Source organism: Methylobacterium sp. GXF4 (assembly GCF_000272495.1).
Lineage (GTDB): Bacteria > Pseudomonadota > Alphaproteobacteria > Rhizobiales > Beijerinckiaceae > Methylobacterium > Methylobacterium brachiatum.
Map to the genome: position 1 here is coordinate 1 of NZ_AKFK01000012.1, position 45,486 is coordinate 45,486.

Genomic DNA, 45,486 nt, shown 5'->3' on the forward strand with positions numbered 1-45,486 from the left:
GGAGTGTGGGCGTCCGGACGCGTCTTGCGGCCGTGCCAAACCTCACCACCTGAAGGGTATTCCCCAGAGACCAGGCCACCGATGCGCGAGGAAGTCAGGCAGGTGATGGACCTCACGATCGAGGGCATCATCAAGGATGAAGTCTATGCCCGCGAGTTGGCCGAAGCTGCGCACTGGGTCGAGCACGACGGTCAACCTGCGATCGCCGCAGACATGCGCCACGTCAGCCGTCAGTACCGGATCCGAGGCATGAAGAAGCGGGCCAGTCTCGTCCTGCTGCAGCGAGCTTATCCTGACGCCTGACCAATCCTGCACGAAGACGTTGAGCACAAAGCTTAGCGCTCAGGATGGCACTCCGCGGCGAGATTGAGCGTCACGGTGCATCGCACCGTGCCCGCCTCATCGCGCACGTAAGCTGTGAACGCACGCCGTCCGTCCGCGGGCGGAGGCTCGCGCCCGATGTCCGGCAGCGCCGCAATCGCCGCATCCCGCGCGGCGTGCAGATCTGCGTAGCAGGCCCCCTCCTCATCCCGCAGGCCAACCTGGCCGTCCTCGTAGTCGATGAAATAGCGGGGCATCACAACGCGCAGGCTCGAGGAGGCAAGCGGACACGACCCTAAAAAGCCTTCAGCGGCAGAAAGTTGCGTAGGTTAATCTGCGCAGCTGTCCCGATTGCCCAAGCCGATGAAACCCGCCGCTCTTTCGGGCATGTGAGCACTAGTGACCAGACAGGGAGGCGAGCGTTGCGGTAAAGATTGTGCCCAAGACGATCAGGACCGACCCGCCGCTACTCTCATGCTTCCCGACATCGATAATCTGCTCAGCGGCAACCTCCTTCTCAGCGCCCTGCGCCTGCCCGATCAAGCCCTCCTCAAAGCTCACCTGGAGCTGAAGGAGTATGCGCGCGGGGAGGCGCTGTTCGAGGCCGGCGAGGACGTCAGCTACATCGCCTTCCCGCTGGGCCAATGCGTGGCCGCCCTCGTGATCGGTTTGACAGATGGACGTGCCGTCGAAACCGCCACGGTCGGCCGCGAGGGCGCGATCGGTGGGGTCGTCAGCCAGGGCTCGCTACCGGCGTTCAGCCGCGCGGTGGTGCAGGTTCCCGGCGCCGTGCTGCGCATCGAGGCCCCGGTGCTGCAGCAGATCAAGCAGACCTCGCCGGGGTTGCGCAACCTGATCACCCGCTACTCGGATTGCCTGCTCGCCCAGGTGCTGCAGTCGGTGGCCTGCAACGCCAGCCACACGATCGAGGCGCGCTGCGCCCGCTGGCTTCTCAGTCTGCAGGACCGGCTCGGCACCAACGTCCTGCCGATCACCCACGAGGTGTTGGCCGAGCTGTTGGGCGTGCAGCGCTCCTACCTGTCCCGCGCGCTCCGCACCCTGCAGCAGCAGGGCCTGATCCAGGTCCGCCGCGGACGCATCATCATCGTGAGCCGTCCGGCGATGGAAGAGGCCACCTGCGAGTGCCACGGCGCGGTCAAGCGACACTTCGAGGCCGTGTTGGGCGCCGTCTACAACGCCGGCGGCACCTTGGTGTCGCTGCGGCCCGCGCCGGCCGAGAAAGCCCCAATGTGTCAGGCCGTCTGAAGCGGCGGTGCATCGATGGAACAGAACTCACCCGCCGGACGTGACCTCGTCATGATGCAGGTTGACCACCTGAACGACGAAGGCGCGCGGTTACGGGCGCTCAGCAGCTACGAGATCCTCGGCACGCCTCCGGAGCAGGGGTTCGACGACGTCGCGGCGTTGGCCGCCGAGATCTGCGGCACGCCGATTGCGGTCGTGAACTTCATCGGTGACGGCCGGCAGTTCTTCAAGGCCGAGGTCGGCCTCGGCGTGCGGGAAACCCCGCTGGAAACGTCGTTCTGCCGCCAGGCGATCCTGCAGAGTGACTTCCTTTACGTCCCGGACGCGACCAAGGACCCGCGGTTCGAGGGTAACCCCCTGGTGACCGGTGCACCGGGCCTGCGCTTCTATGCCGGCGCCCTGCTCAAGACTGAGGACGGGCAGCCGATCGGCACGGTCTGCGTGCTCGACACCCAGCCCCGTGAGCTCACAGAACCCCAGCTGGCCAGCCTGCGGCGGCTCGCGCGTCAGACCATGGCGCAGCTGGAGCTGCGGCGCGCTGCCCGCGTGCAGCAAGCCGAACGGGCGCTGCAGAGTCAGATCCTGGAGAGCGCGACGGACTACGCCATCATCGCGATGGACCGCACCGGCCGGATCACCCGCTGGAACACTGGCGCCGCGCAGATCCTCGGCTGGCGTGAAGACGAGATGCTCGGGGAGCTGACCCACCGGTTCTTCACCCCTGAAGACCGGGCGAGCAAGCAGCCCGAGATCGAGATGGGCATCGCTCTGGAACGGGGCAGTGCCCCGGATGAGCGTTGGCATGTCCGCAAGAACGGCACGCGGTTCTGGGCCAGCGGCGAGATGATGCCGCTGAAGGCCGAGGACGGTGAGATCCAGGGGTTCCTGAAGATCTTACGCGACCGCACGCAGCAGCAGGAGGATGCCGCCTCCCTCCACGACAGCGAGCTGCGCTTCCGCTCGCTCGTTGAAGTCAGCCCGCAGGTGGTCTGGTTCGGCGACGCCGCCGGCAACATCACCTACTGCAACGCCTACTGGTACGACTACACGGGTCTGCCTCCGGGTGAGACCGGCGAGGCGAGCTGGATGGGCGTGATCCATCCCGATTACCGCGAGCCAACCCGGACCGCCTGGCTGGCGGCAGCCCGCACCGGAGACGCCTACGAAGTCGAGTTCCCGCTGCGTCGGGCCGATGGGCAGTACCGCTGGTTCCTGTCGCGGGCCCGGCCGGTACGCGACACGGATGGGACCTTACGCAGCTGGATTGGCACCTCGCTCGACATCCACGAGCGCAAGCAGGCTGAAACCCGCTTCGCCGCCCTGACCGATCTCTCGCCGGCGATCATCTGGTTCGGCAACCCGGACGGCAGCCTCAGCTACCTGAACGACCGCTGGTACGAATACACCGGCCAGACGCCCGAGCAGGCCTTGCCGCTGGGCTGGGGTGAGGTGATCCATCCGGACGATCTGCCCGGCCTGCTGGAGGTTTGGGAGGACGCACGCACCCGTGAGGTCCTCTACGACACCGAAGCCCGCCTGCGGCGCGTTGATGGCGTCTACCGCTGGTTCCTGATCCGCGCCGAGCCCCTGCGCGACGAGGCGGGCAAGGTCATTGGCTGGCTTGGCAGCAACAGTGACATCCACGACCGCAGGCATGCCGAACACGCCCTGCAGAAGGCGCAGGACCAGCTGCGCCTCGCGGTGGAGGCCACCAGCATCGGCATCTTCGACTATGACCTGGTCACCGGCGATCTCGGCTGGGATGCACGCGTGTGTGCCCTGTTCGGGCTGCCGCCAGACGCGCCAGTGTCCTACGACGTGTTCCTGGCCGGCCTGCACCCGGACGATCGGAGCTGGGTGGATGAGGCGGTCAAGGCCGTCCTCGATCCCGCCGGTGACGGCGTTTACGACATCGTCTACCGCACCATCGGCCTGCAGGACGGGGTTGAGCGCTGGGTTGCGGCCAAGGGGCAGACGTTCTTCGCGCAGGGCAAGGCTGTACGCTTCATCGGCACGGTGCGTGACGTCACAGCGAGCCGGCAGGCCGAGCAGGACCTGCGCGAGACCGAAGAGCGCTACCGGATGGCCTCACGCGCCACCAACGACGCGATCTGGGACTGGAACCTGGCCAGCGATCACATCCGCTGGAACGAGGCGGTCCAGACCCTGTTCGGCTACGCCGCCGACGAGGTCGGGCCGAGCGGTGCATGGTGGAAGTCGCACATCCACCCGGACGACCGCGAGCGGGTCAAGACCAGCATCTACGCGGTGATCGACGACAGCACCGAGCACTGGAGCGACGAGTACCGCTTCCTGCGTGCCGACGGCTCCTACGCCTACATTCTTGATCGCGGCTACGTCATACGGGATGCCCAGGGTCACGCCGTCCGGATGATCGGCGCCATGCTCGACATCACCGCGCGCAAGCGGGCCGAGGAACACCAGCGCCTGCTCACGGGCGAACTGCAGCACCGGGTCAAGAATACCCTCGCCATGGTCCAGGCGATCGCCAACCAGACCCTGCGCAACGCGACCTCGCCGCAGGAAGCACGCGAAGCCTTCCAGGCCCGACTGATCGCGCTGGGCAAAGCCCATGACATCCTGACCCAGGCCAGCTGGACCGCCGCACCGATCGCGGAGGTGATCGAGGGCGCTCTCAGCGTGCACCGCCAGGATGCCGCCCGGATCCGGATCAGCGGCCCCAACGTGCTGCTGGCGGCCAAACCCGCCCTCTCGCTGGCGCTGGCGCTGCACGAGCTCGCAACCAACGCCGCCAAATACGGCGCGCTCTCGAACGAGAGTGGCATCGTCGAGCTGCGCTGGCACGTCATCCATGACGACACGGCCCCGCGCTTCTGCCTGACCTGGTCCGAGCAGGGCGGTCCGCCGATCCTCAGTCAGCCCGCCCGACGTGGGTTCGGCTCGCGCCTGATCGAGCGCAGCTTTGCAGCGGAGGTCGGTGGCGAGGTCAAGCTCACCTATGCGCCCACCGGTGTGGTCTGCCGGCTGGAGGCGACGCTCGCTGCGATGCAGGAGCAGCGCGGCGAGCTGGCAGCGTAGCCGCGGTACCCGGTGCCGGGGTGTGTCCGGCCGCGCTGAAACCTTCCCTGTGGCTTCCGGCTTAGTGTTGCATGAGTTCGCCTGCTGTGTCGCCGCCCGTTGTCGCCCTGGTCGCTGAGGATGAGTTTCTCCTCCGGATGGAGGCCGCGGATACGCTCGCTGACGCCGGGTACACGGTGATGGAGGTGACCACAGCCGACGCCGCGCTGCGCTACCTGGAGGACAAGGATGGCATCGACCTGCTGTTCACCGATGTGAACATGCCCGGTGACCTCAATGGCTTTGACCTCGCCCGCGAGGTGGCCGAGCGCTGGCCAGAGATCACGATCATCGTCTGCTCGGGCGCCATGAAGCCTGAACCTGGTGACCTGCCGGCGAAGGCCCGCTTCATCGATAAACCCTACTCGGCCACGCTGGTGCAGCGGATCCTGCGCGAGATGCAGGCAGCCTGAGCCGGCGCTCAGCGGTTCCCGGATATTTTCGACATTCACCAGAATTATGTTTGGACCTGACCGGGAAACGCGACGTTCTTCCCAGACCGGCTGCCGGTGAGATCACTCCCGCGGCCTCGAATGATCAACAATCGGGAGATGGGAAGATATGGCTACCAAGCAGAAAACCTTGCAGGATGCGTTCTACGAGACCCTCAAGGACGTGTACTACGCTGAAAAGCAGTCCGTGCGGGCGCTGAAGAAGTCGGCCAAGGCCGCCGAGCACGACGAGCTCAAACAGGCCTTCGAGACCCACGCCGAGGAGAGCGCCGTCCAGGTCGAGCGCCTGCAGCAGGTGTTTGAGATCATCGGCAAGCCGACCCGGGCCAAGACCTGCGAAGCCATGCAGGGCTTGACCGCCGAGATGGAGGAGGACCTGGAGGACTTCGGCGACAGCCCGGCCGCCGATGCCGTACTGGCCGCTTGTGCCCAGGCCGTAGAGCACTACGAAATCGCCCGCTACGGCACCCTGAAGACCTGGGCGACCCAGCTCGGCTACAAGGACGCCGCCAAGCTGCTCGACGAGACCCTGCAGGAGGAGAAGAAGACCGACCAGCTCCTCTCGCAGATCGCCGAGCGCATCAACGTCGAGGGCTCTGAAGAGGAGACGGACGACGTCGAGGCTGCCCCGAAGCGGGGCTCAAAGGCCAAAGCGGCGTAAGGAGCCCAGCATGGTCGATACCGCACAGATCCAGGAACACATGCCGGTGGTCGGTTCCGACGGCGGGCACGTCGGAACCGTCGATCATCTGGACGGCCAGCGCATCAAGCTGACCCGGACGGATCCGGAGGCACAGGGCGTCCATCACTTCATCCATGTCGACTCGATCGAAGCGATCGAGAACGGCGCGGTGCGTCTGAACCGCACGACGGCGCAGGCCAAGGATGAGTGGGGCACATCGGAGTAGGCGCGCGATCAACGCCGACCGGGAGGGGGCTGCCGAAAGGCGGTCCCCTTTTCTTTTAACCTGTGTCCAGAAAACGACCGTTTTCTGGACATTCCACGAGCGCCTGCTGTCGTGCTGTCGTGCCGCCGGCGCCCGGTGGAACTGGTCACCGCATGCGCCGGCTCACGGCCCACTCACACGCCGGGCTGAACCCGCGCGGCACGTCCTTGGCATAGGGGCCAGACGCGCCGCCAAGTCAGCCGGGCTCATGACGCACGTCAACCTCGAACAGCCCGCCGAGCTCACCCTCTGGCCCGGCCATGTTCCGGCTCGTGTCGCCGAGATGCGCAGCTTCACGACCCTGCACGCCGCCCTGGACGCCGCAGCCGAGGCTATCGATGGTCAGGATGCCATCCCGTGGATCATCACGGACAGCGGCGACATCCTCGCATCCCCCAAGCTCGCCCACCCGAGTGCAACTGCTGCTCGCACCTTCAGTGCGTGTCGTGTGATGCCCTTCCTGCTGCTGTGCCGCTTACCGTGCCGCTACCGTCTTCTACCGCCTCTTGCCGGACCCAACCGTAGGCTGCCGTGCCTCCACCGACGTTCTACAGCACCGTTCACGCCGAGACCGGATCCGGCGACGCCGCCACCCGTCTGTTGCGCCATCTGCGCAGTGAGGGAAGGCTATGGCCACGAAGAGCTACAAGGGCCCACAGGCTGCCAGTCGTTGCCAGCGAGTTTGCCAGCGGTTTGCCATGAGCTTGGGGGATCACACCACACGCACTGAAGTGTCTGCCACCCCGTAGACCCGCTGAGGAACCCGGCAGAATGACCGCGTCGGGATCCTCGACCGTCCGCTGCGAAGCGCAGCAGACCGCAGCATCGTGAACGATGGCGACGTGTTTCAGGATACTCCGAAACGCTCGCATAGGATCGAAAATGTTCCCTGCACACCTGTGCACCAACGGTGCGGGAGCATTCTGGGCTCACCGGCTTCGACCCGGATGCCAAAACCGCCCGCCTCAACCCCTTCGCATAAGGGCGGCTTACGGAACGCTCCCCTTGCTCCTAGGGGACAGGTCGCAAACTCAGAGTTGAGATGCAGTAGGGCTTCGGCTGCCCGACTTGGCGTTTTATGAAGCGGGGTCAACGGAAGGCCCGAGCCTTATGAAGCGGGGTCTTACAGGTGCTTCAACCCGTAACTGTTGAGGATCGGCAGTAACTCGTCTCGTGCGCGGATACGGTGCAGGCGCGCGGCCTCCAGTGCCTCGGCCGGTTTGCCCGCCCGAACAGCCTTGATGATCTTGCGGTGCTCTATAATCGAGGCGTCGAGACCGCGGCGCAGGTTAAGCGTCAGCATCCGCGCGCGATGCGACTGATCGTTGACCGCCTGGATGATCCGGCTCATCCGGCCGTTGCGCGCGTGCTCGATCAGCGCCGCATGAAACGCACCGTCCGCCTCGCCCCACACTGGTAGGTCACCGCTCTTGTGCGCGTTCGCCATCGCGTCCGTGTGGGCGCCGAGGACCCGCGCGGCGGCGAGCCGTTCGGCGTCCGGTAGCGCAGCGACGAGTTCCGCCGCACGGCCTTCGATGCCGATGATCACGTCGTAGATCTCGCGCACGTCGTCCGGTGCGAGCGCGAGGATCAGAATGCCTTTGCGCGGCAGCACCCGCACGAGCCCATCCTCTTGCAGGCGGATTGCGGCCTCGTGAACCGGGGTGCGACTCATGCCGAGTCTCAACGCGATCTCCTGCTCAGACGCTTGATAGCCCGGCGCGAAGCTGGCGTCCCGGATCGCCGCGCGCATGGCGGCATAGGCGTCATCGACCAATGAGGTCTTCTTCTCGCCCTCCTCCACGTCCGGCCGTCCCTTGGGTCGCGCCCGCGCCATTTTTCGTCTCCTACGCCAAAACACGCCTATCACCTTCCATGCCTTCTGAGGAACAGGGATTGACACTGCTTTCGCAGGCCCTTAAAAATATTCCAGCTTGCATGGAAGATAGCGCTCAAGAATCAATGGAGCGCACCGGCAGGCGGTAGGAGGAAACGATGGACGCCTCGCTTGAAAAAGCGACCATGCGCCGAGTTTCGTGGCGATTGGTCCCCTTCATCTGTCTGCTCTATTTCATCGCCTTCATCGACCGCGTAAATATTGGCTTCGCTGCGTTGACGATGAACAAGGACCTCGGCTTCACCTCAGCCGTATTCGGCTTCGGTGCAGGAGTGTTTTTCTTCGGATACTTCCTGTTCGAGGTGCCCTCGAACATCGTCCTCGATAAGGTCGGGGCACGATTGTGGATCGCCCGCGTGATGATCACCTGGGGGATCATCTCGTTCGCATTCGCCTTCGTGCAGGGCGAGTACAGCTTCTACGCCCTGCGCTTCCTGCTCGGTGCGGCGGAGGCCGGGTTCTTCCCCGGCATCATCCTCTACCTCACGTATTGGTTCCCGGCCCGCTACCGTGCCGGTGTCGTCTCGCTGTTCATGGCGGCGGCACCGATCTCCGTGGTGATCGGCTCGCCGCTGTCGAGCCTGCTCCTGGAGATGGAGGGCATTCTCGGCCTACACGGCTGGCAGTGGATGTTCATTATCGAGGCCATCCCCGCCTCGCTGCTCGGTATCGTCGTGCTGTTCTACATGACTGACCGGCCCGAGAAGGCGAAGTGGCTTCCCGACGACCAAAAGGCGTGGCTCGTCGCCGAGATGAACGAGGAGCACGCCCGCAAGAAGGTGGCCGCCAAGCACGGCATCCTGGCTGGGATGGCCGACATCCGCGTCCTGGCGCTGGCGCTGATCTACTTCGGCACTTCGGCGGGGCTTTACACCCTCGGCATTTGGGCGCCGCAGATCATCAAGAGCTTCGGCCTGTCCACTCTGGCGGTCGGCTTCCTCAACGGGGTCCCGCCGACCATCGCGATCATCGCGATGATCTTCTGGGCGCGGCACTCGGACAAGGCCGGCGAGCGCACGTGGCACGTGGTCATCGCCTGCCTCGTGGCAGCGGCAGGTCTGCTGCTGGCCGGTGGCGCTGCTTCGACTGTCGCGGTCATCGCCGCGCTCACCCTGGTTAACATCGGGATCAGTTCGGCCAAGCCGCCGCTTTGGGCGATGCCGACCATGTTTCTGTCCGGCCAAGCTGCGGCGGTGGGCATCGCGACCATCAACTCGATCGGCAACCTCGGTGGCTTCGTCGGTCCCTGGGCGATCGGGTGGATCAAGGATCACACCGGCAGCTTTACGGGCGGCCTGATTTTCGTGGCTGCACTGCTCGGACTCTCCGCCGTCCTTACCCTGGTCGTCGCCCGTGCCGGGCGGCGTGCTGAACCCGCGGGCGCCGTCGCGCGCTGAACCGTTCCGAGTTCCTACAACTCCCTGTCACAACGGAGACCTGTCATGACCAAAACCTACAACATCGCAGCCATCCCGGCGGACGGCATCGGCATCGAGGTCATCGCCGCAGGTGTCGAGGTGCTCGACGCCCTGGCCGAGAAGACCGGCTCGTTCAAGTTCAAGTTCGACAACTTCGATTGGGGGTCCGACTACTACAAGAAGCACGGCGTGATGATGCCCGCTGATGGCCGCGAGCAGATCCGGAACCATGACGCGATCTTCTTCGGTGCTGTGGGCGCGCCGGACGTGCCCGATCACATCACCCTGTGGGGCCTGCGGCTCGCGATCTGCCAGCCCTTCGATCAGTACGCCAACGTCCGTCCGACCCGCATCCTGCCGGGCATCACCAGCCCCTTGCGCCACGTGTCGGGCCCCGAACTCGACTGGGTGATCGTGCGCGAGAACTCGGAGGGCGAGTACGCGGGCGTCGGCGGCCGGGTCCACCAGGGCCACCCCAACGAGGTCGCCACCGACGTATCGATGATGACCCGCTCGGGCGTCGATCGGATCATCCGCTACGCGTTCAAGCTCGCGCAGTCCCGTCCGCGCAAGCTCCTGACCGTCGTCACCAAATCGAACGCCCAGCGCCACGCCATGGTGATGTGGGACGAGATCGCCGCTGAAGTCGCGGCCGACTTCCCCGACGTGACCTGGGATAAGATGCTGGTCGATGCCATGACCATGCGCATGACCATGAAGCCGCAGACGCTCGACACCATCGTGGCGACCAACCTGCACGCCGACATCCTGTCCGACCTCGCGGCGGCCCTGGCGGGCTCGCTGGGCATCGCGCCGACCGCCAACATCAACCCGGAGCGGACCTATCCGTCGATGTTCGAGCCGATCCACGGCTCAGCTTTCGACATCACCGGGAAGGGCATCGCCAACCCGGTCGCGACCTTCTGGACCGCTTGCCAGATGCTGGAGCACCTCGGCGAGAAGACCGCGGCCGACAGGCTGATGCGCGCGGTCGAGCGCGTGACCGCCGATCCGAACCTACACACGCCCGATCTCGGCGGCAAGGCGACGACCCGTCAGGTCACGGACGCGGTCATCGCCGCGATCCAGGGCGACAACGAGTAGGACGGGCGTCGTGACCGAGCCCGGGGATTTTCTGCGGCGGCTGTTCGCGACCGCCGTAGCGGCGGCCGATCCCGCCGTCAGTCTCGCCCGGCATCTTCCGGAGCCACCCCGTGGTCGCACGATCGTGGTCGGCGCTGGGAAGGCCGCAGCGTCGATGGCGCAAGCCGTCGAGGCTGCGTGGCCGGGCGATATCACCGGGCTCGTGGTCACGCGCTACGGGCACGGCGCCCCAACCTCCCGCGTTGAGGTGGTTGAGGCAGCGCACCCTGTTCCAGACGCGGCTGGTGAGGCCGCGGCCCGGCGCATGATCGAACTGGTCGCCGGGCTCACGCCGGACGACCTCGTCCTCTGCCTCATCTCCGGCGGTGGCTCCGCTCTCCTGTCGCTTCCGGCGACGGGCCTGAGCCTCGCCGACAAGCAGACGGTCAACCGCGGGCTGCTGCGGTCCGGCGCCGCCATCGGCGAGATGAATTGCGTCCGGCGCCACCTCTCAGCGATCAAGGGTGGGCGCCTTGCCGCCGCCTGCCATCCAGCCAGGGTGGTGACGCTGCTGATCTCGGACACACCCGGCGATGATCCTCTCGACATCGCCTCTGGGCCGACCGTACCCGACCCGACAACCTGTGCCGACGCTCTGGCGATCCTGGACCGCTACCGGGTCGAAGTTCCAGACATCGTGCGCGCCCACCTCGCGAGCGGCCGGGGCGAGTCGATCAAGCCGGGTGATCCGCGGCTCAGCGGCTCCGACGTGCGGATGGTGGCGACCCCGCTGATGGCACTGAAGGCCGCCGCCGACCTCGCACACCGCGAGGGCATCACGCCTTGCATCCTCGGCGACGCGATCGAGGGCGAGGCGCGGGAGGTCGGCAAGGTCATGGCCGGGATCGCGATGAGCGTGGCCGCTCACAGCCTGCCGGTGTCGAAGCCCTGCGTGCTGCTCTCTGGCGGCGAGACCACCGTCACGGTGCGGGGCGACGGCCGCGGCGGTCGGAACGTCGAGTTCCTGCTGGCGCTCGGCGCCGCGCTCGCCGGGCATCCCGGCATCCATGCCGTAGCCGGTGACACGGACGGCGTGGACGGCCTGGAGGAGATCGCGGGCGCGATGCTGACGCCCGACACCCCGGCGCGTGCTGGGGCACTCGGTCTCTCTCTCGCGGCCAGCCTAGACCGCAACGACGGCCACGGCTTCTTCGAGGCCCTGGGCGACGGCGTCATCACCGGCCCAACACTGACCAACGTCAACGACTTCCGCGCGATCCTGATCACCTGACCCGACCCTCGAACAGAGGCGGCCGTTCCCGGCCGAACCGACCATGCGCCGTCACCGTCACGCCAAGATCGTCGCCACCGTGGGCCCGGCGAGTGCCGCGCCAGACCGGCTGAAAGCCCTTTTCTTGGCAGGGGTCGATACATTTCGGCTGAACTTCAGCCACGGCACTCAGGACGACCACGCCAAGGTCCATGCCGCGATCCGCGCTCTGGAGAAGGAAGTCGGTCGGCCGATCGGCATTCTCCAGGACCTCCAGGGGCCGAAGATCCGCGTCGGCACGGTCAAGGACGGTCGCCTCGACCTGATCGCGGGCGAGAGCGTGCGCTTCGTGCTCGATGGAGCGGACGGCGACAAGCAGGCGATCCCACTGCGCCATCCCGAGATCTTCGCCGCCGTGGTGCCCGGTCAGGAATTGCTGATCGACGACGGGCGCGTGCGGGTGCGCGTGGTCGGTCTGGAGACTGCCACCATCACCGCCGAGGTCGTCACGGGCGGGGTGATCTCGAACCGCAAGGGCGTGAACCTGCCGGGCACGCTACTCGACCTCTCGCCGCTGACGGCCAAGGATCGCGCCGATCTGGCCTTCGGACTGGAACTGGGCGTTGACTGGATCGCTCTGTCCTTCGTCCAGAAGCCCTCGGACGTAATTGAGGCCCGCGGCCTGATCGGCGACCGCGCCGGGATCATGTCGAAGATCGAGAAGCCCCAGGCGTTGGAGCGGATCGACGACATCATCCGGCTCTCCGATGCCGTGATGGTCGCCCGCGGCGATCTCGGCGTCGAGATCCCGCACGAGGACGTGCCAGGGCGCCAGAAGGAGTTGATCCGCGCTTGCCGCCTCGCGGTGAAGCCGGTGATCGTGGCGACCCAGATGCTCGACTCGATGGTCAGTGCTCCTGCCCCGACGCGGGCGGAAGCCTCGGACGTAGCGACTGCAATCTACGACGGGGCGGACGCGGTGATGCTCTCAGCTGAGTCAGCCACAGGAAGCTACCCGGTGGAGGCCGTGTCGATGATGGACCGGATCATCCGCAGCGTGGAGGGCCACAAACTCTACCACTCGATCATGGCGGCGACCGATCCCGGTGAGGAGGAAACGCCGCCGCACGCGGTGGCGGCTGCGACCGCGATGCTTGCCGAGGCCGTTCGCGCCAAGGCGATCGTCACCTACACGACCAGTGGCACCACTGCGGCACGCGTGGCGCGCAAGCGCCCTGAACCGCCGATCCTGGCGCTCACCCCGAGCCTGGCGACCTCGCGGCGTCTGTGCCTGCTCTGGGGCGCCCACAGCGTCCACACCGACGATGTGGACTCCTACGAGGAGATGACGACGAAGGCGTGCCACCACGCGCAGGACGAGGGCTTCGCCAAGGCGAACGACATCATTGCCGTCACCGCAGGCATCCCGTTCCACGTCAGCGGCACCACCAACAACATCCGCCTGATGCAGGTCTGAAGCACGTCCGGCTGATCCGGCCGCAAGTGTGACGACGCCATCCTCCACATCAACACTGCACGACGAGGTGACCCATGACCGCGATCACCAGCATCAGCGCCCGTGAAATCCTCGACAGCCGTGGCAACCCCACGGTGGAGGTTGACGTGCTTCTGGAGGACGGTTCCTTCGGCCGCGCTGCGGTTCCCTCAGGTGCCTCCACAGGCGCCCACGAGGCGGTGGAACTGCGCGATGGCGACAAGAACCGCTTCCTCGGCAAGGGCGTGCTCAAGGCCGTTGAGGCGGCCCAGGGCGAGATCCTCGGCGCGATCAACGGCATGGATGCCGAGGATCAGGTCGCGATCGACGAGGCGATGATCGCGCTCGACGGAACGCCCAACAAGGCGCGGCTCGGCGCCAACGCCATCCTCGGCGTATCTCTGGCGGTGGCCAAGGCGGCCGCGGAAGCCTCGGGCCTGCCGCTCTACCGCTACGTCGGCGGAGTACAGGGTCGGGTCTTGCCCACCCCGATGATGAACATCATCAACGGCGGCGCGCACGCTGACAACCCGATCGACTTCCAGGAATTCATGATCATGCCGGTGGGCGCGGCCTCGCTCGCCGACGCGGTACGCATGGGCTCCGAGGTGTTCCATACCCTCAAGGGCGCGCTCAAGAAGGCCGGGCACAACACCAACGTCGGGGACGAGGGCGGCTTCGCCCCGAACTTCCCCTCGGCCGAGGCCGGACTCGACTTCGTCATGCAGGCGATCGAGGCGGCCGGGTTCAAGCCGGGCACCGAGATGGCGCTTGCGCTCGACGCCGCAGCGACCGAATTCTTCAAGGGCGGCGCCTACGCCTACGAGGGCGAGGGCACGACGCGTTCCATAGAGAAGCAGGTCGATTACCTCGCGGAACTGGTCGCCAAGTACCCGATCGTCTCGATCGAGGACGGGATGTCCGAGGACGACTGGGAGGGCTGGAAGCTGCTGACCGAGCGGATCGGCGACCGCTGCCAACTGGTCGGCGACGACCTGTTTGTCACCAACGTCACGCGGTTGTCGCGCGGGATCGGCGAGGGCATCGGAAACTCGATCCTGATCAAGGTCAATCAGATCGGCACGCTCACCGAGACGCTGGCCGCCGTCGATATGGCTCAGCGTGCGGGCTACACCGCGGTGATGTCGCACCGCTCCGGCGAGACCGAGGACGCGACTATCGCGGATCTGGCGGTGGCCACGAACTGCGGGCAGATCAAGACCGGCTCGCTCGCCCGCTCGGACCGGCTGGCCAAGTACAACCAGTTGATCCGCATCGAGGAGGGTCTGGGCCCGCAGGCGGTCTACGCCGGGCGTGGCGCGCTCAAGCAGACCGCCGCCTCCTGACGACCGTGCTGATTTTCATGACCCGCGCGTTGAACGAGGACGAACTCAGGATACTCGCCGCCCTGAACGACGAGTTCGTAAGCACCTCGGTCGTCAAGGTGAGGGCCGGGTACTCCTGTTCGCTCCCGAACGGGGCCATCCTCGACGCCTGCATTGAGCTTGAGCGACGTGGCTTGGCCGAGCGAACCGGCGCCGACACGCGCTCGAAGCCGCGCTGGCGTCGGTCATTTACATCGACGCCCTCCTCACGAGCAGGTTCGATGGCTCCTACCAGCCGCGAACTCAACGCTGGCGATCGGGCTGCTGATCGCCGTGGCTGAACCGAAGTCTGGAACGATCATGCAGGTCGCTGGTAGCAGTGACGCCGGGGAACTGGAGGCGCATCTCCTCGGCCTCATCAGGTCCGCGCGCGAGCAGGCCAGCGAGGACCCGTTCCGCAACCCCGTGCTGGCGGTGACGCTGGCGATCACCCGCCGCTTCGACCGGGGGGGATCGCGGAGCGTGACCTCGACGGCCTGTTCGTGCGCCTGCGCGCTGCCGCCCTCGCCGACCGCGCCGAGCGCCTGCGCGCTTACGTCGGACTGGCGAGCACCGACGAAACCAATCCGGCGGTGCCATCCCGTCTCGCCGCCGCGGCCAGAGAGGACGGGTTCGAGGCGTTCCTGAACCTGATCCGGCGCACCGCCTTCGCGATCGTGTTCACGGCGCATCCGACTTTCGGCATGCCGCGGGCGGTGGCCGCCGCGCTCGCTCAAGCCGCGAGCTTGCCCGAGGGGAATGCGCGAGCCGAATTGATCGGGCGCGCGGCGGCGCTCTCTACCCGCCCCGACGCACCGATCACCCTCGACGCCGAGTTCGATCAAGCCTGCGAGGCCGCCAACAACGCCCGGCTGGCGCTCGACGGCTTCAACGGAGCGCTGATCGACGCCGCCCGCGCCCGGTGGCCCGAGCGCTGGAGCGAGGCGGACCCGCGCCCGTTCGCCGTAGCGAGTTGGGTCGGCTGCGATACGGACGGCCGTACCGACATCGGCTGGTGGGATACCCTGCGCTACCGACTGATTTCGAAGCGCATGCAGTTCGACCGGGTGCTGCGCGACCTGCCCGAGATCCCCGCCTGCCGGGCCGCGTGGACCCTGGTCGAGGCTGCCCGCACCGCGGTCGAGCGCCAACTTGCGGTCGCGCCGCGGCTCAACGAGAAGCCCTCGCTGGAGGCGGTCCACCGCTTCGCCCTGGCGCTGATCATCGAGCGGGACCATGCCCTGACCGACGCAGGTCCGCTCCTGGCCGCGCTGACTGAGGGGGTCGCAGAGGCTGGAGATGATACCGCCCGAAAGGCACCGATGGTGTTGCGCTCGGGCGTGGCGACGCACGGCTTGTCGAATGCTCTGCCGCACTTCCGGCTGAACGCCAGCCAGATCCACAATGCGGTCCGCCGGGTGATTGATCTCGACGGTGATCCCGCGGACCCAGGGCAACGCCGCTCGCACCTTGCCTCGATCCATGCGCTCCTGAACGACGTGCAGCCGGTGGCGGTGGATTTCGGCGCGCTGGCCGCCGAGCGCGCCTCGGCCGCCCGCCTGATGATGACGATCGCCCAGATCCTCAAGCATGTGGACGGCACCCATCCGGTGCGGTTCCTCATCGCCGAGACCGAGACCGGCTACACTCTGCTGGCCGCCCTGTGGCTGGCGCGCCATTACGGCATCGCCGAAAAGCTGGAAATCACGCCGCTGTTCGAGACGGCGAGCGCGCTGGAGCAGGGCATCCGCGTTCTGGACGACGCCTTGCGCAACCCGCACTGGCGCCAGTACCTGAAGCGCATCGGCCGCCTCGCCGTCCAGTTCGGCTACTCGGACTCGGGTCGCTATGTCGGCCAGCTTGCGGCGACCTTCTGGATCGAGCGGCTGCGCCTGCGCATCACCGAGATGCTGGTGCAGAACGGGCTGGCCGACATCGAACTCGCGATCTTCGATACGCACGGCGAGTCGATCGGGCGCGGCGCCCATCCGACCTCCTTGCGCGACCGCCTCGCCTACCTCGCCCCTGAAGAGGCGCAGTCGCGCAGCCGCGAGGCTGGTATCCGAACACGATTGGAGTCGAGCTTCCAGGGCACCGATGGCTACCTGCTGTTCGGCACACCCGCCCTCGCCTCGGCCTCCGTGGCTCGGATCGCCGAGCACGTCTACGCGCTCGACGACATTGGGGACGTGGCGCTCGGCAACCCGGCTGAGGACTGCGCGACAGTTAAGGACCCGATCTACGCCGAGCCAGACTACGCCCTGGAGTTCTTCACCGTCGTGCGCCAGGAGATGGAAGCGCTGGTCGAGGACCCCGGCTACGCCGCGCTACTCGGCACCTTCGGACCGAGCCTGATCGATCGGACCGGCTCACGCCCGGTGGCGCGCCAGAGCGATAGCGGCGGCCCGGCGCACGTCACCCACCCACGTCAGATGCGGGCGATCCCAAACAACGCCATCCTGCACCAACTCGGCTTCTTGGCAAATTCCCTCCACGGTGTTGGTCGGGCGGCAGGTCGGGGGCCAGATCTGTTCCGCGACATGTGCGATAGTTCGCTCCGCTTCTCTCGCGCCTTCCGGCTGGTTCAACACGCTGCGGCGGTGAGCGACCTCGACGTGCTGCGCGCCTACATCGACACTCTCGACCCGGCCGTGTGGCTGGAGCGAGCGCGGCGCACGCAGAAGGACTTCCGCCGCGGCGAGTTGGTGGTCATTGCAGGCGTCTTAGAGGGACTCGACCTCGCCACCTCGCTCCGCGGTCTCTTCGGCCGACTGACGCGTGACTGGCTGACGCTACGCACCGCCGCGCCTGATCTCAGCGGCATGTCGGCACGGTTGACGCTGCTGCACGCGCTACGCCTCGCGCTGATCCACCGGATCTGGTTCCTGGCGGTGCATATCCCCGGCTTCCGGCCGCATGCCGGGATCACCCGCGAGCAGCTTTTGGAGCGCTTCCTGCGCCTCGACATCGACGGTTGCCTAAAGCTCCTCGACGACATCTTCCCAGTCACACCGGACCCGACACTGGGTCTCAACTTCGGCGAGCCAGTGGGACCACGTGATATTGGCACCTATGAGGCCGAGCACGCAAACCTGTTCGAGCCGATCCGGCGGATGTTTGCGCAGGTGCGCGAGATCTCCGGGATCATCCAGCACGAGGTAGGCTCGTTCGGTTAAACGACGGTAGGACGCATACCCCTGAAGAAGATGAAGATCCCGTCGATCACGCCGATGCAGTTTGCGCGGAGCGTTAGGCAGCGGCCAGTGCGTTCACGGACCCTGCGACAGTCGGAGCAGCCCTGCCGGAATTACTCTTGGGGCTCACGTAGTCGGCAACGAGGACGACCAGCGAGACATTAGCAGCGGCGGCGACTATCAAAGTTGTGACGAGGAAAGAGATCATCATCAACATCCATGTTTGCGACTTCGACGACTCTGGTATGCCAGATTGATACGCCTTCTGGTATGCAAGATGAAACACGACCGGTATGCACAGATGGTATGAGTTGGCGGTAATGGCGGTGGACGCTCTGACTAAACGCTGAGTCGAGCGAATTGAGGCCGACCGCGAGCGCTGCCGCGTCCTCGTCCAGGGTTCGATCGGGCTCGCCACCGCGCTCACCCGGACGCTGGGCTATGAGACTACCGATTGCATTCGCTTCGCTTCGTTGCAGCCGTCACGTACTGAAGGGTCGATCGCCCACAAATGTCAGCCCAACTAAGATGAATGCTGGCAAGAGCATGCACCAGAAGTGCGCGCCTTCCATCGCTACGGCATGGTCCCAGGTCAAGACGCCCACGCAACGCTCGAAGCGTTGATCGGTCATCCGCTGCGGCGCTACCACGCCTTCGCCAAGGAGACCGTCGCCGGCTGGTAGCAGAGTCGGGGAAGCATCTTGATGGAGGACGTGCCCTCCACGTGTTTCTCGGGGACATAGCAAGGTGCGCCCCAAGAGCCGGCTTCGAGCTGCTCTGTCCGCCTCGTGCCACATCTGACCGAAGAGCGGACGGGCAGCAAACCACCCAACCTAGTCACCAAGAACCTTAAACCAACTAAGTACGGAAAACGACGGCTTTTCCAACAGAAATTGCGTAGAACCGTGATCGTTAGCGGTGCCAGATACGTAACCGTCTCGCTGCGTTCCACACGAGTTTCAAACGTTCGCTCCTTTGCGTTCCAAAAACTCGAGACCACATGGCGGAACGGACATGCTTCGCGCTTCCTGCCGTTTCGCTAGGGCAGGCCCTATTGGATCGGCGGCGCCATTGTGCTCCATGCATGGCTACGAGTGGCCGAGCCGCTACTTCAATGATGAAGGCATGTTTTTCGATTGATTGCCAAAACGCTGCATTAACAGTTGCGTGGGTAATATGCCCACGGACCCGAAACCGGGCGGACCCGGCACTCTCGTTTTTCGAGCGCAGTTATGACGACCGTCTCAGCAACTACGACATCGCAGCTTTACACGCATCGTCCCCCGCCTGCACCACCCCAAGGCTCCGGCCGAGATCAGATGACTTCGACGATCAGCAGTGAACTGTCATCTGGCGCTCTCAGCAGCACTGACGCTACCGCCCTGACGAGTGCGCTCAGCTCAATCCAGTCGAGCCTCTCGTCAAATGACACGTCGTCAACCTCCAGCAGCTCCGACGCCGCCAACGCGACGCGTTCCAAGCTCGATCCGTCCTCGATGAAGAGCCGGATCGACAGTCTGATTGCAGATCAGGTTAGCAGCGGTGCGCTGACGAGCGACCAAGCGACGGAGTTGACGAACCTGTTCGCCAGCCACGGTCAGAGCACCCAGACATCTGATGCCACATCGGAAGCCGGCGGCGTCTCCGGAGCCGGCGGCCCGCCTCCCGGCCCTCCACCTGGGCCGCCGCCAGCAGCTTCCGCCGTGGAAGGCAGTTCGGACCTGTCGTCGTCCAATGCGTTGGGCTCCGCATCTGGCACTAATTCGGCCAGCGATCTGCTCGCCACCTTCATCCAGCAGCTCCAGAGCAGTCAGTCAAACAGCGCGGGCTACGGGGTGGGCGGCGCCACGACTGGCAGCACCAACGCCTCGGCCTTGCTGTTCGATTTCCAAAGCTGAAACTGTCAAATGGGCCGGCAATTCGGCCCATACCTGTCACGCCCGCAAGGGTCGGAAGCGACCCGCGTTCCAGAACCCTTCGCCGAGCGCAGGTTCACGCCTCTACCCTTCGCTAAAGCTTTACGTCAGGCTCGCCGCACTGTTCAGCCCAGATGACCGCTCCCGTAATGTTGGTAAGTGTAGCGACGCTCAGGGCCGCGCTCGGCATGCTGCCTTGATAAAGCTTTGCAAGTTCGATGGCTTCTTCGATGCTATCGGCAATGATGTTCACCGTCTCGTACCTCGTACCAGCGTTTAAGCCGCCTAGAGGCTGTTATGAACCTGTGGCGAGTTGAGCGGCCTTTTTAAGCATGAGGCAGACGAAAGCGACGAGGTGCAGGTCTGCCAGGGTGCTTGCATAGCGCTCGTAATCTTTGACGAGCCTGCGAAAGCGTGTGGCCCAGGCAAAGGAGCGTTCGACGACCCAGCGGCGGGGCAGGAGTACGAAGCCCCGCTTGGCCTCGGGCAACTTTACCACCTTCAGTTCGATGCCGTGCGCGCGGGCTGCCGCGGCCGGCTTCTCGCCCGTGTAGCCCTGATCGACGAAGGCGACCTCGACGCTCTCGCCCGTGGCTGCCTGCACGGCCTTGGCCAGCCGGCCAACCTGAGCCCGATCATCAGCATCGGCGGGTGTGACATGCAGCGCCAGAAGGTGGCCGAGGGTATCCACCGCCATGTGCAGCTTCGAGCCCTTCTTGCGCTTAGCCCCGTCGTAGCCGGCCCGCTCGCCGCTCTCGGGTGAGGAGCGCAAGGTCCGGCTGTCGAGCACGGCCGCGCTCGGCTCCGGTGGGCGACCGGCCGCCATGCGCAGCACCGCACGCAGATCCTCGGCCAGCTGCTCGAAACAGCCGGCCGCCAGCCAGCGCTGGGCCTGCTGATACACGGCAAACCAGGGCGGCAGGTCGTGGGGCATCAGCCGCCACGGGCAGCCGCTCCTGACCACGTAGCGCAGGCCGTTGAACACCTCGCGCAACGCATGCTCACGCTGACCGGCATCCTCACGCAGCAGCGTCAGGTAGGGCGCAACCAGCGCCCACTCCTCATCGGAAACATCGGACGGATACGGCTTGCGGGCAGGGCTCATCCCCGCTCATCTGAGCATCAGCCCGACCCAGGTCCATAACAGCCTCTAGGTGAAGGGTGCAGATCAGGTGATAGGTTTGTGCCGCCATCACTAATCCTTCTGCAACTGCAGGCCCGTCCCATCGTGTTTTTGGGAACGAAATTACAAATGGCAAGCTCGATAACTTCAACTAGACGCTTGTTTTTAATTGTCGGTACACAAGCCGCCTTTTTCTTTATCTCGAAAGCAGAATAATTCGCATCCGAGACATGGCCACTGAAAAAATATGTCCGTTTGAAATGGACCAGTCAGTCCTTTCACGACCCGTTCGCGCTGAGCCGCAACAGGGCTTCGCACAACGGAGCCATTGAGGATGCCACCGCCAGCCCCTCGGTGCGCAGCACGAGGTCGGGGGCTTCCGGCGCCTCATAGGGGGCCGATACCCCGGTGAACGCGGCGATCTCGCCACTGCTCGCGCGCGCGTAAAGCCCCTTGGGGTCCCGGCGTGCGCAAATCGAAACCGGCGTGTCGACGAACACCTCCAAAAACGGGATGTCCCCCGCCACGCGCCGTGCCAGGACGCGGTCGTCGTGGGACGGTGAAATCAGCGAGACGATCACCACGGTGCCGGTCTCGGCCATCAGGCGCGCCACCTCAGCAGCGCGCCGCACGTTCTCCGACCGATCCTGCGGCGTGAACCCGAGGTCGGCGTTCAAGCCATGGCGTAGATTGTCGCCGTCGAGCACAGCGCTGTGCCGGCCGGCAGCGATGAGAGATCGGTCCGCGGCGGCCGCAATGGTGGATTTGCCTGCCCCGGGCAGGCCTGTCAGCCACGCGATCACTGGCCGTTGGTCGAGCCGCGCCCAGCGCAGCTCCCGCGGGGCGAGCGGATGCCGCGTCAGGTTGGACTGCGGAGCGGGATCGGTCATGTGCCTGTACACTGCGGCCACCTCAGCGCACCCGCCAAGCCGGTCGCCCGGCGAGGTCGGCGAGACGGTCAACGCCCCGCTCGAAGGCACCGTCCAGCCGCCTGAGCCACGCCGGGGGAGTCCGGAAAGCGACCCGCGCCGTCGTCTCCGTCACCAACCGGTCGACCTCCGCCTCGATCTCAGGGGGGATCTGACGCACAGCCAGCTCGTTCGGCGGGCGCACGGCGGCGCGAGCGACGATCGCGTCCCAGCCCCGATCCCAGCACATGTGAGCAAGCCGTTCGTTCGCGAGTCTGTGACCGGCCTCGACGGTGGCGAGAGCGTCGGGCGCATCGCCGCGGAACGGTTCCGCGTCTAGGCCGCGCGCCTGGGCTAGATCGTCCAGAAGATGCCCGAGCCGTCGCGGGTGCCCGGCGGTCCGCCGGTGCAGTCCGAGCCCGTGCAGGCGCCGGGACGCCTCTACGGCGATGGGACCTGCGCTGCGGTTCGTCCGATAGGTAAGGTCGTCCGGCGACAGCAACGGTCCCAAGCGTGCGCTTAGCCCGAGGTCGTCGACGAGACGGGCCAGCAGAGGCGCTTCGGAGCGGCGGTCCTGCACTGGCACGGCGACGACCCGGCCTTCGGCGGCGCGGCGCCATGGCTCGAGCCGCGCCGCGTAGTCGTAGCGTCCGGAGGAACCTTCGCGGCGCACAAACTCATCGAAAGTCCGTGGTTCGGCGACGAGCTGCGTGCGCAGGGCGTAGGCCGACGCGAGCTGTTCGTCCTGCGGCTTGACCACAAGCGCGACATCCATAGCGAAGCCGTGCCGCGCGAACATGTCGGCGAGGATGCTGGGCACGCACAAGCCCGGCCTCTGTACGGCGAAGTCTTCGTAGGACAGGATCACTGTGTCGGCGCGGGTCTCGGACAGCGTCCGCGACAAGCGGTCGAGACCGTCGCGGCGCAGGCGCCCTGTGTCACGGCCGTCGAGTGCCCGCCCGAGCAGATGGTGGTTCACGTCCGCCGCGGGGTGCGAGCCGGGGGGCGCAAGCTTCGGGTAGCACAGACCGACCGAACCGAGGCGCGGCCGCAGCCGAGCAAGCATCTCTTGGAACGAGGTCGACCCTGTACGGGGCATGCCGATGTGGACGATCGCCCGTCGCATGTGCGTTGGCCTCTGTGAAGGGGCTCAATGTATCCGTGGGAATTATGCCCACGGCAACCGTTCAAATCGCGGTGATGTGCGCTCGCGCACGCTTTCAGGGTATGCGGTCCGACGCCTGCCCGATCGCAGGTAGGAGCTGACCTTCCGGCAGGCGGCGGTCAGCGGATGCCATTCGGATCTCCGTCACCGACTTTTGGTCATCGCGGACGCCCGGGGCCGCCCATCCCGCCGGGGCCACCAGGACCTCCAGGGCCACCAGGTCCTCCGGGCCCTGCACCACCGGCACCCGGCGGGCCACCGCCTCCGGGCGTACCTCTTCCGATCTGGCCGCCTGTTCCGCTAGAGCCGCTCGGATCGCTGAAACCACCCGCGCCCGACGCGTCGCCTGGCCCAGTGCGGGGGTCGATCCGGAAGACCCGTGGTTCTCCGTCGGGCTCGACGTTGACAGGACTGTCGGGCAAGCCACGTGGGTCGAGACGGTCGCGTTCGAAGCGCGGGATCTCCCGCGGCGGCTCGGCCGGCACGCCTCCATCCTCCGTACGCAGGCGTTCGACGATGAGGCCGTCGTCCCGCGCCACACCCGCCGCCAGCACCGCGCGCACGCTACCCGTGCGTGGAACGGAGGCGTCTGCCCGTCCGGCCACCACGATCCCCGAGCCGAGTTCAATGCCGGCGCCGACGCGTCCGACATAGGCCTCGATCGATACCTGCCGCAGGCCGGGCGGGAACGGGTATCCGGCGAAGGCCGAGTTCGTGACCCTGAGGCCGCCGTTCGCCGACTCGCCGACGACGAGGACACGCTTACCGGGCGAGGGGACGCCTACCCCCTCCAACCGTAGATTACCGATCATCGCCATCCCGCGCTCGCCACGGCGCACCGGGCCGACGACCCGGTCCGGACCTGGACCACGCGGTTCGATCAGGCTTGCGACTATGATACCGTCCGGTCGCCGCAGGCCGCTCACCGCCACTCGCCCGCCGAGTGCCCATTCACCAGCCAGCCCCGTTGTGAAGATCCGTTGCCCGAGGACGACGAGCCGTCCCGGCGCCACCGCTTCCACCGGGCCGACCACCTCGGTCACCACGTCGATGCGACCGGTCACGAGGCCGCCATCAGAGCCGTCGGGTCGCACCGCACCCCGCGTAGCGACCGCCTGCACCACATGGCCAATCCGCAAGTCCCCAACCTTGGCCGGTTCGCCATCCACCGTGACCACCGCGTTGGCCGGGTAGGCGATGCGCAGGCCATTGACGACGATCGAGCCGAACCCGCGGATCGTGCCGATCACCCCTGTGCCGCCAATGCCGCGATCACCCTCGCCGAGGGGGCGTTCGGGCGCGGGGTCCGTGCGCATCATGCCTGTACCGCCGATGCCCTGGTCACGCGGCGACTGTTGCGGCCTGGCCACCCCCGGGAGCAGCACCGACAGCGACGGGCCCGCACCGGCAAGCAGGCGCAGCACGGACCGGCGGTGGGGCGGGACGCGCACTGGTCGGTCCCTCAGCGCCGGTCGATGGGCTGGGCGGATGGCGCCGGGATATCGCCCTCGGCGTAGACGTAGAGACCGAAGTTCCAGCGATGCTCGCCGCCGGGATCGGTCTTGCAGGCCGCGTGCGCCTCGCGATTGGCCTGGGTCAGGACTTTCATCGCCAGCTCACGGGAGCGCGCCTCCAGCCGCGCCGCCAGCTCCGCCGAGAGCCCGTCGTAGTGCACCGCCCGCTCCAGAAAGCGCGGCGCCTCGCTGAGGATGTTGGCTGTGCTCGCCGCGATGTGATCGTGCAGGTTGCGGCCAAAATAGTAGAGCTGCGACCCCTCCGCGTCGTCGCCGCGGGGCACGTAGGCGGCCTCGGCCAGCACGATCCGATCCTGGGCGTCCGTGAACGCCAGACCGCGGTCTAGCCACTCGTCGAGCACCGCACGGGGGCGCAGGTCGCGGGTGATACCAGCGACAAGGGTCTCGAACGAGGGGCTGCTGCCCTCTGCCATCCGCGGCAGCGGCAGGGGATGGCCCTGCGCATCGGTGAAGGCGGGATCGGCGGTCCAGCGGGCGATGATCCGGCTCGTGCGCGAGACAACGGCCGGCACCGCGCTGACCGGGGCGCCGGCCCCGCGCAGGCGCCGAACTTCCTTGCGGTGGATGCCGGTGAGCAGGGAGACGCGGCTGTCCGTCTGCTCCTTGCCAGTGAGGGCGAAATCGTACTCGGCGACGTTCACGTAGAGTTCGCGCAGCAGGTCTGTCAGCGCCGGGAAGGTGATGCCGCGGGCCACGAGCAGGCGCACGAGGGGGCGCAGCAGCCGCGCCAGGGGCGCGTGCAGGCTGGCGCCGTCTCGCGGTGTATCGGCAGGCTCGGACATGACCTCATCGATATAGCAACTGTCGTGGGAGACAATCCCACAGCGTGCGGGGACGCACACCGAGCCACGCTTTTCCCATTGACGTGGGATTTTTGCACACGTAGTTAGAAATCGTGGTCAAATTTCCCACGGAGCTGGCGGAACTGATGGCATGACGCTCGAAACACGCATCCTCGTCGCGCAAGCGCTGCCGCCCATCAAGCTCACGGACGTGTCTGTGTGCCGCCTTGGCCTTGACCAAGCCATGCTGCGGTTGCGACGCCTCGTTTGCGTCGCCGCCGCCCTCGCCCTGCCCGCCCTCGGGATCGCCGTCGCGGATACGGTCCACCGCGCCGGCGGCACGAGAGCGTCGCAGACCGCCGCTCCCGTCATCCCCTCAGACGGGGCGGCGGTACCCTCGGGTGCCGTCACGCCTAAGCGCGCCTTCCGGGCCGTTCGGACGGCCGCAGCATCTGCCGGCGTCCCGCAGGTGCGCTCGTGATCGCTTTGTCCCGGATCGGCCGCGACCCAGCGCGGTTGGCGTCCACCTGCGGCGGAGCCCCGATCCTCGATCTGGCGCTCTGCCTCATCCTCTCCGTGACCGTCGTCGGCCTGCTCTTGCTGGGCCTCTAATTTCGCAGCCCGGCCGCTCCAAGACGAGATTTCTCATGACGACACCCTTCCGGGCCGCGCTCCTCGGCGCCGCGGCTGGCTTCATCGCGATCAACGCCCAGGCTGCAGACCTTCCCCGCAGCGTGTCACCGCCGCCCCTGCCGTCGCTGCCGGTCTTCACCTGGACGGGCTTCTACGCTGGTCTGAATGCCGGCTACGCCTTCCGCACGGGGAGTGGCGGCTACACTGACCCGACCTACGGGGCGGTGACGGGCGGCAGCCGGTCCGGCGGGTTCAGCGGCGGTGGCCAGATCGGGTACAACTATCAGCTCACGCCCGGCTCCGGCTTCGTGGTCGGCGTCGAGACAGACATCCAAGGGCTGGCTAGCGCCAAGGCCGACGCGGCCTATCTTGGCACGACGCCGTACTACAACGTCCGACCGAACCTGGACTACTTCGGCACCGTGCGCGGCCGGCTCGGCTACGCCTTCGATCGGGTTTTCGTCTACGGCACCGGCGGCTTCGCCTACGGTGGCGGGTCCCGATCGACTTATGCCTCCGCCTACCCTTACACGCTGCCGGACACGACCCGGACCGGCTACGCGGTCGGCGGCGGCATCGAGTACGCGTTTACGGAGAAACTTTCGGCCAAGGTCGAGGCACTCTACCTCCACCTCGGGCGTGGTGCTGCAGCGGCGACGTACTACAGCGCCAGCACGCCGGCCTACTACGGGACGGGGCGCGAGGATGCGGGCTTCGCCGTCGTTCGGGCCGGTCTCAACTACCGTTTCTGATCTGAGAGGGACGATGTCGTTGAATTAGCCTGGACGGCTCGGGCCTCTCAGAGCCGTAAGGCCCCAACGCCCGCCAGGTCTGTATCCATTCGGCCGATGGAATGGTGGTCGGTCCCCGCGGGTTGGTCTGTCAGTCGCGACATGCCCGCATAGCCGCGCAAGAGATCGACACGACCAGCAACGCTGGCCGGTACGGCGAACGGCCGACCTCCCCAACAACACGAACACCATCCCCAACGCCTCGCGCCAAGCCGCTGAGGCGATTGTCCAGGCACGGGATAATCATGCACGATCGGTGGGTTCACACGCTCGTCGAAGAATGGCGAGTCAAGCGCTCCGTCCGCCGGCTTGCGGATGCGCACTGGTCCCAAATCCGGACCAATCTCACCGCCGCCGCTGAGGGTAGTATCCTGCTCACCGGCAATTCGCATGCAGCACTGATGGGCACACCACAAATCGCTGGCCGGCCACCGTGTATCAACATCGCAGCCGGGGGCCTTACCGCCCGCAGCTGCGTCGCACGGCTAGCGCGCCTCGATCCACCGGCGCGAGCAGCCGCTGTGGTGCTGTTCCTCGGTACCAATGACATTAGGCGCTCCCGTCATCCGGAACGGGCCACCACACGGCGACGGTTCGAAGCTGATGTGCGACGCGTCCTGGTAACTCTCCAGGAGTGGGCGGAGCATGTCTTCGTTGCCGCCATCCCCCCTCTAGGTCCCAATGCGAAAAATCATGATCCTGCTGCCATAGCGCCCTTCTCGGATCGCCTTGCACGGATCTGTGCAGAGGGCGACTACATCTTTTTCGATCCGTTTGCGGCAATGCGCGCCCCCAGCGGATGCCTCGCAATATCAGGGATCTTCACTGACGGTATACATCTCGCCGACTACCCAGCGTTGACAGCCGAGGTCGATCAGTTTGTTGGGTTTGCCCTTAATAGCAAGCGCTGTCCTCGCTCCCACTTGGCTTGCCCGCATGAATGACTCTCCCAAACCCATTGCCGGCATCAATCGTCGCCGCGCATTCGGCACTGCTCTCACGGCCCCACTTACCTTAGCCGGTGCCCTTCCCGCCGTCGCCGCTTCAGCAGCCACGCCAGTGCCTCAACATTGCGTTCTAACGCCACAAGCGGTCGAAGGACCCTTCTACTTCGATCCGCATCTCGAGCGCTCAAACGTGACGGAAGGGCACCCTGGGGTCCCCCTGGTCATTCGCGTGACGGTGCTGGAGGCGGGACCTTGCACCCCGCTGGCGGGGGCGAGGGTGGACATCTGGAGTGCAGGCGCGGATGGCGAGTACTCCGGATACACGGGGGGCCCGGGTGGGTCCCGCACGGAAGGAGCGTTCCTGCGCGGCACGCAGATGACCGATCAGGCTGGGTTGGTCGTGTTCCGCACAATCTATCCTAGTTGGTATCCCGGGCGGACGCCTCACATTCACTTCAAGGTGTTTCTGGACGGCCGCAATGTACTCATGGGCCAAATTTATTTACCTGATGCTTTGAGCGAGTACCTGTTCGAAAACGTATCCGCCTACCGCGGACGGTCGCGCTCTCGTGACACCTTCAACAGCACGGACATGCTCGCCCGAATGGATCCGGGTCGCATCGCATTCTGCGACATCAGGGAGGCTGCTGACCACTACGCGGCGACGCTGGTTGTCGGCGTGGACCGTCAGGGCGTCGTGATGTCAGGTGGTCCAGATGGTGCTCCCCCTGGTAGTACGCCTCCAGGCGCCTTCGGCCGCCGTCCGCCACCGGGGCCGCCGGAATTTCGTCGATTGAGCGAGCCGGCGCTCATCGTTCCGGGTGTATCTCTGGCCGACCAACAATCAGCTGGAACGCGACGCTGAGACGATTTGGCGACCGTAGGACTTTTAGCTGCCATCGCTCTCGACGGACGTACATCGCCGGTTGGCTTAAGCTGAGCAACGAGCTTTTCCAAAATTGTCGACGGCGCGTATCTCATGCCGATGGCAACACCAACGCGCCGCAAGCTCATGCTTCCCTGTGTGTTTGACCAGAACGAACGCACGCAGTCGCTCTACATCGATCAGCCCCTTGCGGATGAAGAAATTCTTCTGCTTGAGGTGCTGCCACCGAGCTTTTTGACAATATCGATGAGAAGCGGTTCTGGTACCAGCACGCGGCGCTCGCTTATAAGACGCCGAATTACCTGAACGGCACGGTTGAGTTCCAGCTATGCCGTTCCGCATAGCTTGCTCTATTGAAACAGCCACGTCCCGCCTGATAGTTCCATTCCTCAAGCCCCGCCGGGACTCAACGACAGGTAGTGCCTTCATCTATGTCGGCTATTCGACCGTTTTCCCGACATATAAGAGGCAGCGGCTATCGACCCTTCTCCGACCTTCCAAAGGTCTGCTTACCAGCAGTTTGCTAAACGTTAGTATGGCCTCCTATCCGCGCGTCATACGCTTCATCGATTTCGACATCGAAGACGGCGTCTGATCGGCGATCACGGATAGGATCCTCTCGACAGTCACCAGATTGAGGCTGTAGCCGTCCCCCGCCACCACCTCGTCTCGGTTATCGAGGAGGATCAAGCCGCCTCGGTTTCGGACATAAGGCTGATGCCAACGCGACCTAGACAGTTTCAGGCCGAGTCGCTTCGCCTGCCGCGGAGCTGCGCGAGATGGAGGTTATCCTGGTAAGTCGGGGTTAGGTCGATCTCCTGCACCATCACTTTTCAAATCTGTATCGCATCGATCCCAGCCCGCTAGGCGGACCGCAGTCGACGTGCCGGCGTGATGGTTCCGCGCCTGAACGCCGGCCGACGCAAGATCCTCACCACCGGTAGATCAGACTTCCGATGACAGTCGCCGGCTGGTTGCGGTTGCAGAAGCCGAACGAACAGGTCTGATAATTCCGATCAAAGATGTTGTAGCCGTTGATCTGCGCGCGGAAGCCCTTGTACTTCGGGTCGAGTGCCGCGAAATCGTAGGCGACCAGCGCGTCGTAGAGCGTCACAGTCGGATTGCGCACGGTGTTCTGGTCATCGGCGTAGCTGGTGCCAATGTAACGGATGCCGCCGCCGATCTGGAGGCCGCGCAAGGCTGAGGATGGCGGGAACGCGTAGGTAAGGAACGACGCGTAGGTATCCTGGGGGATACCGGAGACGAGGTTTCCAGCGATCGACTGGCCGGTCGACGAGACCGAGTTTACGAACCGGATGTCGACGTGCGTGTAGGCGATGGTCAGGTTCGTGCCCGGTGCGATGTTGGCTGTCGCCTCAGCCTCGAAGCCCTTAGAACGCACGGCGCCACCAGCGGTCTGGAACGCGAGGTTGCCTGCGTCGGGGATCAGGATGTTCGACTGGGTGATGTCGAACCCGGCAAACGCGGTCTGGATGTTGGTGCCAGGGATCAGGTACTTAACCCCCGCCTCGATCTGATCACCGGTGGCCGGCTTGAACGCTTGTCCGCTACGGTCCTGGCCAACCTGCGGGGTGAAGGTCGTGGCGTAGCTAGCGTAAGGCACGAGCCCGGGCGATAGGACATAGCCCAGCCCGACGCGACCCGTGAAGGCGCTGTTGTCTTGGCGCGAGACCACGCTGTCGGGGGTAGCGTAGTTGTCTTGGAAGACCCAGTCGTGGCGCCCGTTCACGGTCAGGATGAAGTCGCCGAACCTAGCCTGATCCTGCAGGTAGACGCCGATCTGGTCCTGACTCTGGCGTGAGGCGGACGCAAGGCTCGGCGTTGCAATGAACTGTTGGCCGTAGTTCCGCGTAACGAGGTTCAGGTCCGGGGCCAAGCCGAAGCCGAAGCGAGCGCTGAGGCTATATCGGGCGTAGTCGACGCCACCGACCACAGTGTGGGCGACCGGGCCGGTGGTGAAGCGCGCCTCTAACTGGTTATCCAGCGTCTGCTGGACCAAGCCCTCGCGAATGTAGCCCGTATCCCGCGTGCCGATCGTGCGCTCGTCGTTGATGCCATTGATGTCAACATATTTCGCGCTGAGGAAGACGCCGTAGTGCCGGAAGTTCTGACGGAACACCAAATCGGGCGTGATGAAATGCTCGAACGCGTAGCCGACCCGGTACTGGGTCTGGTTGAGGCCGGCGAAGCGTGGATCACCCATGTAGTAATTGGTCGCCCGGAAACCGGGGTCGTTATAATAGAACGTCGTCGCTGGCGTGTTGGTGGTCTGGAACTCGCTCAGGAACGTGAACGTGGTGTCGGCCGACGGCTTCCAGGTGAAAGCTGGCGCGATGTTGAACCGGTCGTCGTTGGTTCCGAGGCCGATGAAAGTGCCCGCCTCACGGCGCACGCCGGTGAGCCGGTAGGCCATGGTGCCACCCGAACCCTCGACCGGACCGCCAACGTCGAAGTTGCCCTGGAAGCGGTCGAAGCTGCCGGCCTGGAACTGGACCTCGCCGAAGGGCACGAAGACCGGGCGCTTGCTGGTGATGTCGAGGATGCCGCCGGGCGAGCCGAGGCCGTACAAGCCAGAGGACGGCCCGCGCAGGATGGTCACGGCCTCCGCGCCGTAGGGCTCGATGCGCGGATAGATGAAACCGCTGCCGATCACACGCAATCCGTCGCGGTAGATGCCCTGGTTGGTGAGCACGTCGAAGCCACGGATGAAGATCTGGTCGAAGCGCGGGTCGAAGCCTGATCGAGCAGAGATGGCGCCGGGGACGTAGTTGATCGCATCGCTCAGGGTCTGGACGTTGCGGTCGTTCAACTGCTCCCGGGTGACAACGGAGATCGATTGCGGCGTCTCGATGATCGGCGTGTTGGTCTTGGTCCCGGCTGTCGTCACGCGGGCGGTGTAGCCGGTGATGCCAGACGGGCCGCCACCGCCACCACTGGTGGCGCCCGTTCCACCGTCGCCGGCGCTGACGTTGAGGCCGCCCGAACCGGCCGGCCCAGGGGCGGAACTTCCGGGTCCTGCCGCATCGACCGAGATTTCGTTGAGCTGAATGGTCCCGTCCTGCGCCGCCGCGGTCCCGACAAAGGTGGTGGTGGTGAGAAGGGCAGCGAGGAGTGAGGAGCGGTAGGACATTGATCACGCTGACACGCGCCTGGAGTGGCGCAACACCAGGGTGATCGCCGCTCACGGATCGTAGCGCAAGCCGAAAACGTGTTATAAATCACGCACTTACAATGGTTCAAATCTGAAGATATTCTAATCTAGGGACTATCGAGCGAACGCTGCGCGTGCCGAAAGGAATGTGCGTCCATAGGGTCAGACTGCGAGCGATCCTCAAACCGCCAACTCAAACACCTTAAGCGACCGAGCAGGGGGCAAAGCTGAAAGTCGGCTCCCGGCTGTTGCATCAACTTCCGCTTGCTCCCCTTCTACGACCTCTGTGACGTCTACCTTCTGGAGGGCAAGTTCATCTTCAGAACCGCCCCGCGATCGTCAGACGCACTGCCGTGGGCTCCACTGGGTGGAACACGCGGTCGCTAAGCCCCTCGGCGGGCTCACCGGGCAGGCGAGACACGTAGGCGTAGGTGATTTGGTCGGATTTGCTGTTGGTTAGGTTCAGCACGTCGAGCGAGACGCTCACCCCATTCTCGAAGGCGTAGCCCACCCGGCCGTTGAACAGGGAGGTCGAGCGCGAGCGGATCGAGTTGTCCTCGATCAGTGGGCGTGGCCCGAAATACCGGAACCGCAGGGATCCGAACCAGCCGAGCGGCTCTCCGAAGGTGACGCCCGCCGACGCGATGGTGGTGGGTGCCTCCGGAACCCGGTTACCGCCCGGATCGGAGTCGGAGAACCGGGCGTTGGTGATCGTCAGGTCGCCTTCCAGCGCGAGCCACGGAGTCACCGCGTAGCGGTTGGTCCACTCGACGCCGAAGCGCCGGGTCGGGCGGCTCGGCTCCGTGGTGCCGGTGTCGCCTTGGAACAGGTTCTCGGAGGCGAAGTCGAGCCGGAACAGGGCCAAGCTCGTCTCCAGTCCAGCTATCGAGCGATTGCGCAGGCCGATCTCGTAGCCCGTGGACGGCACCAGGAAGGGCGAGCGGGTCGTGTTGAACAACGCGCTTTGCGGATCGACCGTGGCGGTCACACCGCGCACGTCGTTCGAGTGGAAGCCGCCGCCGTAATTGACGTAAAGCTCGGTGTCGAACCACGGGCCGAGCGTCAGGCCGAGCTTCGGGTTGACGATACTGTCGCGTGCCTTGCCCGAGTTCGCCGGCGTGTCCGAGACGACGCTGGCGTAGTAGCCGTCGGCGCGGAAGCCGATCGAGGTCCGCAGCCAGTCGGTCCAGCGCACGCGGTTGTCGAAGTAGAACGCGCCACTCGTCTCCAGCACCCGGTCGTCGAGCACACCGGAGCGGTACTGCCGGTTCGTGGTGTTGAACAGCCCGACCCGAATCGAGTCCGTTCGGGTCTGGACGCCGATCTCGTTCTCCATCGGGAGCCCGAACAGGTCGCCCTGGAAGATGTGCAGGGCCTCACCGCCGCCAATGATGCGCTGGTCGAGCTGGTGGAACTGGTCGCCGTTGACCCGATCGTTGAGGAAGTACGTGAAGTCGTTGAATAAGTTGAGCTGTGAGCGGATCACGTAGGCGGAGGCTCGCGTGACGCCGGTGTCGTCCGTCGCGCTGAACTTGCCAGAGAGCGAGAAGCGCGAGGTATTGCCGCCGTCTGTAGGGTTGATCGTTCCATAGCGGCTGATCAGCCCGTCGGCGACCGCCCGCTCAGGGATCTGGTTGGTGGCCGTCCAGCGAGCCGCGTAGGCCATACCGGTGACCGAGAAGCCGTTCAGCGGCGTGCCCTGGCTGTAGCGGGCCACGCCGTTGATCTTGCGCAGGGCATCCGGGACAACCCATGGCCCATCGTAGACCTGGGCTTCCCCGGCCAACAGGAGGTTGCCCTCGCCGAGCGGCACGGTCGTGATCGACAACGCCCGCTTGTAGCCGAACGAGCCGATCGAGGTCAGCGCCACGTTCTTCGCGGTCGTGTCGAGGTAGTCGATCCGCACCGAGCCCGCGGAGGCGAAGTCGCCGTCGCGCACGAAGTACGGCCCCTTGTGGAACTCGACCGCGCCGACGAGTTCCGGGATCAAGAAGTTGATGTCGGCGTAGCCCTGGCCGTGGGCATGAGTGCGCATGTTCAGTGGCATGCCATCCAGGAACAGGGCGATGTCGGTGCCGTGGTCGAGGTTGAACCCGCGGAGGAAGAACTGATTGGCCTTCCCCTCGCCGGAGTGCTGGGTGACGATCAGGCCCGGCACCGACTCCAACACCTCGCCGGGGCGCGTCACCGGGCGGCTGTTGAGCTGTGCGCCGGTTATGACGCCGGAACTGGCGGAGTCTACCAGCCTGCTGATCCCGCCGATGCCGGTTGTCCCCCCAACGTAGCCTGCGCTCGCGGACGAACCAGCCTGCGGAGCCGCGGCCGCAGCTGTCTCAGAGGTGACGGAGATCTCCTCCAGCGTCGTCTCGGCGGTCGCCGCACTCGGCGTTGAGCGGCCTTGAGCTAAGGTAGCCGACGCCAGAGCGGCAAGGCAGACGCCCGACAGGATCGAAAGCGTTCGGGTGATTGGACGACGGGACACGGGAGCCTCGGGCGACGGCAGTGGCACGTCACCGCGAATGAGGTCTCGACGACCGCGCATGTGCGCGAGCGTCTCGACACCCATCAGGACACCCCGCCCGATGCGTTTCGCGTGTGACCACGACTGACGGCAGGTCTCCTGGCTCACGGGTCGCTGCCCTTGCACCGTCTTCCCGGATGAGGCTCATCCAGTGACGCGGTGGTGCCGGGCTCGCCGCTTACAGTTGCGGGGGCAGCCGCGGCTTCGGGGCAAGCCCCTCACCACGTTCCCTTTTGATCCCCAAGGGGAACCGTCGCCATCACCATCGGTCGCCCTGTCGGGCCGCGTCAACTCGGGGGGGAAGATCGGCGCCCTTATGTGACCTCGCTGCGACAGTTGGGGTTCGTCCCTCATCGTATCGAACTGCCGCTTCCGGGCGTCGAGCCAGCTACCGCTTTCCACCCAGGCTGTGTGAAAACGGAAGCGCACGTCGGGTTTGTAGAACAATATCCCATGCGGCAGACCTGTAGCCCCGCTGGAGGACAGCCCTAACACGGTTTGGAGACCCATTTCGGCGCTGCCCAGTGTGTCTTCGGGAAGATCCTTCTACCGCTCCTGCGTTTTCACACACCCTCCACCCTCACCGGACACTTATCCTATCAGGCCGCGTGTATGAAAATCGATCGTTTTCCTTACAGGTGGGGCGGACCCCTCCCCAGCCCCCTGAAACGGCCCCGTTTGTGTAAGGAAAATATGTCAGGAAAACTATTGTCAGGTAAACGTCCTTGTGGGACTATCCTGACATGCTTGTCGGCTACGCGCGTGTGTCCACCCTCGACCAGAACCTGGACCTGCAGCGCGATGCCCTGCTGAAGGCCGGCTGCGAAAAAATCTTCGAGGAGAAAAAGAGCGGTAAGGCCGGCACCAAGCGCCCCGAGTTCGAGGCCGCCCTCGCCTACCTGCGCCCGACCGATCAGCTGGTGGTCTGGAAGCTCGACCGCCTCGGCCGCTCCCTGGTCGAGATGATGCGCACGATCGACGGGCTGCGCCTGAAGGAGGTCCACTTCCGCAGCCTGACCGAGCAGTTTGACAGCGCGACCGCCCATGGGCGCTTCGCCCTGCAGATGCACGGCGCCATGGCCGAGTATTTTCTCGACCTTAACCGTGAGCGGACGATGGAAGGCCTCAAGGCCGCTGTCGCCCGCGGGCGCAAGGGCGGCCGGCGCAAGGCGCTGTCCGAGGGGGATCTGGAGGTGGGGCGTGCCCTGCTCGCCGCCGGCAACATTTCGATTGCCGAGATCGCCAAGCGCCTTGGGGTCAGCCGCATGACCTTCTACACCTACTTCCCGCAGGCGCGGACGCGAAGCCAGGCAGCGAAGGGCTGACACTATGCCGATCCGCCCGGAAAACCGCTTCTTCTACCCGATCGACTGGGTGCAGCTCTCGCAGGTGATCCGTTTCGAGCGCGCCAAGGGCTGCTGCGAAGGTTGCGGGCGACCGCATGGCCAGCTGGTCTGCCACTTGGGCGACGGACGCTGGTGGGACGAGGCGGCGCAGACCTGGCGCAGCGGCAAGGGTCGGAAGCTGAAGCTGGCACCGCCAGAGGCGCTTCCAGCCGACACCCTCCAATGTACTACCCGGGTGTATCTGGCGTGTGCCCACCTGGATCACGACCCGGGCAACAACACGCCGGCCAACCTTAAGGCGCTCTGCCAGCGCTGCCATATCCTGCATGACCGCGCGGAGCACCAGCGCCAGCGCTGGTTCACCTACCGGGTTCGAAAGGCACTCGGCGATCTGTTCCTCGGGCCCTATCCGTTCCGGTACTAGTCCTGAATTATGGACTAGTCGCAGGAACGGTTGATCAAGTCTGCAGCGTTACGGACGAAGGCCAGGCACGCACGGCGGGTTTTCGGGTCTTCAATGGTTTGAAACAATCGGAGCAGTTCCAGCTCCTCCGATCGCGGGTCTTCTACCGCTGCGCTTTGCCAGGCATCGTGATTGCCCAGGAACGCCTCCTCTGGCACTCCAAGGGCCTGCGCAATCCGCTCTAAGGCAGTTTTGGTGCTGTCACTCATGCCAGTCACGATTATGGCGGGGCGTGGATTAAAATCCAACCCTAACCGTTATGAAAACAATCTTTGCTTGCGCAGGGCATTTTGAAAATTCCAATCAACAATCGCGGCATTGGGCCGCATTCAGCCCTGTAATCCATTACGGATACACAACTTAGATGAAGTCGACGCAGCCATGCTTGCGCTTCAATGAGGCCTGAGCCTGAGGGGGGGGCTCGATGATGTTCACAGATGCAACAGCACCTGCTCTGCAGGCCGCAGGACTGATTGGCGTCTGGAATACGAATGTTGTCGCAGGTCGCTCCATCCTTGACGAAGGCGCGGCGGCAATACTGGCAGGCAATCCCAGCCTGGCCGGTGAGCCGCTTCCTCTTGAAGTTGCCTTAGGACGAACCCATCCAGACGACCGCGACTGGGTTTTTGAACGTATTCGGCGCGTGCGACAGACCGGTGGCCCCTTCTCGGCCGAGTTCCGCATTCTCACCCCGAAGAACGAGGTTCGCTGGGTTCTTAACCGGGGCACTCTCGTCCGCGACCAAGCCGGAGCTATGCGGGGGCGCGGTATCTATATCGACACCACGGACAGTCACAGCGGTCCGTTCCTCCCGGCCGCTTCGCTCATGGAGGAGCCCAACGATCCGCTCGCAGCCGCTGCGGACCGTTGCATTGAAGCGCACGCAAACCTTGAGCGTAGCGGTCACGCCGACCTGCGTCGCCTCACCGAAACCCTGCTTTTCGGGATTGGGCGTGCCTTGGCCCAGCGCTCCTGAGGGCTATCAGGCCAAGCTTGGATCGGTCCAGCAGGACAGGTCCGTCAGGTGAACTTGCGGCGTAGCGGCTGTCACCGGCATGCGTGCGCTACCACACCATGACGTCCAGGCAGGAACGGAATTGTTGCTCTGCGAAGGCCGGCAGGGGTTGTTTGCTGCGCTGCGAGGCGTAAATTGTTTCTCAGCGGTTGCGCGATGGCGTCGCGCAGCGGCTAGCCCTTCTTGGGCGTTTCCTCCCTAGACTTCGGGCCGCTCCTTCGGGGGTGGCCTTTTTTCTGTCCGGGAAGCTGGTCTTAAATGCCAATCCCCTCCCCGACAAGCAGAATGATGCCGCTCTCCCGTTTTGGTTTTGGCAGGCTTGGGGTGTCTTCCGGGTTAAGTTGCGGCTTGCGGTAAACGGTTTGCCGCTAACGGCTTGCGGCAACACCCAGATGCACGCCCGCGGCCTTCTGGACCGTGCTGAGGACGGTGAACAGGTTGCTGGCCGTGGGATTGCCGGTCGGACTGAGCATGCGCATCAGGCTCTTGGACGAGCTGCCAGTCTCTGCAGCCAAGCGCTCAAAGCCGATCGTCGCGTTGATGTAGTCGCGGAGGACCGCCTTGCCGGTGTCGAGGTCGCCGGCCAAGAACTGGTCGACCGCCTCAGTCAGCAGGGCGTCGCGGAACGCCGGGTCGCGCTCGGCGCGCGCCTTCACGGTGTCCTTGAAGCTGCGGGTCAGGGCCATCACCCCTCCTCCTTTTTCCGTCGTTTGTACTCCGCCCAGTGCACCTGCGCCTCGGCGATGTCGTCCTGCTGCCGGCGCTTGGTGCCGCCACACAGCAGGATGATCAGCGTGTCCCCGTCCCGCCCGAAATACAGCCGGTAGCCGGGACCCCAGTCGATCCGGAATTCCTGGACCCCTCCCCCGACCGCCTTGGCGTTCGCAAGATTGCCGCGCTCCATCCGCGTCAGCGCCACCGTGACCTTGGCCGCCGCCTGGGCGTCCAGATTATCGAACCAGCTGGCGAACGGACTCCCTCCGCGGGCGTCCAGAAACTCCCTGATCTCCATCCACTATAGTACCGTATATGTTACCAATCAAGCCCGCTCTGACAGGCTGCTGGCTCTTCGGTACACCGGAGCGGCTTAGCGAGTCCCTGCCGCTGCCCGCCAGAACGGCAGGTTTCTGCGGAAACAGCTAAGTTACCGCATGCCGTTCACGGTTTACGGTAAGCCGTTCGCCGCAAACGGCGACGTTGAACAAAGATGGAACGAACGCCTAGCCTGGCCATTGGTCTGCTGAGCTGCCAAGGCCGCCGCATGGGAGAGCAGCGCAACCCGAGCACGCCCGGAGGCGCTGTCCCCAATGCCGAACAACGCCTTCATCTCCTACGCCCACGCCGACGACAAACACCTGGAGCGCCTGCACAAGCATCTGGCTATGCTCCGCCGGGACGGCCGCCTGCAGGCCTGGTCGGATCACGCGATCATCCCCGGCGACAACGTCGGGCAGACGATCAGCGCGGCGCTGGAGCAGAGCAGCCTGTTCATCGCGCTGGTCAGCCCGGACTACCTGAACTCCAACTACTGCTACGAGAAGGAATTCCAGCGGGCGCTGCAGCTGCAGACGGAGGGCCGCCTGCGCATCGTGGCCGTGATCCTCGAACCGTGCGATTGGCTCAACTCGCCATTCAGCCAGATCCTCGTCCTACCCAAGGACGGCAAGCCGGTGTCCGAGTGGACCAACGAGAACACCGCGTACCTCAATGCCGTGGAGGGGATCCGCCGGGCGCTGGCGGCCACCCCCTCCCCCGGACCGGACGTGGCGGCCGAGGGCACTGGTGCGACGGCGCCCGGCACGGCGCGGCGCGTGCGGGTCAAGCAGCAGTTCGATGCGATCCAGAAGGCCGAGTATGCCGAGGCCGCTTTCCGAACGATCCAGACCTACTTCCAGAACGCCTGCGCCGAGCTGCACGAGGCCAGTGACCAGATCCGCGCACGGTTCGAGCTTATGGGCCCGAACGCGTTCACCTGCACGGTGGTCAACCGCGCCCTGATGCGCAACGGCGAGGCGCACATCACGGTCCGGCAGGCGCGCGGCGGCCGCATGCAGGTCGGGGACCTGTCCTTCGTCTACCAGCCGCATGCCGAGGCTGGTACGTCGAACGGCTGGATGAGCGTCGAGGCAGACGACTACAACCTGTTCCTGAACGCCATGATCGACGGGCTGGGACGGTCCCGCGACGAGAAGGTTACGCCGGAGCAGGCTGCCGAACGGCTCTGGAACAACTTCGTCACCCAGGCCGGGATCGAGTACGAGTAGGGTTGCCGCTTACGGTATGCGGCATGCCGCAGCCGCAGCGGCCAGGGCCGCCGGCGTCGATTGCCGTCGCCTGAGCCAATAACATATTGTTTCGACAGCTTTACCGTATACCGTTTGCGGCAAATGGCAGATCACCGCGATGCGGGCGCCTTTCTCCTCACGGTGCTGAGATGAGCTGGCGTCACCGCAGACTTTGCCGTAAACGGCATGCCGCTTGCCGTGTGCCGCATAGGGCACACCGCTTGCCGCATACCGTGTGCAGCTTGCTGTTAACCGCTTGCCGTTTAGGCTCGCCCCCGAAAGGATGCCGCCATGAACGTCATCGCATTTGTCACCCAGAAGGGCGGCACCGGAAAAAGCAGCCTGGCCGTCTCCCTGGCCGTCGCGGCCGAGGAGCGGGGGATCAAGACCTCGATCATCGACCTCGACCCGCAGGGGACCGCCAAGAACTGGTACGAACGTCGGGAAGAGACCGGCGGCCCGGAGGTCAACGCCCTTCAGTCCGGCCAGCTCGCGGCCGCCATGGGGCTCCTGAAGAAGCAGGGGGTCCAGCTCGTGATCATCGACACGCCCGGCGTCGACACCCCGGCCGCCACCGCCGCGATCCAGGTTGCCAACCTGTGCCTGATCCCGGCGCGGCCGAGTATCGCCGACATCGAGGCCGCTGCGCCGACCGTGCGCAGCATCACCCGCCTCGGCAAACCGTTCTCCTACGTCCTCAACCAGTGCCCGCCGGGCCGTTCGATCCGCACCAGCGACGCCTTCCGCGTCCTGCAGCTGTCCGGCGCGGTGGCGAACACACCGCTCGCCATGCGCGCCGACCACATGGACGCGCTGGCGACAGGGCAGGGGGTCACCGAACGCGACACCACCAGCAAGGCCGCCGCCGAAGTGCGCGAGCTGCTGCAGTGGGCGCTCAACCGCATGGAAGGAAAACAGCATGGCCAAGAAACACGCGTCGCTTGAAATTGCCCTTGGCGGTCATAGCCAGCTCGCCGCAACCGACACTGCCGAGGTCGTGCAGCACCCGTCCGCCTCGGCCGCCCGTCCAGGCAAGCCGCAGGAGGCCAAGCTCACGGTTTATGTGCCGCCGGCCGCCAGCAAGCGCCTGCGCCTGATGTGCATCGAGCACGACCGCGACCTGAACAGCTACCTGCGTGAAGGCCTCGACATGGTCTTGGCCAAGTACGGCCAGCCGTCGCTCGCAGAGTTTTCCGAGAAGTAGGGCGACAGTTTACGGCTTGCGGTAAACCGTAAGCCGTAAACTGCTGGCGCTGCCGACCGGCTGCATACGGGCTGCTGCAACAGTGAGCAGAAATTTGGGGCTGCTGTTCCCGAATTTTGGTGCCACTGTTCCCGTCATGCCTTAGCTTGAGTCGCAGCCATGACCACCGGACGCCCGCTCACGCCTGAAGAACAGCAGCGCCTCGCGCGCCGCGAGCGGACGCTCAAGAACCGGCGTGGCCGGCGCAATCCGGCCGTGATGCCGGACCGTCTGGCGCGGACCTCGGCCTTCGTGCCGCGCAAGGTCAACCTGATCACCGACAGCAATTTCACCCGCGTCTACGAGGTGCCGGGCTACTCGGTGGTGGAGGTGAGGGGGCGCGAGCTGGGCAGCCAGCACCGCGACGCGATCTACGCCCTGTTTCGCCTGAAGCGCGAAAAGGTCTCCATGCCCAACCCGGACTACCGGCCGGGCACATTCATTCCGCCGATGCGGACCTACTACGAGACCCGCACGAGCTGGCGCGAGCTGATCCGCGTGATGGGCCGCACCGAGCACGTCAACAACCTCCTGAGCCTCGTGCACGTGTTCCAGGAGATCCAGCAGGTCAGCGTGCTGATCCACGAGGGCCGCTCGCTCGACGAGCTCGACAAGATCAAGAAGACCCGTTCGATCGGCGCCCTGCCAGACAGCCGCGGCAGCGCCGCGCCGCTGATCACCGAGGTCAGCTGGGAGGGCGCCCAGCTCGATAGCAGCGTCACGGTGCGCTACGGCCCCAGCGTGCTGCAGATGATCGAGAAGGCCCACCTGGTCAGCATCAACGCCGACGTGCAGTTCCGCCTCAAGGGTGACCACGCTAAAACGTTCTGGCCGTTCATCGACAGCCAGCCGGCCTTCGCCTGGATCGACGAAGAGCGCCTGGCGCAGCTCGCCGGCCGGGATCTCTGGTCGGACAAGGAGACCAGCGCGACCCGCGCCCAGTTCCGTAAGGACTGCCGGCAGGCCTTCAACGACATGGTCGCTGCCGGCGGCCTGAAGGAGTGGCGCGAGGAGATCACCGGCTCCGGCTGGAAGAAGTCGCGCCGCTACCACTACACCCATGCCGCGCCGACCCAGCTGGAGATGGATCTTGCCAAGGCCGCCGGTCAGGCAGCGGCACAACTGACCGCCTAAGCGTCTGAAATCCCTTGCTGCGGTCCGGAAGTGCAGCCCCAAATTCCGGACAGGCCGCGCACAGGCCTGTGGCTGCCGCGGCGCCGGCGCTTGCCGCTAAACCACTGAAATTATTGATAGCAGGCCGGAAAGCCGGCCCCAGAATTGGTCCCGCGTGTCCTGCTGCCCCTCATACCGGGGCAGGGGGCCTATCTGCTAAGTGCTTGTCTCTGCTCTCCTCACACCGGAAAGCCGGCCCCAAATTCAGGTCCAGAACGGCGTTCCTGTGCCCTGGTTGGGGTTGTTCGCGGGCCGGAAGAGGGCCAAACGCCCGTACGGGAACAGCGGCCCCAAATTTCCGCAGAAATCCGCCGTTAGGGCGCGCGCTCAAGCACAGCCTTAGGGCTGTGGATAACACGGGGTGCCACCGGAAGTGCAGCCCCAAATTTCCGGAAGTGCGGCCCCAAATTCGGGAAGTCCGGCCCCAAATTACCGGAATCCTGGCCCCAAATTTAGGATCTAACCCACTGCCGCTAAACAGGAATTTTTATAAAGACTTCTTATATAGATATCTTAAAAAGACCTAAAGAGACGCAGGCCTGTGGAGCGACTCCACAGAATCGGGCCCTTGAACAAGCCCGTGGACAGGCTGTGCATCTCCGGATGCGTTGTGCTCGCACAAACCCCGCCCCTTTTCGCTACGCGAAAACCCGCTCCCCCACCCAATATGGAAGCCGCCTCCGGCGGCTCGATTCCAGATGGTGGTCACCTGGCGGCGACCAAAGATGGGCTCTCCGAGTGTGTGAGTGGCAAAATCCACCTGAGCGCCCTCAGGAAGCGTTTGGGGCGGCAGAACCGACAGCGTACGGCAGAGGCTCCGAAAGCCGCTCACAAGCCTCCTGAGAGGCTTTGTCACCGCGCTGAGCGCGGTGGGGTGATGATGCAGTCGCTCCGCGACTGCGAATCCCGCAGGCGGCGGGGTGCCGATCTGGCGGATGAGCTTGGCCCGCGACGCGGCCGCGGCAAATCTGGGGCTGGCTTTCCCGTGACCGTTCGGGCCCTCAATCAGACATTTGATCGGCGCGCGGCCGAGGTCAAACCGTGCTCTAGGCGGCCGTTCGGCCTGGAAATCCGGGCAATTTGGGGCCGGTGTTCCCGCAAAAACCGAAGCTGGCAGCCAATTTGGGGCTGGCTTTCCCGTTCAGTCGGCGCGTGCGGCGCGGCTTACGGTTTGCGGTAAACCGCTTACGGTATACGGCGGGTGGTCAGTTGAGAGCGAGCAGGGCGAGGGTCCGCGGATCCTGCCCGCCCCCGTAATACCGCTCCAAGGCCTGCCGGAACCCGGGGCCGTCCGGAGCGGCCAGCGCAAACAGCGTCATGCTCGACCGGAATTTCAGATCGTCAGGCGTGCCGAACACCTGGTGCGCCGTCCGACCGGTCACCGCGTTGACCGCGGCGGTGCAGACCTGCAGGCGCTCACCCAGCACAGGGTGCCGGAGGTAGGCGCACGCCTCGTCGAGGGACCCGAGCGCATAGCGCTCCGCCAGCGCGCTCGATCCAAGGCCGGCGAGCTGCGGGAAGATGAACCACATCCAGTGGCTGCGCTTGTGACCCGCTGTCAGCTCCTGCAGCGCCTGCTCATAGGTGCCGTGCTGCGCGTCGACAAACCGCTTGAGCTCAAAAGGATCAGGCATCTGGTCATAACGCAGCCGGCCCGCGGCAGGTCCGCCGCATACGGTTTACCGTATGCCGTAAACGGTGACAGCCACCCCGTTGCCGAGATGGCCGCCGATCCCTTCACGGTCATCGCCATCCCTGGCTGTACCGTAGGGGCATGCTGACACAGAAAACCGATCCCTTCGAGAAAATCCTAGCGGGGGTCCGGGGGCCGGTAATGAGGCCCCCGCACGCGCAGCGTGCCAATGAAAGGCTGCGCCGCAGGCGCACCTTTCTGCCCGGCCCGCAGGGCCGGGCCGCGCGGGTTTGAGGCTTCAGCCATCTTCATCACATGCAGCAGGCCCCTCCGCCCGCTAGGATCGTGGCACACTGCCATTGCCCTCGCGGCCCCTAACCTGGGCACGAAAACTTTTTTCGCAGACGCGTGGGTTTGACGAGTATTGCCGGGTGGCCACAGGCGAAGCAGTAGGTTAGGTGTATGGTCCCGGGATGTGGTGTGACGGGTCGAGCCTGAAGCGTTTGGGCTGTTTGGTCCAGACCTGAAGGACATGCTCGTAGGGCGTAAGGCCGCGCAGGGTCTTCAGCCGACGGGCATGGTTGTAGGCGTCGACGAACAGCTGCAGGTGCGCCCGGAGCTGTTCGTGGGTCTCGTAGTGATAGCGCTTGACCGTGGCGTCCTTGATGGTGCGGTTCATCCGCTCGACTTGACCGTTGGTCCAGGGATGGTTGGGCTTGGTCAGACGATGCTCGATGCCGTGCTCGTGGCAGACGCGGTCGAACATGTGCCGGCTGTAGAGAGCTGTCGGACCTGAGCGGTTGCGCGGGGCATGGCAGAACTGCACCCCGTTGTCGGTCAGCACGGTGTGGATCGTGTACGGCACGAACGCGACCAGCGCGCGGAGGAAGTCCGATGCCGTGTAGCGGTTGGCTTCAGCTTCCAGCTTGGCGAACGCCAACTTTGAGGTTCGGTCGATGGCGACGAACAGGTAGAGCTTGCCCTGTTCTGTCCTGACCTCGGCGATATCGATGTGCATGTAGCCGATGGGGTAATCGGCAAAGCGCTTTGTCTTGGGCTTGTCGCCTTCCATCTCAGGCAGGCGACTGATGCCGTGCCGCTCCAGGCAGCGGTGAAGCGACGAGCGGGTCAGGTGCGGGATCGTGGGCTGCAGGCCGTAGAGGCAGTCGTCCAGCGGCAGCAGAGTATGCCGGCGGAAGGCCACGATGATGGCCTCCTCCTCTGGGGTCAGAACCGTCGAACGGGGCTGCTTCGGCCCCATGGCGGCATCGCCTGTCGTCTGCCGAGTGCGCCACTTCTGGATCGTCGTCGGGCTGACGCCGTAGCGCTTGGCCGCCCCTCTCACGCTCTCTTGACGTAGCTGTATTGCGCGACGGACCGCCTCCGTCGTGCGGGCGCTGCCGTGGAGAATTTGGCCCATAGCGCATCTCTCGCTGCATGGTGGTCAACCGTACCACCACACCGCGGGATCAAACAGCCTGCATCACCGCAGACTAGAGATCCTGGACTGGGCGGGGCTACGCGCAGCGGCCGAGTTCGCGCCCGCGTACCTACATCTGACCGCTTGAAGTCTTGCGGCTTGCTGCGCGCGACGTTCCTGCCGTTGGGTAAGCTTCAACAGCTCAGCCACAACCCGAGGCGTGCCCGTTCGGTACCGCCACGCTGCAACCCAGCTCATACAACTCATGTTAGAAGGCTATGAACCCCGGTCCATCAGCTGTCCCGAATGTCGTGCTGGTTGTTGAAGATGACAGCTTCATCCGCATGCTGGCCGCCGATATCCTGCAGGATGAAGGGTTTACGGTGCTGGAGGTAGCCACCGCCGATGAGGCGTGGCCGATCCTGGAAAGCCGCAGCGACATCGAGGTGCTGTTCACCGACGTGAACATGCCAGGGCGCATGGATGGGCTCACCCTTGCCACGCGCGTTGCTGAGCGCTGGCCGCGCATCCGTCTGATCCTGACCTCCGGGCGTCAGGGCCTTACCGACGACGAGATCCCCGATCACGGGCGGTTCGTGCAGAAGCCCTACCGTCAGCGCGAGCTGGTGAGTGCCATCAGCCACGCGGGCTGAGGCCCTCATCAGCGGTCCCGTTCGGGAGCGATGACACTGGCAAGGACCTGGAGTGTGGGCGTCCGGACGC

40 protein-coding genes, 1 pseudogene and 1 riboswitch are annotated in these 45,486 nt (G+C 65.2%); of the genes and pseudogenes, 25 read left to right on the top strand and 16 right to left on the bottom strand.

Going from position 1 to position 45,486, the window contains the following annotated elements:
- The first annotated feature begins 81 nt into the window (after window positions 1-81).
- Window positions 82-303, top strand: a complete 222-nt coding sequence (locus WYO_RS02170) for a hypothetical protein (protein WP_007558489.1) — start codon at window positions 82-84, stop codon at window positions 301-303.
- 32 nt (window positions 304-335) lie between these two features.
- Here WYO_RS02170 and WYO_RS02175 read toward each other — a convergent pair whose 3' ends face one another.
- Entirely contained in the window at window positions 336-578 is a 243-nt protein-coding gene (locus tag WYO_RS02175; RefSeq protein WP_007558491.1) for a hypothetical protein, read from the bottom strand.
- Between the two features lie 217 nt (window positions 579-795).
- Between WYO_RS02175 and WYO_RS02180 the strand changes: the two genes are divergently transcribed.
- The 5 genes from WYO_RS02180 to WYO_RS02200 all read left to right on the top strand — a co-directional run bounded on the left by WYO_RS02180 (window position 796) and on the right by WYO_RS02200 (window position 6,046).
- The gene (locus WYO_RS02180; protein WP_007558494.1) at window positions 796-1,587 is read left to right on the top strand and encodes a helix-turn-helix domain-containing protein; all 792 of its coding nucleotides are present in this window, start codon (window positions 796-798) and stop codon (window positions 1,585-1,587) included.
- A gap of 51 nt (window positions 1,588-1,638) precedes the next feature.
- Complete coding sequence (locus WYO_RS02185) at window positions 1,639-4,647, top strand: PAS domain S-box protein (protein WP_007558496.1); 3,009 nt, start codon at window positions 1,639-1,641, stop codon at window positions 4,645-4,647.
- Between the two features lie 71 nt (window positions 4,648-4,718).
- A complete protein-coding gene (locus tag WYO_RS02190) occupies window positions 4,719-5,099 on the top strand; it encodes a response regulator (protein ID WP_039901995.1) in 381 nt (126 codons plus the stop codon).
- A 148-nt stretch (window positions 5,100-5,247) separates the two neighbouring features.
- Window positions 5,248-5,799 (top strand): ferritin-like domain-containing protein, encoded by a 552-nt coding sequence (locus WYO_RS02195; RefSeq protein WP_007558501.1) that lies wholly within the window; start codon window positions 5,248-5,250, stop codon window positions 5,797-5,799.
- A gap of 10 nt (window positions 5,800-5,809) precedes the next feature.
- Window positions 5,810-6,046 (top strand): DUF2171 domain-containing protein, encoded by a 237-nt coding sequence (locus WYO_RS02200; RefSeq protein WP_007558504.1) that lies wholly within the window; start codon window positions 5,810-5,812, stop codon window positions 6,044-6,046.
- A gap of 235 nt (window positions 6,047-6,281) precedes the next feature.
- Here the strand turns inward: WYO_RS02200 and WYO_RS31370 are convergent, their stop codons facing one another.
- Complete coding sequence (locus WYO_RS31370) at window positions 6,282-6,494, bottom strand: hypothetical protein (RefSeq protein WP_165486533.1); 213 nt, start codon at window positions 6,492-6,494, stop codon at window positions 6,282-6,284.
- Between the two features lie 714 nt (window positions 6,495-7,208).
- Window positions 7,209-7,922, bottom strand: a complete 714-nt coding sequence (locus tag WYO_RS02205) for a GntR family transcriptional regulator (protein WP_007558508.1) — start codon at window positions 7,920-7,922, stop codon at window positions 7,209-7,211.
- 158 nt (window positions 7,923-8,080) lie between these two features.
- On the opposite strand from WYO_RS02205, the gene WYO_RS02210 reads away from it, so the two are divergent.
- From WYO_RS02210 to WYO_RS02240, 8 genes and pseudogenes are all read left to right on the top strand, one after another.
- Window positions 8,081-9,379 carry an MFS transporter gene (locus WYO_RS02210; RefSeq protein ID WP_007558510.1) on the top strand — a complete coding sequence of 433 codons (1,299 nt, stop codon included), beginning with the start codon at window positions 8,081-8,083 and terminating at the stop codon, window positions 9,377-9,379.
- 45 nt (window positions 9,380-9,424) lie between these two features.
- A complete protein-coding gene (locus tag WYO_RS02215) occupies window positions 9,425-10,504 on the top strand; it encodes a tartrate dehydrogenase (protein ID WP_007558513.1) in 1,080 nt (359 codons plus the stop codon).
- Between the two features lie 10 nt (window positions 10,505-10,514).
- A complete protein-coding gene (locus tag WYO_RS02220; RefSeq protein WP_007558516.1) occupies window positions 10,515-11,774 on the top strand; it encodes a glycerate kinase in 1,260 nt (419 codons plus the stop codon).
- Window positions 11,775-11,817: 43 nt separating this feature from the next.
- Window positions 11,818-13,230, top strand: a complete 1,413-nt coding sequence (pyk, locus tag WYO_RS02225) for a pyruvate kinase (protein ID WP_007558519.1) — start codon at window positions 11,818-11,820, stop codon at window positions 13,228-13,230.
- Between the two features lie 74 nt (window positions 13,231-13,304).
- The gene (gene eno, locus WYO_RS02230; RefSeq protein ID WP_007558522.1) at window positions 13,305-14,594 is read left to right on the top strand and encodes a phosphopyruvate hydratase; all 1,290 of its coding nucleotides are present in this window, start codon (window positions 13,305-13,307) and stop codon (window positions 14,592-14,594) included.
- Window positions 14,595-14,933: 339 nt separating this feature from the next.
- Window positions 14,934-17,788, top strand: a pseudogene (locus tag WYO_RS28880) (phosphoenolpyruvate carboxylase).
- Window positions 17,789-18,363: 575 nt separating this feature from the next.
- On the top strand, window positions 18,364-18,489 hold the full coding sequence (locus tag WYO_RS32325; RefSeq protein ID WP_280109742.1) for a hypothetical protein: 126 nt from the start codon (window positions 18,364-18,366) through the stop codon (window positions 18,487-18,489).
- Between the two features lie 636 nt (window positions 18,490-19,125).
- Window positions 19,126-19,704, top strand: coding sequence for a hypothetical protein (locus WYO_RS02240; RefSeq protein WP_128754918.1), 579 nt, complete (start codon window positions 19,126-19,128; stop codon window positions 19,702-19,704).
- A gap of 112 nt (window positions 19,705-19,816) precedes the next feature.
- On the opposite strand, the gene WYO_RS31375 is transcribed toward WYO_RS02240, so the two are convergent.
- The 6 genes from WYO_RS31375 to WYO_RS02270 all read right to left on the bottom strand — a co-directional run bounded on the left by WYO_RS31375 (window position 19,817) and on the right by WYO_RS02270 (window position 25,235).
- Entirely contained in the window at window positions 19,817-19,975 is a 159-nt protein-coding gene (locus WYO_RS31375) for a hypothetical protein (RefSeq protein ID WP_165486534.1), read from the bottom strand.
- Window positions 19,976-20,017: 42 nt separating this feature from the next.
- Entirely contained in the window at window positions 20,018-20,827 is an 810-nt protein-coding gene (locus WYO_RS02245) for an IS5 family transposase (RefSeq protein WP_007558530.1), read from the bottom strand.
- A gap of 296 nt (window positions 20,828-21,123) precedes the next feature.
- Window positions 21,124-21,735 (bottom strand): adenylyl-sulfate kinase, encoded by a 612-nt coding sequence (cysC, locus tag WYO_RS02250; RefSeq protein WP_039902000.1) that lies wholly within the window; start codon window positions 21,733-21,735, stop codon window positions 21,124-21,126.
- A 22-nt stretch (window positions 21,736-21,757) separates the two neighbouring features.
- The gene (locus tag WYO_RS02255) at window positions 21,758-22,879 is read right to left on the bottom strand and encodes a hypothetical protein (RefSeq protein WP_007558535.1); all 1,122 of its coding nucleotides are present in this window, start codon (window positions 22,877-22,879) and stop codon (window positions 21,758-21,760) included.
- Window positions 22,880-23,076: 197 nt separating this feature from the next.
- Window positions 23,077-24,342, bottom strand: a complete 1,266-nt coding sequence (locus tag WYO_RS31380; RefSeq protein ID WP_165486535.1) for a DUF5666 domain-containing protein — start codon at window positions 24,340-24,342, stop codon at window positions 23,077-23,079.
- A 38-nt stretch (window positions 24,343-24,380) separates the two neighbouring features.
- The gene (locus WYO_RS02270; RefSeq protein WP_007558539.1) at window positions 24,381-25,235 is read right to left on the bottom strand and encodes a DUF6502 family protein; all 855 of its coding nucleotides are present in this window, start codon (window positions 25,233-25,235) and stop codon (window positions 24,381-24,383) included.
- A 151-nt stretch (window positions 25,236-25,386) separates the two neighbouring features.
- On the opposite strand from WYO_RS02270, the gene WYO_RS02275 reads away from it, so the two are divergent.
- The 3 genes from WYO_RS02275 (at window position 25,387) to WYO_RS29595 (ending at window position 28,471) form a co-directional block, all read left to right on the top strand.
- Window positions 25,387-25,716, top strand: coding sequence for a hypothetical protein (locus WYO_RS02275; RefSeq protein WP_007558541.1), 330 nt, complete (start codon window positions 25,387-25,389; stop codon window positions 25,714-25,716).
- A gap of 166 nt (window positions 25,717-25,882) precedes the next feature.
- Window positions 25,883-26,620 (top strand): outer membrane beta-barrel protein, encoded by a 738-nt coding sequence (locus WYO_RS02280; RefSeq protein ID WP_007558545.1) that lies wholly within the window; start codon window positions 25,883-25,885, stop codon window positions 26,618-26,620.
- A gap of 975 nt (window positions 26,621-27,595) precedes the next feature.
- Window positions 27,596-28,471, top strand: coding sequence for an intradiol ring-cleavage dioxygenase (locus tag WYO_RS29595; RefSeq protein WP_007558549.1), 876 nt, complete (start codon window positions 27,596-27,598; stop codon window positions 28,469-28,471).
- A gap of 952 nt (window positions 28,472-29,423) precedes the next feature.
- On the opposite strand, the gene WYO_RS02285 is transcribed toward WYO_RS29595, so the two are convergent.
- On the bottom strand, window positions 29,424-31,643 hold the full coding sequence (locus tag WYO_RS02285; protein WP_007558551.1) for a TonB-dependent siderophore receptor: 2,220 nt from the start codon (window positions 31,641-31,643) through the stop codon (window positions 29,424-29,426).
- Window positions 31,644-31,983: 340 nt separating this feature from the next.
- Window positions 31,984-34,230, bottom strand: a complete 2,247-nt coding sequence (locus tag WYO_RS02290; RefSeq protein WP_244424030.1) for a TonB-dependent receptor — start codon at window positions 34,228-34,230, stop codon at window positions 31,984-31,986.
- A 26-nt stretch (window positions 34,231-34,256) separates the two neighbouring features.
- Window positions 34,257-34,455: riboswitch (cobalamin riboswitch) on the bottom strand.
- A gap of 473 nt (window positions 34,456-34,928) precedes the next feature.
- Here WYO_RS02290 and WYO_RS02295 point away from each other — a divergent pair.
- Both WYO_RS02295 and WYO_RS02300 read left to right on the top strand, forming a co-directional pair.
- Window positions 34,929-35,510 carry a recombinase family protein gene (locus tag WYO_RS02295; protein ID WP_007558556.1) on the top strand — a complete coding sequence of 194 codons (582 nt, stop codon included), beginning with the start codon at window positions 34,929-34,931 and terminating at the stop codon, window positions 35,508-35,510.
- Between the two features lie 4 nt (window positions 35,511-35,514).
- The gene (locus tag WYO_RS02300) at window positions 35,515-35,955 is read left to right on the top strand and encodes a hypothetical protein (RefSeq protein WP_007558558.1); all 441 of its coding nucleotides are present in this window, start codon (window positions 35,515-35,517) and stop codon (window positions 35,953-35,955) included.
- A gap of 14 nt (window positions 35,956-35,969) precedes the next feature.
- Here the strand turns inward: WYO_RS02300 and WYO_RS30620 are convergent, their stop codons facing one another.
- Window positions 35,970-36,203, bottom strand: a complete 234-nt coding sequence (locus tag WYO_RS30620) for a hypothetical protein (RefSeq protein WP_128754919.1) — start codon at window positions 36,201-36,203, stop codon at window positions 35,970-35,972.
- Window positions 36,204-36,418: 215 nt separating this feature from the next.
- Between WYO_RS30620 and WYO_RS02305 the strand changes: the two genes are divergently transcribed.
- On the top strand, window positions 36,419-36,970 hold the full coding sequence (locus WYO_RS02305) for a PAS domain-containing protein (protein ID WP_039901999.1): 552 nt from the start codon (window positions 36,419-36,421) through the stop codon (window positions 36,968-36,970).
- Window positions 36,971-37,377: 407 nt separating this feature from the next.
- On the opposite strand, the gene WYO_RS02310 is transcribed toward WYO_RS02305, so the two are convergent.
- Together WYO_RS02310 and WYO_RS02315 are read right to left on the bottom strand one after the other, a co-directional pair.
- Complete coding sequence (locus WYO_RS02310; protein WP_007558560.1) at window positions 37,378-37,695, bottom strand: transcriptional regulator; 318 nt, start codon at window positions 37,693-37,695, stop codon at window positions 37,378-37,380.
- Window positions 37,695-38,021: a type II toxin-antitoxin system RelE/ParE family toxin gene (locus WYO_RS02315; protein WP_007558563.1), complete on the bottom strand. Its 327-nt coding sequence runs from the start codon at window positions 38,019-38,021 to the stop codon at window positions 37,695-37,697. The genes WYO_RS02310 and WYO_RS02315 overlap by 1 nt, the downstream gene beginning before the upstream one ends.
- 295 nt (window positions 38,022-38,316) lie before the next feature.
- On the opposite strand from WYO_RS02315, the gene WYO_RS02320 reads away from it, so the two are divergent.
- The 4 genes from WYO_RS02320 (at window position 38,317) to WYO_RS02335 (ending at window position 41,671) form a co-directional block, all read left to right on the top strand.
- A complete protein-coding gene (locus WYO_RS02320; protein ID WP_007558564.1) occupies window positions 38,317-39,273 on the top strand; it encodes a toll/interleukin-1 receptor domain-containing protein in 957 nt (318 codons plus the stop codon).
- Window positions 39,274-39,585: 312 nt separating this feature from the next.
- The gene (locus WYO_RS02325) at window positions 39,586-40,239 is read left to right on the top strand and encodes a ParA family protein (protein WP_007558566.1); all 654 of its coding nucleotides are present in this window, start codon (window positions 39,586-39,588) and stop codon (window positions 40,237-40,239) included.
- Window positions 40,214-40,498: a ribbon-helix-helix domain-containing protein gene (locus tag WYO_RS02330; protein WP_007558568.1), complete on the top strand. Its 285-nt coding sequence runs from the start codon at window positions 40,214-40,216 to the stop codon at window positions 40,496-40,498. Before WYO_RS02325 ends, WYO_RS02330 begins: the two co-directional genes overlap by 26 nt.
- Window positions 40,499-40,657: 159 nt before the next feature.
- Window positions 40,658-41,671, top strand: coding sequence for a hypothetical protein (locus WYO_RS02335; protein WP_007558570.1), 1,014 nt, complete (start codon window positions 40,658-40,660; stop codon window positions 41,669-41,671).
- 1,244 nt (window positions 41,672-42,915) lie between these two features.
- Here WYO_RS02335 and WYO_RS02340 read toward each other — a convergent pair.
- Both WYO_RS02340 and WYO_RS02345 read right to left on the bottom strand, forming a co-directional pair.
- Window positions 42,916-43,344: a DUF1810 domain-containing protein gene (locus WYO_RS02340; protein WP_007558571.1), complete on the bottom strand. Its 429-nt coding sequence runs from the start codon at window positions 43,342-43,344 to the stop codon at window positions 42,916-42,918.
- 453 nt (window positions 43,345-43,797) lie between these two features.
- Window positions 43,798-44,763: an IS481 family transposase gene (locus tag WYO_RS02345; RefSeq protein WP_007558573.1), complete on the bottom strand. Its 966-nt coding sequence runs from the start codon at window positions 44,761-44,763 to the stop codon at window positions 43,798-43,800.
- Window positions 44,764-45,041: 278 nt separating this feature from the next.
- Between WYO_RS02345 and WYO_RS02350 the strand changes: the two genes are divergently transcribed.
- Complete coding sequence (locus WYO_RS02350) at window positions 45,042-45,416, top strand: response regulator (protein ID WP_007558576.1); 375 nt, start codon at window positions 45,042-45,044, stop codon at window positions 45,414-45,416.
- The last annotated feature ends 70 nt before the right edge of the window (window positions 45,417-45,486 follow it).

Bases quoted from the DNA above. Each gene is read 5' to 3' on its own strand.
- WYO_RS02170 (WP_007558489.1), top strand. From the start codon at position 82: ATGCGCGAGGAAGTCAGGCAGGTGATGGACCTCACGATCGAGGGCATC.
- WYO_RS02175 (WP_007558491.1), bottom strand. From the start codon at position 578: ATGCCCCGCTATTTCATCGACTACGAGGACGGCCAGGTTGGCCTGCGG.
- WYO_RS02180 (WP_007558494.1), top strand. From the start codon at position 796: ATGCTTCCCGACATCGATAATCTGCTCAGCGGCAACCTCCTTCTCAGC.
- WYO_RS02185 (WP_007558496.1), top strand. From the start codon at position 1,639: ATGATGCAGGTTGACCACCTGAACGACGAAGGCGCGCGGTTACGGGCG.
- WYO_RS02190 (WP_039901995.1), top strand. From the start codon at position 4,719: ATGAGTTCGCCTGCTGTGTCGCCGCCCGTTGTCGCCCTGGTCGCTGAG.
- WYO_RS02195 (WP_007558501.1), top strand. From the start codon at position 5,248: ATGGCTACCAAGCAGAAAACCTTGCAGGATGCGTTCTACGAGACCCTC.
- WYO_RS02200 (WP_007558504.1), top strand. From the start codon at position 5,810: ATGGTCGATACCGCACAGATCCAGGAACACATGCCGGTGGTCGGTTCC.
- WYO_RS02205 (WP_007558508.1), bottom strand. From the start codon at position 7,922: ATGGCGCGGGCGCGACCCAAGGGACGGCCGGACGTGGAGGAGGGCGAG.
- WYO_RS02210 (WP_007558510.1), top strand. From the start codon at position 8,081: ATGGACGCCTCGCTTGAAAAAGCGACCATGCGCCGAGTTTCGTGGCGA.
- WYO_RS02215 (WP_007558513.1), top strand. From the start codon at position 9,425: ATGACCAAAACCTACAACATCGCAGCCATCCCGGCGGACGGCATCGGC.
- pyk (WP_007558519.1), top strand. From the start codon at position 11,818: ATGCGCCGTCACCGTCACGCCAAGATCGTCGCCACCGTGGGCCCGGCG.
- eno (WP_007558522.1), top strand. From the start codon at position 13,305: ATGACCGCGATCACCAGCATCAGCGCCCGTGAAATCCTCGACAGCCGT.
- WYO_RS02240 (WP_128754918.1), top strand. From the start codon at position 19,126: ATGACTTCGACGATCAGCAGTGAACTGTCATCTGGCGCTCTCAGCAGC.
- WYO_RS02245 (WP_007558530.1), bottom strand. From the start codon at position 20,827: ATGAGCCCTGCCCGCAAGCCGTATCCGTCCGATGTTTCCGATGAGGAG.
- cysC (WP_039902000.1), bottom strand. From the start codon at position 21,735: ATGACCGATCCCGCTCCGCAGTCCAACCTGACGCGGCATCCGCTCGCC.
- WYO_RS02255 (WP_007558535.1), bottom strand. From the start codon at position 22,879: ATGCGACGGGCGATCGTCCACATCGGCATGCCCCGTACAGGGTCGACC.
- WYO_RS02270 (WP_007558539.1), bottom strand. From the start codon at position 25,235: ATGTCCGAGCCTGCCGATACACCGCGAGACGGCGCCAGCCTGCACGCG.
- WYO_RS02275 (WP_007558541.1), top strand. From the start codon at position 25,387: ATGACGCTCGAAACACGCATCCTCGTCGCGCAAGCGCTGCCGCCCATC.
- WYO_RS02280 (WP_007558545.1), top strand. From the start codon at position 25,883: ATGACGACACCCTTCCGGGCCGCGCTCCTCGGCGCCGCGGCTGGCTTC.
- WYO_RS29595 (WP_007558549.1), top strand. From the start codon at position 27,596: ATGAATGACTCTCCCAAACCCATTGCCGGCATCAATCGTCGCCGCGCA.
- WYO_RS02285 (WP_007558551.1), bottom strand. From the start codon at position 31,643: ATGTCCTACCGCTCCTCACTCCTCGCTGCCCTTCTCACCACCACCACC.
- WYO_RS02290 (WP_244424030.1), bottom strand. From the start codon at position 34,230: ATGGGTGTCGAGACGCTCGCGCACATGCGCGGTCGTCGAGACCTCATT.
- WYO_RS02295 (WP_007558556.1), top strand. From the start codon at position 34,929: ATGCTTGTCGGCTACGCGCGTGTGTCCACCCTCGACCAGAACCTGGAC.
- WYO_RS02300 (WP_007558558.1), top strand. From the start codon at position 35,515: ATGCCGATCCGCCCGGAAAACCGCTTCTTCTACCCGATCGACTGGGTG.
- WYO_RS30620 (WP_128754919.1), bottom strand. From the start codon at position 36,203: ATGAGTGACAGCACCAAAACTGCCTTAGAGCGGATTGCGCAGGCCCTT.
- WYO_RS02305 (WP_039901999.1), top strand. From the start codon at position 36,419: ATGATGTTCACAGATGCAACAGCACCTGCTCTGCAGGCCGCAGGACTG.
- WYO_RS02310 (WP_007558560.1), bottom strand. From the start codon at position 37,695: ATGGCCCTGACCCGCAGCTTCAAGGACACCGTGAAGGCGCGCGCCGAG.
- WYO_RS02315 (WP_007558563.1), bottom strand. From the start codon at position 38,021: ATGGAGATCAGGGAGTTTCTGGACGCCCGCGGAGGGAGTCCGTTCGCC.
- WYO_RS02320 (WP_007558564.1), top strand. From the start codon at position 38,317: ATGCCGAACAACGCCTTCATCTCCTACGCCCACGCCGACGACAAACAC.
- WYO_RS02325 (WP_007558566.1), top strand. From the start codon at position 39,586: ATGAACGTCATCGCATTTGTCACCCAGAAGGGCGGCACCGGAAAAAGC.
- WYO_RS02330 (WP_007558568.1), top strand. From the start codon at position 40,214: ATGGCCAAGAAACACGCGTCGCTTGAAATTGCCCTTGGCGGTCATAGC.
- WYO_RS02335 (WP_007558570.1), top strand. From the start codon at position 40,658: ATGACCACCGGACGCCCGCTCACGCCTGAAGAACAGCAGCGCCTCGCG.
- WYO_RS02340 (WP_007558571.1), bottom strand. From the start codon at position 43,344: ATGCCTGATCCTTTTGAGCTCAAGCGGTTTGTCGACGCGCAGCACGGC.
- WYO_RS02345 (WP_007558573.1), bottom strand. From the start codon at position 44,763: ATGGGCCAAATTCTCCACGGCAGCGCCCGCACGACGGAGGCGGTCCGT.
- WYO_RS02350 (WP_007558576.1), top strand. From the start codon at position 45,042: ATGAACCCCGGTCCATCAGCTGTCCCGAATGTCGTGCTGGTTGTTGAA.